This is a genomic window from Kitasatospora sp. NPDC058190 (assembly GCF_042883685.1).
Lineage (GTDB): Bacteria > Actinomycetota > Actinomycetes > Streptomycetales > Streptomycetaceae > Kitasatospora.
In genome coordinates, this window is record NZ_JBHVVI010000068.1 from 1 (window position 1) to 50,150 (window position 50,150).

At 71.6% G+C, this 50,150-nt stretch carries 44 protein-coding genes, 1 pseudogene and 1 CRISPR repeat array; of the genes and pseudogenes, 20 read left to right on the top strand and 25 right to left on the bottom strand.

Annotation, left to right across the window (positions count from 1 at the left end):
- Positions 1 to 192: 192 nt before the first annotated feature.
- From ACFVWU_RS27505 to ACFVWU_RS27520, 4 genes are read left to right on the top strand one after another with little or no spacing between them, the layout of a single operon-like run.
- Positions 193 to 588, top strand: a complete 396-nt coding sequence (locus ACFVWU_RS27505) for an SseB family protein (RefSeq protein WP_387625944.1) — start codon at positions 193 to 195, stop codon at positions 586 to 588.
- Positions 566 to 1,117: a hypothetical protein gene (locus tag ACFVWU_RS27510; RefSeq protein WP_387625866.1), complete on the top strand. Its 552-nt coding sequence runs from the start codon at positions 566 to 568 to the stop codon at positions 1,115 to 1,117. Before ACFVWU_RS27505 ends, ACFVWU_RS27510 begins: the two co-directional genes overlap by 23 nt.
- 4 nt (positions 1,118 to 1,121) lie before the next feature.
- The gene (locus ACFVWU_RS27515; RefSeq protein WP_387625868.1) at positions 1,122 to 2,903 is read left to right on the top strand and encodes a putative T7SS-secreted protein; all 1,782 of its coding nucleotides are present in this window, start codon (positions 1,122 to 1,124) and stop codon (positions 2,901 to 2,903) included.
- A gap of 13 nt (positions 2,904 to 2,916) precedes the next feature.
- Positions 2,917 to 3,489 carry a type VII secretion system-associated protein gene (locus ACFVWU_RS27520; RefSeq protein ID WP_387625870.1) on the top strand — a complete coding sequence of 191 codons (573 nt, stop codon included), beginning with the start codon at positions 2,917 to 2,919 and terminating at the stop codon, positions 3,487 to 3,489.
- 117 nt (positions 3,490 to 3,606) lie between these two features.
- On the opposite strand, the gene ACFVWU_RS27525 is transcribed toward ACFVWU_RS27520, so the two are convergent.
- Positions 3,607 to 3,957: a hypothetical protein gene (locus ACFVWU_RS27525; RefSeq protein WP_387625872.1), complete on the bottom strand. Its 351-nt coding sequence runs from the start codon at positions 3,955 to 3,957 to the stop codon at positions 3,607 to 3,609.
- A gap of 590 nt (positions 3,958 to 4,547) precedes the next feature.
- Between ACFVWU_RS27525 and ACFVWU_RS27530 the strand changes: the two genes are divergently transcribed.
- Together ACFVWU_RS27530 and ACFVWU_RS27535 are read left to right on the top strand one after the other, a co-directional pair.
- Entirely contained in the window at positions 4,548 to 5,114 is a 567-nt protein-coding gene (locus tag ACFVWU_RS27530) for a ParA family protein (protein ID WP_380612644.1), read from the top strand.
- Positions 5,114 to 6,259, top strand: a complete 1,146-nt coding sequence (locus tag ACFVWU_RS27535) for a ParB/RepB/Spo0J family partition protein (RefSeq protein ID WP_387625874.1) — start codon at positions 5,114 to 5,116, stop codon at positions 6,257 to 6,259. The genes ACFVWU_RS27530 and ACFVWU_RS27535 overlap by 1 nt, the downstream gene beginning before the upstream one ends.
- 645 nt (positions 6,260 to 6,904) lie before the next feature.
- Here ACFVWU_RS27535 and ACFVWU_RS27540 read toward each other — a convergent pair.
- The 3 genes from ACFVWU_RS27540 to ACFVWU_RS27550 all read right to left on the bottom strand — a co-directional run bounded on the left by ACFVWU_RS27540 (position 6,905) and on the right by ACFVWU_RS27550 (position 17,894).
- Positions 6,905 to 7,621, bottom strand: coding sequence for a hypothetical protein (locus ACFVWU_RS27540; RefSeq protein WP_387625876.1), 717 nt, complete (start codon positions 7,619 to 7,621; stop codon positions 6,905 to 6,907).
- Between the two features lie 361 nt (positions 7,622 to 7,982).
- Positions 7,983 to 12,119: an AAA domain-containing protein gene (locus tag ACFVWU_RS27545; RefSeq protein WP_387625878.1), complete on the bottom strand. Its 4,137-nt coding sequence runs from the start codon at positions 12,117 to 12,119 to the stop codon at positions 7,983 to 7,985.
- 378 nt (positions 12,120 to 12,497) lie between these two features.
- Positions 12,498 to 13,991: a CRISPR direct-repeat array (repeat unit 29 nt; unit sequence GTCCTCCCCGCGCCTGCGGGGGTCAGCCG).
- Positions 13,992 to 14,015: 24 nt separating this feature from the next.
- The gene (locus ACFVWU_RS27550) at positions 14,016 to 17,894 is read right to left on the bottom strand and encodes an ATP-binding protein (RefSeq protein WP_387625880.1); all 3,879 of its coding nucleotides are present in this window, start codon (positions 17,892 to 17,894) and stop codon (positions 14,016 to 14,018) included.
- 496 nt (positions 17,895 to 18,390) lie between these two features.
- Between ACFVWU_RS27550 and ACFVWU_RS27555 the strand changes: the two genes are divergently transcribed.
- The 3 genes from ACFVWU_RS27555 (at position 18,391) to ACFVWU_RS27565 (ending at position 21,504) form a co-directional block, all read left to right on the top strand.
- Entirely contained in the window at positions 18,391 to 19,557 is a 1,167-nt protein-coding gene (locus ACFVWU_RS27555) for a PQQ-binding-like beta-propeller repeat protein (RefSeq protein WP_387625882.1), read from the top strand.
- 249 nt (positions 19,558 to 19,806) lie between these two features.
- A complete protein-coding gene (locus ACFVWU_RS27560) occupies positions 19,807 to 20,442 on the top strand; it encodes a hypothetical protein (protein WP_387625884.1) in 636 nt (211 codons plus the stop codon).
- A 510-nt stretch (positions 20,443 to 20,952) separates the two neighbouring features.
- Positions 20,953 to 21,504: a hypothetical protein gene (locus ACFVWU_RS27565; RefSeq protein WP_387625886.1), complete on the top strand. Its 552-nt coding sequence runs from the start codon at positions 20,953 to 20,955 to the stop codon at positions 21,502 to 21,504.
- A gap of 58 nt (positions 21,505 to 21,562) precedes the next feature.
- Here the strand turns inward: ACFVWU_RS27565 and ACFVWU_RS27570 are convergent, their stop codons facing one another.
- Together ACFVWU_RS27570 and ACFVWU_RS27575 are read right to left on the bottom strand one after the other, a co-directional pair.
- Positions 21,563 to 22,060, bottom strand: coding sequence for a hypothetical protein (locus ACFVWU_RS27570; RefSeq protein ID WP_387625888.1), 498 nt, complete (start codon positions 22,058 to 22,060; stop codon positions 21,563 to 21,565).
- Between the two features lie 23 nt (positions 22,061 to 22,083).
- A complete protein-coding gene (locus ACFVWU_RS27575) occupies positions 22,084 to 23,295 on the bottom strand; it encodes a S1 family peptidase (RefSeq protein ID WP_387625890.1) in 1,212 nt (403 codons plus the stop codon).
- A gap of 558 nt (positions 23,296 to 23,853) precedes the next feature.
- On the opposite strand from ACFVWU_RS27575, the gene ACFVWU_RS27580 reads away from it, so the two are divergent.
- Entirely contained in the window at positions 23,854 to 24,351 is a 498-nt protein-coding gene (locus ACFVWU_RS27580; protein ID WP_380612566.1) for a phosphoribosyltransferase, read from the top strand.
- 135 nt (positions 24,352 to 24,486) lie between these two features.
- Here ACFVWU_RS27580 and ACFVWU_RS27585 read toward each other — a convergent pair whose 3' ends face one another.
- From ACFVWU_RS27585 to ACFVWU_RS27605, 5 genes are all read right to left on the bottom strand, one after another.
- Positions 24,487 to 25,362, bottom strand: coding sequence for a phosphotransferase (locus tag ACFVWU_RS27585; RefSeq protein ID WP_387625892.1), 876 nt, complete (start codon positions 25,360 to 25,362; stop codon positions 24,487 to 24,489).
- A complete protein-coding gene (locus ACFVWU_RS27590) occupies positions 25,265 to 25,795 on the bottom strand; it encodes a helix-turn-helix domain-containing protein (RefSeq protein WP_387625894.1) in 531 nt (176 codons plus the stop codon). Before ACFVWU_RS27590 ends, ACFVWU_RS27585 begins: the two co-directional genes overlap by 98 nt.
- Positions 25,768 to 26,199 carry an NUDIX domain-containing protein gene (locus tag ACFVWU_RS27595; protein WP_387625896.1) on the bottom strand — a complete coding sequence of 144 codons (432 nt, stop codon included), beginning with the start codon at positions 26,197 to 26,199 and terminating at the stop codon, positions 25,768 to 25,770. Before ACFVWU_RS27595 ends, ACFVWU_RS27590 begins: the two co-directional genes overlap by 28 nt.
- 175 nt (positions 26,200 to 26,374) lie before the next feature.
- Positions 26,375 to 26,593, bottom strand: a complete 219-nt coding sequence (locus ACFVWU_RS27600; RefSeq protein ID WP_387625898.1) for a hypothetical protein — start codon at positions 26,591 to 26,593, stop codon at positions 26,375 to 26,377.
- Between the two features lie 491 nt (positions 26,594 to 27,084).
- Entirely contained in the window at positions 27,085 to 27,522 is a 438-nt protein-coding gene (locus ACFVWU_RS27605; RefSeq protein WP_387625900.1) for a hypothetical protein, read from the bottom strand.
- 205 nt (positions 27,523 to 27,727) lie between these two features.
- Between ACFVWU_RS27605 and ACFVWU_RS27610 the strand changes: the two genes are divergently transcribed.
- Entirely contained in the window at positions 27,728 to 29,089 is a 1,362-nt protein-coding gene (locus ACFVWU_RS27610) for a hypothetical protein (RefSeq protein WP_387625901.1), read from the top strand.
- Between the two features lie 116 nt (positions 29,090 to 29,205).
- Here the strand turns inward: ACFVWU_RS27610 and ACFVWU_RS27615 are convergent, their stop codons facing one another.
- From ACFVWU_RS27615 to ACFVWU_RS27640, 6 genes are all read right to left on the bottom strand, one after another.
- On the bottom strand, positions 29,206 to 30,999 hold the full coding sequence (locus ACFVWU_RS27615) for an FAD-dependent oxidoreductase (protein WP_387625903.1): 1,794 nt from the start codon (positions 30,997 to 30,999) through the stop codon (positions 29,206 to 29,208).
- A gap of 70 nt (positions 31,000 to 31,069) precedes the next feature.
- A complete protein-coding gene (locus ACFVWU_RS27620; protein ID WP_387625905.1) occupies positions 31,070 to 31,249 on the bottom strand; it encodes a hypothetical protein in 180 nt (59 codons plus the stop codon).
- A 21-nt stretch (positions 31,250 to 31,270) separates the two neighbouring features.
- Positions 31,271 to 31,939: a hypothetical protein gene (locus ACFVWU_RS27625; RefSeq protein ID WP_387625907.1), complete on the bottom strand. Its 669-nt coding sequence runs from the start codon at positions 31,937 to 31,939 to the stop codon at positions 31,271 to 31,273.
- A 210-nt stretch (positions 31,940 to 32,149) separates the two neighbouring features.
- Positions 32,150 to 32,497 (bottom strand): alpha/beta hydrolase, encoded by a 348-nt coding sequence (locus tag ACFVWU_RS27630; protein WP_387625909.1) that lies wholly within the window; start codon positions 32,495 to 32,497, stop codon positions 32,150 to 32,152.
- Between the two features lie 101 nt (positions 32,498 to 32,598).
- Positions 32,599 to 33,027, bottom strand: a complete 429-nt coding sequence (locus ACFVWU_RS27635; RefSeq protein ID WP_387625946.1) for a hypothetical protein — start codon at positions 33,025 to 33,027, stop codon at positions 32,599 to 32,601.
- Positions 33,028 to 33,275: 248 nt separating this feature from the next.
- Positions 33,276 to 34,217, bottom strand: coding sequence for a hypothetical protein (locus ACFVWU_RS27640; protein ID WP_387625911.1), 942 nt, complete (start codon positions 34,215 to 34,217; stop codon positions 33,276 to 33,278).
- 302 nt (positions 34,218 to 34,519) lie between these two features.
- Between ACFVWU_RS27640 and ACFVWU_RS27645 the strand changes: the two genes are divergently transcribed.
- Entirely contained in the window at positions 34,520 to 34,969 is a 450-nt protein-coding gene (locus ACFVWU_RS27645; protein WP_387625913.1) for a hypothetical protein, read from the top strand.
- A 9-nt stretch (positions 34,970 to 34,978) separates the two neighbouring features.
- Here ACFVWU_RS27645 and ACFVWU_RS27650 read toward each other — a convergent pair whose 3' ends face one another.
- The 3 genes from ACFVWU_RS27650 to ACFVWU_RS27660 all read right to left on the bottom strand — a co-directional run bounded on the left by ACFVWU_RS27650 (position 34,979) and on the right by ACFVWU_RS27660 (position 36,898).
- Complete coding sequence (locus tag ACFVWU_RS27650; protein ID WP_387625915.1) at positions 34,979 to 35,158, bottom strand: hypothetical protein; 180 nt, start codon at positions 35,156 to 35,158, stop codon at positions 34,979 to 34,981.
- An 83-nt stretch (positions 35,159 to 35,241) separates the two neighbouring features.
- A complete protein-coding gene (locus ACFVWU_RS27655; RefSeq protein WP_387625916.1) occupies positions 35,242 to 36,129 on the bottom strand; it encodes a phosphotransferase family protein in 888 nt (295 codons plus the stop codon).
- Positions 36,130 to 36,280: 151 nt separating this feature from the next.
- Positions 36,281 to 36,898: a TetR/AcrR family transcriptional regulator C-terminal domain-containing protein gene (locus tag ACFVWU_RS27660; protein WP_387625918.1), complete on the bottom strand. Its 618-nt coding sequence runs from the start codon at positions 36,896 to 36,898 to the stop codon at positions 36,281 to 36,283.
- Between the two features lie 66 nt (positions 36,899 to 36,964).
- On the opposite strand from ACFVWU_RS27660, the gene ACFVWU_RS27665 reads away from it, so the two are divergent.
- Both ACFVWU_RS27665 and ACFVWU_RS27670 read left to right on the top strand, forming a co-directional pair.
- The gene (locus ACFVWU_RS27665) at positions 36,965 to 38,227 is read left to right on the top strand and encodes a beta-ketoacyl-[acyl-carrier-protein] synthase family protein (protein ID WP_387625920.1); all 1,263 of its coding nucleotides are present in this window, start codon (positions 36,965 to 36,967) and stop codon (positions 38,225 to 38,227) included.
- Positions 38,224 to 38,491, top strand: a pseudogene (locus ACFVWU_RS27670) (leucine zipper domain-containing protein); the annotation flags it as partial. The gene ACFVWU_RS27665 and the pseudogene ACFVWU_RS27670, both read left to right, overlap by 4 nt.
- A 55-nt stretch (positions 38,492 to 38,546) precedes the next feature.
- Here the strand turns inward: ACFVWU_RS27670 and ACFVWU_RS27675 are convergent.
- Together ACFVWU_RS27675 and ACFVWU_RS27680 are read right to left on the bottom strand one after the other, a co-directional pair.
- The gene (locus ACFVWU_RS27675) at positions 38,547 to 39,167 is read right to left on the bottom strand and encodes a hypothetical protein (protein WP_387625922.1); all 621 of its coding nucleotides are present in this window, start codon (positions 39,165 to 39,167) and stop codon (positions 38,547 to 38,549) included.
- Between the two features lie 75 nt (positions 39,168 to 39,242).
- Positions 39,243 to 39,473 (bottom strand): hypothetical protein, encoded by a 231-nt coding sequence (locus tag ACFVWU_RS27680; protein WP_387625924.1) that lies wholly within the window; start codon positions 39,471 to 39,473, stop codon positions 39,243 to 39,245.
- A 72-nt stretch (positions 39,474 to 39,545) separates the two neighbouring features.
- Here ACFVWU_RS27680 and ACFVWU_RS27685 point away from each other — a divergent pair, with 72 nt between their 5' ends.
- Positions 39,546 to 40,160: a hypothetical protein gene (locus tag ACFVWU_RS27685; protein ID WP_387625926.1), complete on the top strand. Its 615-nt coding sequence runs from the start codon at positions 39,546 to 39,548 to the stop codon at positions 40,158 to 40,160.
- Here ACFVWU_RS27685 and ACFVWU_RS27690 read toward each other — a convergent pair.
- Positions 40,157 to 40,444 carry a hypothetical protein gene (locus tag ACFVWU_RS27690; protein WP_387625928.1) on the bottom strand — a complete coding sequence of 96 codons (288 nt, stop codon included), beginning with the start codon at positions 40,442 to 40,444 and terminating at the stop codon, positions 40,157 to 40,159. The two genes, ACFVWU_RS27685 and ACFVWU_RS27690, sit on opposite strands and share 4 nt — an antisense overlap.
- A gap of 245 nt (positions 40,445 to 40,689) precedes the next feature.
- Positions 40,690 to 41,004 carry a hypothetical protein gene (locus tag ACFVWU_RS27695; RefSeq protein ID WP_387625930.1) on the bottom strand — a complete coding sequence of 105 codons (315 nt, stop codon included), beginning with the start codon at positions 41,002 to 41,004 and terminating at the stop codon, positions 40,690 to 40,692.
- Positions 41,005 to 41,485: 481 nt separating this feature from the next.
- On the opposite strand from ACFVWU_RS27695, the gene ACFVWU_RS27700 reads away from it, so the two are divergent.
- On the top strand, positions 41,486 to 41,716 hold the full coding sequence (locus ACFVWU_RS27700) for a hypothetical protein (RefSeq protein WP_387625932.1): 231 nt from the start codon (positions 41,486 to 41,488) through the stop codon (positions 41,714 to 41,716).
- Between the two features lie 275 nt (positions 41,717 to 41,991).
- Entirely contained in the window at positions 41,992 to 43,068 is a 1,077-nt protein-coding gene (locus ACFVWU_RS27705) for an ADP-ribosylglycohydrolase family protein (RefSeq protein WP_387625934.1), read from the top strand.
- A 226-nt stretch (positions 43,069 to 43,294) separates the two neighbouring features.
- Here ACFVWU_RS27705 and ACFVWU_RS27710 read toward each other — a convergent pair whose 3' ends face one another.
- The gene (locus ACFVWU_RS27710; RefSeq protein ID WP_387625936.1) at positions 43,295 to 45,625 is read right to left on the bottom strand and encodes a helicase C-terminal domain-containing protein; all 2,331 of its coding nucleotides are present in this window, start codon (positions 45,623 to 45,625) and stop codon (positions 43,295 to 43,297) included.
- Between the two features lie 1,300 nt (positions 45,626 to 46,925).
- Between ACFVWU_RS27710 and ACFVWU_RS27715 the strand changes: the two genes are divergently transcribed.
- From ACFVWU_RS27715 to ACFVWU_RS27725, 3 genes are read left to right on the top strand one after another with little or no spacing between them, the layout of a single operon-like run.
- Positions 46,926 to 48,032 carry a bifunctional DNA primase/polymerase gene (locus tag ACFVWU_RS27715; protein ID WP_387625938.1) on the top strand — a complete coding sequence of 369 codons (1,107 nt, stop codon included), beginning with the start codon at positions 46,926 to 46,928 and terminating at the stop codon, positions 48,030 to 48,032.
- Complete coding sequence (locus ACFVWU_RS27720; RefSeq protein WP_387625940.1) at positions 48,029 to 49,663, top strand: phage/plasmid primase, P4 family; 1,635 nt, start codon at positions 48,029 to 48,031, stop codon at positions 49,661 to 49,663. The genes ACFVWU_RS27715 and ACFVWU_RS27720 overlap by 4 nt, the downstream gene beginning before the upstream one ends.
- A complete protein-coding gene (locus tag ACFVWU_RS27725; RefSeq protein ID WP_387625942.1) occupies positions 49,660 to 50,064 on the top strand; it encodes a DUF6009 family protein in 405 nt (134 codons plus the stop codon). The genes ACFVWU_RS27720 and ACFVWU_RS27725 overlap by 4 nt, the downstream gene beginning before the upstream one ends.
- Positions 50,065 to 50,150 lie beyond the last annotated feature (86 nt).

The following is a 50,150-nucleotide window of genomic DNA, read 5'->3' on the forward strand; positions in this document are numbered from 1 at the left end:
GTCCAAGCACACCTGCTCGAACTCCTCAGCATTGACGAAACCCGACCCCGCTGGCTGGAGACCTAAAACCCCATGTGCGAAGTCCGGGACTAGCCGGAGCCACCGGCTCACCCTCCCCTGTATGGTTCGGGAGCAATTCGTTTCCGGCCGGGGGTGGCGTTGCAGAACGCGGGTTTGGTGCACCAGGTGCGGATGCTGCGTGCGGGGGCCGGGGATCCGGCGGTGCTGCTGGCGCAGTTCCGGCTGAGCGCGGTGCTGGTGCCGTTGTGGGGCGCTGAGGCGGTGTGGACCGCGGACGAGAGGGGTCTGCGCTGGATCCTCGCGTTCTCGTCCGAGGAGGAGCTGGCGGTGTTCGTGCGCTCGAAGGACCTGCCGCTGGCCGGGTTCCCGTACCTGACGGTGCTGGGGAGCCGGCTGCTGGACGTCGCGGTGCCCGGCCTGGGTGTGCCCGGGGGGATCGCGCTGGACGTGGCGGGCGGGGAGCCGATGCTGCTGCCGCCGGTGCGCGGGATCGTGCCTGACGAGGTGGCCCTGGACGGGCCGGTGCTGACGGGGGGTGTGGGCGTTGGGGGACGGCTACGGGGCTGACCCGGAGGCGCTGAAGCAGGTGGCGGCGGGCCTCAACGGGGTGATCGCCGAGCTGAAGGCGATCGGCGTGGCGGAGTACGCGGAGACGGGGCGCGGCTTCAGCCAGCTGGAGGTGACCGGGATGGAGGCCGGGTCCAGCGAACTGGCGGCGCAGTTCAAGGAGTTCTGCGATCGCTGGGAGTGGGGGGTGCGGTCGCTGGTGGCGAAGGGCAACGACATGGCCGGCAAGCTCGATCTGGCGGCGGGCTGGTATCACGACCAGGAGCAGTACGCGAGCGGCCTGTCCAAGGACGTGTTCGCGACCGTGTTCGGCAACCCGCACCAGAGCGACGAGCAGATCGAGGGCAGGTCCTGGTCGCAGGTGCTGGGCGACAACCCGATCAACGACGTCATGCATCCGGACTTCTCCGGCAAGTCCTTCGACAAGGCCGGCTCCGACATCAAGCAGCAGTGGAGCGACCTGGGCAAGGACCTGACCCAGGGGCCTGGCGTGGTCACCGGCCGGATCGACCCGCCCAAGGAGAAGTGACGCCGTGGGATTCCTCGACGACACCATCGACATGGTCGACGGGGCGGTGGACAGCGGGACGAAGATCGCGGCCAAGGGCTTCCAGAAGGGCGCGCACCTGGCCGGGTCCGCCCTCGACAAGGCCGGGCTGCGCGGCGCGGGTCAGACCGTCAGCGGCTGGGGCGACGACGCCGCCGACGACGCCGGCCTCAAGGTCGCCGAGCGCCAGCTCGGCCAGAGCGACGACCCGAGGGAACTGCTGCACGGGGACGCCAAGAAGCTGACCGACGCCGCCGGCCACCTGCAGAAGCTCCACGACGCGTTCGAGAAGGCCGGCCAGGGCATGTCCCGGCTGGACACCGACCACTGGAGCGGCCAGGCCGCCGACAACTTCCGTGCCCAGTTCGACCCCCAGCCCAAACTGTGGCTGACGGCCGCGGACGCCTGCGCGAAGGCCGGCAGTGCCCTGACCGCCTACGGCCACACCGTCAGCTGGGCGCAGGACCAGGCCAAGGACGCCGTCAGGATCTGGAAGGAGGCGCAGAAGAAGACGGACGCCGCCGCCAAGACCTTCATGAACGACGCGATGACGTACGACCTGCGGCTCAAGGCCTACAACGCGACCCCGGCCGACCAGCGCCAGGGGGACCCGCCGGCCAAGCCCGGCGAGTTCTCGCCCCCGGCGGAGGCGGTCGCGCAGTTCAAGGAGGCCGAGGACAAGCTCGACGCCGCCCGCACCCAGCGCGACGCCGCCGCCCGCACCGCGCTGGCGGCCATCACCGCGCTCGCCCAGGCCGCCCCGGCGATGCCCAGCCGGACCCAGATCCTCAAGGCCGAGCTCCTGGACGAGACGAAGACCATCCCGTCGACCGGGCTCCACCTCGTGGGCGGCGTGGTGAAGGGCGCCTCCGACCTCAGCCGGCTCGCCCGGAGCCTGAACCCGCTCGACCCCTACAACCTCACCCACCCGGCCGAGTACGCCACCGGGCTGTCGGGGCTCGCCACCGGGCTGTGCAGCGCCGTGAACCACCCGTCCGAACTGGTCAAGGGCCTGGTCGGCAGCGGCTGGGGGTCCGACCCGGCCGAGGCCGGCGGCAAGCTGATCGGCAACCTGCTCGTCGGCGGCGCCACCGGAGGCGGCGGCGCCGTGGCGATGTCCGACGAAGAGGCCGCCGCTGTCATGGCCAAGCAGGCCGCCGAACAGGCCGCGAAGGAAGCAGCCGAGAAGGCGGCGAAAGCGGCCGCCGAGAAGGCCGCCCAGGAGGCCGCGGCCCAGGCCGCGAAGGAGGCCGGGGAGAAGTCCGCCGCGCAGACCGCCGCCGTGTCCGGCGTCGACCTGTCCGGCCTCGGGGACGTCACCTGGCGCAGCAGCAACGAACCCCTGTACCGGCTGGACGACCGCCCGCCGTCCGAGATCAAGGCCAACAACGGCCTCACCCCGTGGAACACCCACAACACGGACCTGCGCGGCTACGTGATCGAACAGGACAAGTCCGCGTTCGTCGGCACCACCCGGGACCCGTCCCAGATGCCCGACTTCCGTAGGAAGTACATGTACGAGGTCGACGCCCCCGGAGGCATCGACGTCAACGCCACCGTCAAGGACAACCCGCACAAGAACGAGGGCGAGGTCGCCTTCCCCGGCGGCATCAACCTCGAACACATCAAGTCCTGGCGCGAGTTCAACCCCGTCAACCAGACCTGGGGACCGCCGGTACAGAACCCGTACTACACCCCGCCACCCGGCAGCCCACCCGTCTTCGGCGGAGCCGTGCAACCGCCCTATGTAACCCGGCCAACCCCATGATCGAGGACACACCGTGACCACCCCCCAGCCCACCGAACCGTCCGCCGGGCCGCCCGCCCCGCCCATCACCGACGCGCTGCGCCAACGAGCCCTCTCCGCGCCCGGCAAATGGATCTACCAGATCGACCCCGCCTTCGACCCCAACGGGCAGGTCCCCCTGCACGGCATCCTCGGCTGGTGGGAGGTCGGGCCTTTCGGCGACCTCACCTGGACCGGCAACCCCGACTACCGCCCCTCCCCCAGGGCCCTGGGCATGTACCAGCCCGAGAACGACGCCGAGGCCTGCCTCCAGGCCGCCGCCACCGGCCATGGACCCGAGGACGACCTCCTCACCGCCCTGCGCGACACCCCCCTCGCCGTCCTCGCCCACCCCCAGCGCCCCGGACTTTACGTCGAGCCCCACCCCGAGACGGCCGGCACCGTCACCGCCTACACCTCTCCCCGCCTCCTCCCCACCGACTGGCCCGGCTACCGGCTGCTGACCGGCCGCCAGATCGCCGCCGAACTACCCGGCGGACTCCTGCGCCTCAACCCCACCGCCCGCCCCTCCGCCACCCTGCCCCTTGACGACATCGCCGCCACGTGACCGGCCCGCGGCGTGGGGACGGCGCCCGGTCCGGGTCGCCGGTGACGGCAAGGGCCACGAGCAACGGCGTAGCGAGCCGGACTCGATCCGGGACGGCCGCGCCGACTGACCGCTGGTCTAGATGGGGACGGCCGTCGTGAGCAGCCTCGGCCGGTCGGGGTCGGCCCAGTCGACGACGCGGACGATGTCCCGCGACCAGGCCCGCCAACCGTGGATGCTCGTGTCGAAGTACCCGGCGAAGTTGACCGTCAGCACCTTCCCCGGGCGGCGCCGGTCGTCCCAGTCGAGGATGGCGGTCACCGGCCGGCCGTCGATCACGGCGTGCCCGGCGTGGGCGACTTGGGGCGTCCAGCCCGTCGGCGCGTCCATCTGACAGTAGGGTGTGGTGCCGGACTCGCTCTTCCAGGTGAAGGTGACGCCGGGCTCGGACCAGGCCTTGCCGGTCACGACCAGGACACTTTCTGACATACAGCGATGTAACGCTTGTGCAACCTCTTGACCACATGTAGCGAACCAGCTGCTGGCAACAGCATGCCAACCTGTTCAGCTGTCACGCAACACCAGTCATCGCGCCACGCTCCCTTGCCTCAGGGCGTCGAGCACCTCAAGATCCGCATACAGAACACTCCTCGCTTCAAGGGAAACCGGCTGGCTTCTCAGGCACTTCGCCGTCCAGGCCGCAATCTCGGGCAATCTCCTTACGCATTCCGTTCCCCCCACCGCCGCCCGGACATCGCCCCGCACGGGAAACCGAAAGCCGGACAGGCCGTCAGACGAACAGTTGGGTTTCCGCGGAAACCCAGACCTCGCAAGCCGGCCATTGTGCTCCAACACACGCGGGTCGCGTCAGGCTCCGAGTCGATCATCTGGAATGCTGTTCCAGTCCGCCACCCACGGCTTTGAGCGGCGGGCATCCGCAGTACCGGGCGCACCGCCCGGGAAGCCCACGGAGAGAACGGAACATCATGAAGCCATCTGTGCTTGTCGTGTCCACCGACCCCCAGGGGTCCGCGGTCGTCTGGGCCGAGCGGGTGGGGGACAACCTGCCCTTCGACTTCATGGCGGCGCACGACCAGGCCGAGCAGCTGGTGCACCTCAAGAACACCGGCGCGAAGATCCACGTCATCGCCAACCAGAAGGGCGGCGTCGGCAAAACCACCACCACGGTCAACCTCGCCGCGTGCACCTTCGACGTCCTCGGCGCGAAGGACGAATACGAACACATCTTCATCGACACGCCGGGCACCCTGGCCGACGAGGAGATCCTGCGCCGGGCGCTGGAGATCGCGGACGACGTCCTGGTCCCGATGATCACCGAGCCGCTGTGCTTCGACCCGACGGCCCGGACCATCCAGAAGGTCATCGAGCCGATGGACATCCCCTACCGGGTCGTCGTCAACAACTGGGACCCCCGGGACGGCCGTGCCGACCTCGAGGACACCGAGGCGTACATCGCCGCGAGGGGATGGCCCCGCGCCAAGACCGTCCTGCGCCGGTACAAGATCCACTCTCGGGCGGTGGCCGAGGGAACGGTCGTCACCCAGTACAAGGAGAGCGGTACCGCCTACCGGGCCCGCGAGGACTTCTTCCGCCTGTCGCTCGAGCTCGGGTACGGGGGTCGCTGATGGCAGGCCGTCGTGTCTCCTTCGCCTCGATGGCCGCGGACCCGGTCGTCGACGCCCCGGGTGTGGAGAACGCCAACGACACCCCGGCCCGGTGGGTCCCCACCGCCAACTGCCTGCCCAACCCGCGCAACCCGCGTGACGAGCTGGGCGACCTCTCGGACCTGGCGAGCATCAAGGACCGCCAGCTGCAGAGCTGCCTCGCGGTCACCCCGGCCGCCTACCTCCGGCTCTGGCCGGAGGACCGGCAGGCGCTGGGCGCGGGAGCGCAGGACGTGGTCATCGTCAACGGCAACCGCCGGCGGGCCGCCGCGCAGCTGTACGGGCGCGAGCAGCTGCTGGTCGTCGTCGACGACTCGGTGGCGGAGTCCAAGGCGACCCTGCTGCGGGCGGCGCTCGACGAGAACATGGCGCGCAAGGACTTCGACCCGATCGAGGAGGCCAACGCGGTCCTGCTCATCGTGGCGCAGTACCCGACCGCCAAGGAGGCCGCCGAGGCGGAGGGCTGGTCCCAGAGCTGGATCTCGCACCGCAAGAACCTGCTGAAGCTCCACCCGGAGCTGCAGCGGCAGGTGCGGGCCAAGGCGCGTGGCGAGGAGGGCGTCTCCATCAACGTCGCGCGTCGGCTGGGTTCGGTGAAGGGCATCGAGGAGATGTCCCTGGCCGAGCAGACGTCGGAGCTGGAGCAGCTGCTCCAGGCCGACGCCGACGCGGTCGTGGCCAGGCGTGCGGCGAAGCTGGAGGCCAAGGCCGCGGCCAAGGCTCCTGCCGACGTGTCGGCTCCGCAGCCCGCGGTTCAGCAGCCCGCTGCGCCCGCCGCTCGCCCGGCCGCTGAGGTGGTGACGCCGGCCCCCGCTGCCGACCGGACGGAACCTGCTCCCCGCAGCCCGCTGCCCAACCATGAACCGGCTCCGAGCGCCGAGCGATTTTCCGCGGAAAATTCCGAGCCTCTCCCGATGCCGGAGCAGCGGGCCGTGGCCCCGTCGGACGAACAGCCGACGACGGCCGCTCCGGCCGCCAGCCTCGACAACGTCAACTGGCACAACGTCGAGGAGCTGGCAGACGCCATCTGCCGCACTCTCTCGGCCGACGAGGCCTACCGCCTCGCCGACGCCCTGGCCAACCGGCTGCTGACGACGAACAGCTGACGCGGCCCTGGTGGCCTCCCCGCATTCCTGGCGGGGAGGCCACCAGGCTTTCTGCCACCTGACGGAATCCCGCAAGCTCCAGTTGTGCCCATCAGGACCCACCGGACGGCGAGCGCATGGCACGATGTCCGATGCTCCTTGACTGCTCAACAGCTCATCCCGCTGGCACACGCCTCGCGCGGTGCACAGCATGAGCGTGCCCTCCACCCCGATGCAAGCCAGTCAAGAAATAGCAAAGCCCCAGTTCCGTCGCAGGTCAAAAAGGGTCCTCCCCGCACCTGCGGGGGTCAGCCGTCGAGCATCACGTTCTCCGGTGCGGTTCAGCGGTCCTCCCCGCACCTGCGGGGGTCAGCCGCTCGCCGCAGGCATCCTTCGGCAGGCGCCCAAGTCCTCCCCGCACCCGCGGGGGTCAGCCAGCGGGATAGTTTGCCCGGTTCCTTTGGGGAGCCCCCTTCGCCGCACCCACCACAGTTAGTGTCTGACGCTGTTTGGGGTCTTGGACACGTGCTGTTTCGGCGGACCGGACGGGCTAGCAGGTCACCTCGGGTGGCCAGCCACCCGCTCGGCGCCGGGTCCGCCTCCGGGAACCCGTCCCGAACGGGCGTGGCGCGCGAGGTCGGCTCGGGCGCCACGCCGGCCGTACCGTCAGCTGGCCTTCCAGGCGAGCGGCGTGCCGCTCTTGTCGATCCACAGCAGGTACGTCAGCGGCTTGTCGGCCGGTGCCAGGTAGATCGCGCACTCGTGCTCGCTCTGGCCCTTGACGAAGTCCTTGCCGCCTTGCGGGACGTCGCTCTCGCACTTCGGGAAGGCGCTGAGCAGGTCGACCTTGCGTGCCTGGTCGGTGTCGCTGACCATCGCCCGCAGTTGCAGGTTGAAGTAGGGCTCGAAGATCCCGTTGCCGCCGGTGTGGGTGTAGGTGACGTTCACGTAGTACGGGGTCTTCCCGGCCAGATCCTCCGGCTTGAGGAACTTGGCCAGGTCGGAGGCGTCGCCCTTGACCACGCCCGTCATGGCGATGCCGACCGAGATGTCGCCCTTCTCGTGGTCGGTGTAGGTGCCCTGAGCCTTGGCGCCGACAGCCAGTGCGCCCGGGAAGCCGGCGCTGGTGGCGCTCGGGCTCGATCCGGCCTGGGTGGGGGCGGAGGTGGAAGCCGTGATGGTCGGCGCACTGGTGCTGGTCGCGTCCGTCCGGCCGCCGAAGTCGGCGCTGGGGCTGGAGGGCGCGCCCGCGCTGGCCGGGGCCGATGACGGCCCGGTGCCAGCGGCGTCGCCGCCGCTCTGGTCCGGTCCGCAGGCGGTCAGCATCAGGGCGAGCGCCGCGGTCGTCGGCACGGCCGCACGCAGCAGGTAGGTGGTACGCATGAAGGAATCCCCGTGGAAGTGAATGTGACGGCGTGAACTCTAACGAGGCGGGCTGCCGCGGCTGATGGTGGATGCGCGCGGCGACCTCGTCCTGGAGCTGCTGCGGGGTGAGCCGGCGAGGCGGACGGCGGGAGCGACGGCGGTGATGCCGGTCTTCGGGGTCGCTGCTGGGCGCATGCCCCCATGCTCGTGCAGCTGCGGCCGGGCCGGCCTGAGTACGGATACTCAGGCCGGCCCGACCTACTACTCGATCACGTCTGTGCGGATGGACGGTTCCCGGACCGGTTCGCCGTGCCTCGTCTGGTCACATTTCTGCCCGAAGGGTCGCCGACGGTTGGCGAAACCGTCGTCGACGGACGTCCTACGCGGACACGTTCGGCGGTTCGGGGTCGTCGCGGCGCCAGGTGTCGCGGTCGCCGATGTGGTCGTAGACGGGCAGTTCGTCGGCGAGGACGTCGAAGTGGGGCAGCGGGGCCCACAGGGCGCGGTCGCCGATGACGTAGAGGCGGCGTTTGGCGCGGCTGGCGGCGACGTTGAGGAGGTGGGGGGTGCGGGCGGCCCATTCGCGGGCGCCTCGGCGGCCGGCGCCGAGCAGGAGGATGACGACGTCGGCCTCCTTGCCCTGGGCGCGGTGGACGGTGGCGCAGCGTTCGTCGAGGAGTTCGGTGGTCCAGCCGGGGCGGGTGCGGCAGGTTTCGGTGGCTTCGCGGACGAGGGCGCGGAAGGGGGCGATGATGCGCAGGCGTTCGGGGGTGATGCCGTGGCGGTCGAGTTGGTCGAGGAGGAAGGTGAGGGCGCGGCGGTCGCGCTCGCCCCAAGGGGCGTCGGTGGGGCGGTCGGGGTCGGGGGTGTCGAGCCAGCGGCTGGGGAGGAGGCCGTCGTGGGTGGGGTCGGGGAAGGGTTGGGGGTGGGTGCCGTAGACCATGAGGCCGCCGTAGGCGACGTCGTTGCTGATGGTGAACATGGGGTCTTCGCAGCGGCGGTGGACGCGCAGGGGTGAGCCGACCCAGACGGTGTCGTCGTCGGTGCCGGTGGGGTCGGGCAGGTAGGTGCCGTGGCGGTTGACGCGGTCGGCGACGGCCTGGGCGGAGGTGGCGGAGGGGAGCCATTCCTCGTCGACGTCGTGGGCGAGCAGGAGGCGGCGCTGCAGGGCGGTGGGCATGGTGACGACGGGTTCGAGTTGGAGAGGGTCGCCGACGAGGACGGCGCGGCGGGCCCGCCAGAGGGCGCCGACGGCTGCTTGGGGGGTGGCTTGGCCGGCTTCGTCGACGAGGATCCAGCCGATGGAGCTCTGGCCGAGGCGGGCGAACATGCTGCCGATGGAGGAGAAGGTGGTGGAGACGACGGGGACGAGGAGGAAGAGGGTCTGCCAGGCGCGACGTACCTCCTCGTCGGGGACGGGACCGTTGGTGCCGGACATGAGCTCCATGAGGACCTGGAGGTTGCCGCGGACCTTCTTGGCGGTGTTCGCGACGAGGGCGCGGTGGAGGTCGAGGGCGCGCAGGAAGAGGTCGCTGCGGGCGGTGCACCAGGCCTCGTCGGACCAGGGGGAGCCGAGTTCCTGTTCGTGGTCGTCGAGGTGGGTCCAGTCGAGGGGCAGGGAGGGGAGGGTGGTGGCGGCCTGGCGCAGGGCACGGCGGGCGGCGTCGAGGTCGGCGGTGGCGGTCTCGAGGTTGCGACGGGCGGTTACGGCTTCGCGCCGGGCCTGTTGGACGGCTTCGTGGGCGGCGGACTCCGCGGTGTGGGCGGCGTTCTCGCGGGTGCGGGCGCGGGTGGCGGCCTGGGCGGTGTCAGTGAGGGTGGTGGTGGAGCGGGTGTGCAGGTCGGCGGCGGCGAGGCCCTCGGCGTGGACACAGCGGGCGATGTGGTCGTAGGCGTCGTTGAGGGCGGTGCGCTGCTGGACGAGGAGGGCGAGGATCTCGGCCTGGGTGCGTTCGTGCTGCTGTTCGGCGGCGCGGCGCTCGGCGGGGCTCTGGAGCAGACGACGCAGGCCTGTGCGCAGGCCCGGTTCGGAGGTGGGGAGTGCTTCGTAGCGGGCGGTCAGGGCGTCGACGTACTGGCGGTGGTGGGCGGCGCGTTCGCGGGCGGCGGCGAGGTCGGCGCGGGCGCTGGCGAGGGCTTCGCGGGCCTCAGGGATTCGTTGGGTGGCGGCCTGGTGGGCGGCTTCGGCGGCGAGGGCCGCCGTCCCGGCGGTGATGGCGGTCGTGGTGGCGGTGGTGTGGCGGGCCGCGGCGGCCTCCACGCGGTCGTCTGCGCGGGTGATGGCGGCGCGCAGGGCGTCGAGGAGGTGTCGGCCGCGTCCGGACTCGGTGTCCGCCAGGGCGGTGGCGAGGCGGGAGCGTTCGCTGCGCAGGCGTTCGACTTCGGCTTGGGCGGCTTTGAAGGCGGCGACGGCCTGGCGCCAGGAGGGGATCGGCTGGGCGGGGCCGGCGGGCGTCGCGGGGGCTGCGGGCCCGGGGGTGGTGCGGCGGCCGCGCTGGGCGGGTTTGGGGGTGCTTGCGGGCTTGGGGGCCTTGGGCGGGATCCAGTCGCCGAGGACGTAGTTCATGCCGCGCAGTGGGGGCAGGCCCTGGGCGGTGCGGGCGTCGGCCTCGTCCTCCGGCAGGCGGCCCCACCAGAAGCGCTCGCCGAACTTGGTGCGGTTGGCCTTGTTGCCGAGTACGGCGGCGACCAGGCCCCAGGCGGGCGCGCCGTCGAGCAGGGCGGAGGCGAGGTCGGAGAAGTGGTCGGGGCCGCCGTGCCAGTGCTCGTCGAGGGCGGCGGCGCCCGGCAGTTCGGCGGTGACGTTCTCCACGGCGCCGTTGTTGGAGGAGGTGACGACGATCTCGTAGCCGGTGAGCCTGGGGTCCAGGGCGGCGACGTAGCGCTTGTGGGTGCCCTGACGGTCCTTGCCCTGCCAGGCGCGGCCGATGAACGCGTCGTCGGGCCGCTGATAGGAGGCCATGACGGTGGCCCGTTCGACGACGAGGGCGGCGACGAGGTCGCGCAGCATGGTGGTCTTGCCGGTACCGGGCGGGCCGTTGACGGAGAACAGGCCGCCGTCGGTGTCGGCGCGCTCGGCGAGCATGCGGTTGACGGCGAACTGCTGGCTGAGGGCGAGCGGGTAGCGCGCCTTGGCGGGCCAGCGCCCGGCGGGGACGAGCGCGGGGGCGACGCCGTCGAGGACGGCCCGGCGGTCCTCGCGCAGGTCGGTGCGGGCGTGGACGGCGACGTCGTGGCGCGCGGTCAGGTAGGCGGTCAGGGCTGGGCCGAGGCCGTTGCCGGCGTGGGTGCCGTCCTGGCGGTCCTTGCCGTTCTTAGCGTTCCTGCCGTCGTCGCCGCTCTTGTCGACGGTGAGGGCGGCGCGGACCCGGGCAAGGTCGGGCGGGAGGAAGCTGTTGAGGAACGGCGGGGTGACGGCGGGCTTGGCCTTCGGGTCGCGAGGGAGGTGGACGAGCCGGCTGCGGACGCGGATGACGCGCGGGTCGAGGTGGTGCTGGACGCCGCAGAGGTCAGCGATCTGGGCGGTCAGGGCGACGAGGTCGGCGAAGGCCACGGGGCGCGGGCCGGGGTCGGCCATGGCGTCCGCCTCGGCGCTGGTCCCGGCCTCGGACTCGTGGAAGGGCGGCGGCTGGGATACGGCGGGAGCAGGGGCTGGCTCGACGGGGCCCGCCGTGGTGGGGAAGTGGTATTCGGCGGGGCGGTCCTGGGCCGGGCGGCGGGCCGCCACCCAGTCCGCGACGCGGCGCACCAGCGGCTCCGTCGCCCCCTGGACGGCGGCGCCGGCGACCTCGCCGAACAGCGCGCCGACCGCCGCCACCGCGGCGCCGCCCAGGATCTCGGCGAGCAGCTGCTGCCAGCTGCGCGGCGGGGCTGCCGTCTCCGGTACGGGCGCCGGGTTCGCGGGCCGAGGAAGCGGTAGACCCAGCAAGCCCGGGGGTCCGGGCGGGAGTGGTGGCAGGGCGGAGTGCCCGGCGGTGTAGGGGATCGGGGTGGCGGTCAGCTGCCCCACCGCGACCTCGAACGCCTCGTTCAGCTCCTCGAAGCCGTCCAGCCACCCCGGCGCCGACGGTCCCGGGTCGAAGAGCCTGCCCGTCGCCCACGCGCACGCGGAAACCACCGACGTGCCCTCGACCGGCCGCCCGTACTCGTCCAGAACCAGTGCGAACATCGCGCTCCGCCCCGACAGCACCAGCTCCTCCTGTGGCACCCCCGGATCCGGGTCGGTGCCCTCCGGCAGCACCGCGATCATCGCCTGGCGCAGCCGCTCCAGGTCAAACACCCCGCCGTACACCTCGTGCCGCCACACCTTGCCCCGCGGCGCCCGCCACGCCGCCGTCTCCGGATGCTCCGACGCCCACGGGAGCAGCGGCGCAGCCCGGCCCGCAGCCGGCGTGAGGTCCACGACGGGCGTGTCGGAGGCACGCGGCCTGCCCGAGCGGCGCTTGCGCGGCACCTCCGGGATCTTCGGCGGGCTGAACAATTCGATGGCCCGCCAGCACTCCAGCAGGTCCTCCACCCGCCGATCCCGCCCGCCCCCGGTCCGCACCCCTCAGCCCCCCGTGTCGAACTCGCGGCCCGCGGCCGCTTCGTGTGCCGATCAGCAGGCCGCAGAATCTACCGGAGAGCGGGCAGGTGAGCCGAGTGCCCAGGTCATGGAGCCGGGGCGCCATCGGCAGCCCTGCATTCGCCCAGGATCAGCTGCCACCACCGCAGGCCCAAAGAACCAGCTCCGCCCACGGAGTTGACCACATTCAGCCCAGTGCTACCGACACGTGGCACGATGTCCTAGATTTTTTGACACATCAACAGATCGCTTGCACCATATGCATGTTGAAGGGGCAATGCTTCGAGCAAAGAAACAGCAAAGGCGCTACATCACCCCAGCTCAGGAAGCGTCCTCCCCGCGCCTGCGGGGGTCAGCCGGCGACCGGCCGCAGCGGGTAGAGCACGAGCACGTCCTCCCCGCGCCTGCGGGGGTCAGCCGCCCCGGTTCCTGTACGCGCTTGCGGATCCTCAGTCCTCCCCGCGCCTGCGGGGGTCAGCCGCCGCCGGCCTTGGTGGTGGGGGTGGTGGTGGAGTCCTCCCCGCGCCTGCGGGGGTCAGCCGTTGTGGTTGGAGCCGTCCGGGTACTCCCCGGTGCGTCCTCCCCGCGCCTGCGGGGGTCAGCCGCTTCGACCAGGCGAGGTAGGACCCGGTGACGCGTCCTCCCCGCGCCTGCGGGGGTCAGCCGTCGGGGTCCCACCGCCGCGTCTGGCTGTACTGGTCCTCCCCGCGCCTGCGGGGGTCAGCCGACCGCCCGGAACATCGTCGTGTTCTCCATGGGGTCCTCCCCGCGCCTGCGGGGGTCAGCCGCTGGACGCTCTCGCGGGTGACCGGAAGGATGCGTCCTCCCCGCGCCTGCGGGGGTCAGCCGTTGGCCGAGATGACGCTGGCCAACCTGCAGACGTCCTCCCCGCACCTGCGGGGGTCAGCCGGTGCGGTTGTGCTGCACGCTGCCGATGGCGCGGTCCTCCCCGCGCCTGCGGGGGTCAGCCGACCGTCTGGGGCGCCATCTCCGACTTCCTCAAGGTCCTCCCCGCGCCTGCGGGGGTGAGCCGGTTCGCGTCCGGCTTTCCGGCCTTCCACGCGGGTCCTCCCCGCGCCTGCGGGGGTCAGCCGGACAGCAAGCGGAACCGCTACATTGTGGTGATGTCCTCCCCGCGCCTGCGGGGGTCAGCCGTCGGCGACGTTCCAGATTTCGGCGGTCTCGGCGTCCTCCCCGCGCCTGCGGGGGTCAGCCGTGCCCCCACGTGATCCCGGTCTTGCTCCGCCCGTCCTCCCCGCGCCTGCGGGGGTCAGCCGAGCGTCGGCGACCGCATCACCGACCGCCTGAAGTCCTCCCCGCGCCTGCGGGGGTCAGCCGGTCCTTGTTGGACTGGCGATTGACCGGCTGGAGTCCTCCCCGCGCCTGCGGGGGTCAGCCGGTGGCGGCCGAGACGGTTGTGCCCGTCTCCACGTCCTCCCCGCGCCTGCAGGGGTCAGCCGAAGGTCAGCTCGATCCGGTACGGGCGGTCCTTGTCCTCCCCGTGCCTGCGGGGGTCAGCCGCCTGGTACGTGCTGGGCAGCTCGAACACGGACCTCCTCCCCGCACGGACGGGGTCAGCCGTTGTGAGCGGGGCCGCGCGTCCCAGGATCGGCCGCCTCCCCGTGCGAGTGGGGGTCAGCCGGCCCATCCGTCGGGGATCTCGACGTGTCGTGCCTCCTCCCCGCGCGAGCGGGGGTCAGCCGTTGCCCACGATGACGTCGGCTTCCTCGAGGGTCTTCTCCCTGCGCCAGCGGGGGTCAACCGTACGGCGGGTACCGCTTCGTGGACGACGCCAACTCCTTTCTGCGTCAGTGGGGGCCAGCCAGGCGTTCTCCGGCGTCCCAGCGGTCACGCGAGCGGCACCCGTGCCAGAGCCGCCCGAACAGTGGCTGCCACGTCGCCGACGTGGACCCCGAGGTTGCGTAGGTGGCGGGCGGTCTCCGCGATGGGCAGGTCGACGCGGCGGGCGATGCGGACGAGCTGGGCGAGCCGCATCGGTGGGTCCATGGGCTGCGGCATCCACTCCTCGTCGGCGGTGAGCAGGCGCAGGGCGTCGCGCTGGGTGAGGTCCGAGGGGAGGTCGTCGTGGGAGACCCGCAGGCCGTAGGAGCGCAGCCGGGCGGCCAGTTCCTTGGGACGTCGGTCGAGGTCACGGGCGGCCAGGGCGAGGAGGTAGAACGGGATCTCGTCGTCGGGGCTGAGCCGAAACCACCAGGGGTTGTCCGGCTGGTCGTCCCGGTCCGGTTCGATCAGCAGCAGGTCGTCGTGGCGGAAGAGTTCGCGGTCGAGTTCGCTCGGCCGCTGCGGCAGGACCATGCCGACCGGCACCCGGTAGGCCGCCAGTCGGCTGGTCAGCTTCCGCAGGCTGAGTCCCAGGTCCTCGGACGCCCTGATGAGTTGGTAGAAGCTCGGCGCGCAGTCCGTCCGGTAGGGCTCCCAGCCGGGCTCCGGGCCACCGGCCAGCAGGACGAAGTCCTCAGGGGATTCCCGGCAGTCCGCGCGCGGCGGCAGCGTGAAGCCGAGGCGCGCGTACTCGGAGCGGATCTCCTCGATGGAGAGGTCCAACCAGTCCTGGGCGGCGACCAGTTGCCACGGCGGGAGCGGGCCGGCGGCGCTCACCCATGGCCATTCCCCGTTGTGATCCCGGCTGAGCCACTGCACGTAGGCCTCGTCCGGTCGCTCGGGGAAGTCGAACGGCTCCACCTCGAGGCCGTAGCGCTCCAGCCGGCGCCGCACCTCCGCCGGGCTCAGCCCCGTCCGCCGGGCGGCCTGGGCCACGTGGCCGGGTGGCACGGGACCGGTGTTCCAGATGCCGTGGTGCTGGGCGATCTCGCCGTTGCGGTGGAGCAGTCGGAGGTCCGTGTCGTCGGGCATGCCGGCCGCCAGCCCGTCCGGCACGACGGTGATGCCGTGGGCCCGCATGCGGGCTGCGACCTGCGCCGGGCTCACACCGAGTTTCTCGCCGGCCTCCAGCAGGTCGCCGATCGTCGCGTGCGAGCGACGGCGTTCGTACGGCTTGTCGAGCCAGGTCATGTCCGACGTGTCCGCCCACTCCTCCGGGCCGGGGGAGGCGGGGACCATCAGGCCGCTGACGCCGAAGAGCCGTCGCCGCTCGGCCGTGGCGGCCGGGTCGCAGCCGAGCCGCCGGGCGACGCCGAAGGCGTCCGACGGCCGGGTGAGCCCGAACACCGAGCCCTTGCCGGTGAACAGCTCCGGATCCGACGGCCGGGCCCGGAGCACCCGGCGTGGCTCGGCCAGCTCCGGTACGAGCTCCGCCAGCTCACGGGCCAGGTCGCTCTCGCTGTGGGCGAGGACGCGCCACAGCAGGATGTGGTCCGGGATCGAGAGGTACAACCCGTCCGACGACCGTTCCGAGCGCCGGTTCGTCAGCAGGCCGTCGAGGAGCTTGCGGTCCAGCGGGAAGCAGCCGACCGCAGCAGGTACGGTCACCCGGCCGCGGACGCGGAAGTCCGTCCCCGCTTCGAACGCGGCCTCGGCCACCAGGTCCGCGATGCGCGGGCTGCTGTCGGCGACCTTCTCCATCCACTCCAGGGTGAGGAACCTCGCGCCGCTCGTCACCAGGGCTCCGGCCGCCGCGGTCAGGAGTGCCTCGACCCGGGCCGAGATGTCGTCCAGGACCGTGAGGCGGTCGGAACTGAGCTGGCGCGGGGCGTGGTCTCCGGAGAGGTTCACCACGACGCCGTGGAGCCCGGAGAGCACCCCGACCTGGTGCCCCGGTGCGATCGTCAGTCCGTCCACCAGCAGGAGGCCGCCGTTCGCGCGCCAGATGACCTGGACTCCGGGTGGGCTGTCAGCCCATTCCACCGAGTCGTCCCCGGCCGGGCCGCCCGTCGCTCCCGTGCCCGGCGTCCGGAGAACCCCGGGCGCCCATTCCGCCCGCCGCCCGCCGTGCTGCGCCGTGGTCGGGAATTCGGCGATGTACAGCACCTTGGCCAGCGCGTCCAGGCCGGACCAGGACCGGTCCCGCAGGTAGAGCCGCACCCGCGTACCGGGCCGGGTGCCCCGCTCCTCCTTCTCCACGATCCGGAACAGGTGGTTGGGCCCGAGGATGTGGGCCTCCACCAGCGGGCCCGGCATGCCGTCCAGTCCCATGCGGCAGGACAGCACCCGCATCTCGTCCGCGAGCATGAAGTAGGACAGGACCCCGATCCCGAACCGGCTGTTGGGGTGCAGCCGTACAGGGGGCTCGACGCGCTCCCACTGTGCCTGCTCCAGCAGGAAGTCGGGCTGCTCGGCGAAGCGGGCGCCGGCGTTGGAGAACACGCCGCGCAGTTCGGCCTCGCCCATGCCGATGCCGTCGTCCGCGCACTCCAGGTACTCGCGGCCGTCCTCGTCGACGCCCTGGACGAAGTCGATCCGGCCCTCGTACGGGAGAACGGGTCGGCCGGAGCGCTCCAGGTACTGCGTCCTGGCGCGGCGGTAGCGGCAGGCGTCGAGGGCGTTCTGGTACAGCTCGCGCACCGCGAGGCCGCGGTCCTTGTAGAGCTGGGTGCCGGTCAGCACGCCGCGCACCCGCCGGTCGTCGAGCCGGAACCGCGCGCTGCTGGTGAAGGTCCCCTCCGCCGGGACCACGCCGTCGGCGGAGATCCGCGTGGGCAGCGGCGGCATGAGCTGGGCCATGCCGCCGCGCACGGCGCGCCCGACCGCGAGGAGCAGGGCGTCCAGCCGTTGCGTGTGCTCGCGCAGGGCCTCCATGACGGCCTCGTGCTCGCAGACCGCCTTGAGGACCGGCAGCTCCGGCGAGCCGCCCCAGGCCGTTGCGGCCAGGGTGCGCCTCAGCCCGTCGAGGTCGACGGGGTTCGGGACCCCGGTGTGCTCGACCACCGTGTCCGGAAGGACGGCGGGTTCGATCGCGGCGGCGTACGCGACGGCCAGCAGGAGGCTCGCCCGCCGCTCGCGGATTCGCTGCCGTCCGGGCCCGGGCAGGAGTTCGTCGGCCTCGAGTTGGCCGAGGTGCTCGGGGTTGCAGATGTCGGCGCCGAGCCGCAGGCCTGCGAGGATCCGGGTCAGGCGCCGGACGTTCAGCGCCTCGCTCAGCGGGCCGCTCCCGGCGGTGAGGTCCGGCGCGAGTTCGGCCGCGAGGTCGGCGAGGCGGTCCGTCCCCTGGTCCTCCTGGGCGAGCCAGCGACGGTACAGCCACCACCCGGTGGCCGGCGCGGCCTGCGGGCGCAGCTCGGCCCGGTTCACCAGCAGGTCGTGGCCGGCCAGGAAGGACTGGTAGTCGGCGCGCCGGCCGGTGGCTCCGCGGCGCGGGCGCAGGTCGGTGGGGTCGGCCTCCATCCGGGAGGCCGCGAACAGGAGTTGGTGGGTCTGGTAGAGGTAGGGCAGCAGGACGAGCAGTCCGGCCTCGGCCGGGTAGAGGTCGAGCGCGCCGTCGGGCTCCCCCAGCAGCCACTCCACCCGGTCCGCGAAGCGCGTGGCGAATCCGGGGTCGGCCCACGGGTCCCCGGCGAGCCGCCGCTCGGCGCGGTCCCGGACGGCGGCGAGCCGCTCGGCCAGCCGGACGGCGTGGCGCCGGTGGGGCTCGGTGTCACGCGGTGCGACGTGGGCCCAGACGCCCGACTCCAGGACGGCCCGAACCCACGGCTCGCTCGGAGGGGCGGGATCGGCCGGGGTGGGGGCCGTCTGGACCGTCACCGAGGCTGCCTGGATGACGGTTTTCTGGGTCCCCCCGTCGATGGTGTTCGTGACGTTGTACAGGTCCACCCGCCGTCCCTCCCCTGGTCGCCGCGTGGGGGACAGCTTAGGTGGGGGAGCGGACGGCCGCCGCGCGGGTGGACGCGGCTGCCGGAGTATCAGGGTCCGCGGCTGCGGCGCCGGCGGGCCCGGTGTCGGTCGGGAACCACCCGTGCGATCGCCGCTTCGCCACTCAGCCGATCGTCGGTGCCTTGGCCGGACTGGAACGGAACTGACACGTCCTCCCCGCGGTACGGCACGGAAAGGCAGTGCAGCCCTGCTGTTGCGATTCGGACCTTGAGAGCACAGGGAAGTCCCCTCCGTCGGCCCGTACGTCTCAGGACCTCCGGGAGCGGCGCGTCGGTCGTGCCCGTATGATCCTGGCTGCTGTCACGTCAATGGAGGGGGGATGACGTACATCATGGGGATCTCGGATCACTCCGCCGCTTCGGATGTCGACGATGCGGGCGGGTCGCGGCGCCGCCCGAGTCGGCGGGCGTTGCTGACGGGAGGGGCCGCGCTCGCGGTGGCCGGCGGCGCCGGGTGGGTGTTGTCGCGGCGGCACGGCGGGAAGCCGGAGGCCGCCGTCCCGACCGATCCACCGACGCCGCTGCGGGATTCGCCGACGCCTCTGGTGGCCAACCCGGACTCCGGTGCGCCGAAACCGCTGTGGTCGTTCACGCCGGACGAAGGCCTCGTGCCCGCCTCGACGCTGGTCTCGAACGGGACGCTCTTCACGTTGAGTTCTCATCTGACCGCGGTCGACACCGCGACCGGAACTGTGAAGTGGGCCGGCAAGAGCGTCAACACGCTCTACACGGCCGCCGGAGCCGGGCTCGTGTTCGTCGGCTCGTTCCAGGGCGCCACCGGGTACGACGGGGCCACCGGCGCGGAGACGTGGAACTCCGTCAACCGCGAGAACAACGCCGACGACCTCTCCAACGTCTACGCGCTCCGTGCCGACGACAAGGTGCTCTACGCGCTCGCCGACGCCAGACCGTACAGGGCCACCACAGCACCGGCGCCGGTCATATTGGCGTTCTCGATCGACACGCACGAGAAGCTCTGGTCCGTGCCGCTGGAGGTGGGAGAGCGAGCGCAGTACATCAACAACGCGGTCGTGGGCGGCAATCTCTACTACACCAACGGCAGGTGCGACCTGGTTGCCCGAAGCGGCCAGGACGGTCGGCAGCTGTGGCTCGTCGAAACCGGTGCCACCGACACGATCCCGCCCGCTGTCGCGGACGGCCAGGCTTACTGCCTTGCGGGCAAGAACAGCCTGCGCGCGGTCAGTCTGGCCGACGGCAGGCGGTTGTGGGAGGTCAAGCTCGTCGACGACGCGACCGGGACGTTTCCGCCGGTCACGGCAGCGAACGGCGTGGTCTACGGCGGGAACGGGACGGCGGCGGTCTGTGCCTGGGACGCGCGGACCGGACGGCAGCTCTGGACCTGCCCGGTGCCCTTCCGGCCGTCCGAGAGCGAGCCCGTACTCGTCCAGGACACCCTCTTCGTGGCCGGCCAGGGCAGCGAGGGCGTCCACGCGGTGGACGTGAAGACGGGCCGCCTTCGGTGGACGTTCGCCGTGAACAACTACCGGGTGACCCTCGAGAACCAGAAGTGGGCCCTCGCCACCGACGGCCAACGACTGCTCGCAAAACTGGGCTCGACCGTTTTCGCTCTGCCGCCGACGTGACGGCGGCCTGGCCAGGCTGAGCGCGTACACGGGAACGCTTCGGTCGGCCGGCGAGACGGGCAGCCAATGCACCGCGGGCGACGTAACGTCCGGCCCTGGCACAAGGAGAACCGGTGCCGACAAGGCTGCCGATTGATTGCGCGATTCCCTTGCCTGACAGGCGGGCCGCGCGTCGGTGAGCGGTCGGGTCACGTCCACCGGACCCGGCTACTACGATCGGTGTCAGCGCCGCGTACTAACGTCCAGAGCATGGGCATCACCAGTGTTTGGGCGATCACCAGCCACCCCGACCCGTTCATCTCCGACCTGTCTCCCCACCTGCTGCCCGCGATGGAAGCGGACCGGTCCCAGCCCCTCGCGCAACAGCGATGGGAGCTGTGGCAACAGGCCCCGCTGCCTGACTACCGCACGTGGTACAGGAGTCCAGGATTCACGGCGGCGGACGGTGCCGCCGTGGAGTCGTTCCGGGAACTCACCGCTCCAGGGCTGAACGTTGACGACTTGTGCTCCGGCCTGGTCGATCCGGACTTCTCCGCCATCGACGACGTGTGGGCGGATCTGCCGGGCGAGGGCATGTTCGTCTCGGTCAATTCCAAGGACTATGCGGTCAGGTCGTTCTTCCATGCCATCGGCCCGGCCCGCGCGGCTCTCCTGCCGGGCTGGTGCGGCAACTTCCTCCTCACCTCCGCCCAGGTCCGCCAGACCCTGCCACACGTGGAGCGGGCCCTCGCCTTCACCCCGGACGAACGCTCCGCCGCGGACGCCCAGGACTGGCTGTACTACGTGCCCCGAGACGAGTGCGTCCTCGACGGCCCGCTGCGGATGTGGCGCACCGCCGCCGAGAACGGACTCGGCCTGTGCGGGCTGGCCGTACACGTCTCCTGACCCGCCGTGCACGCCGACGTGTCCGGCGGGCCTGCTCTCGGCTTCGGTGGGGCGGGGCAGGGTGAGCCGTGGGCAGGGTGAGCCGTTCGGCGAGGCGAGGGTGGTGGTGCCGCGTCCGCAGCCGATGTCGAGGACGGTGCCGCGCAGGACGGTGGCGGCGAGGTCGGCGATGACGGTGACGGGGTGGGGGCCGGTGGTCCTGGCGCGGGTGAGGGCGCTGGTGCGCTGGGTGATGCGGTCGGCGTCGGCGTACAGGCCGCGGGCACGGCGAGGTGCGCCTGTCCGCCACGACGTGCTCACAGGACGGGACCGCGGCGAACCGGCACCTGGATCAGGCCGCGCCGCCTCCGGCATCTGCATCGTGCGACCCTTGATGCGCCCTTGATCTGCGAGGCCCGCCCCAAGACCGTCGGAGGTCGAACCAGCGGATTTTGATCAGGGGGACCTATGGGATCAGGAGACGTCGCCAGTCCGTGGGCCACGGAGGCCTTCGGCGAACTCGCCGCTCGGATGACGGCGATCGTGCCGGCATGCATCCTCCGCGCGCACGAGCGGGCCCGCGGCGGCCATGAGGGCGTGCACACCCAAACCCACGAGGCTTACGGGCATGGCCTCTACGCGGCGCAGTACGAGGAGCTGACGACCGGGCTGTCGGTCCTTCCCGACTCCGAACCCGTCCGGCTTCAGGCGCGAACAGTCGTGGTGATCGCCGGCCACGTCATCTACCCGATCCGCTATGCGAAGAAGGACGTCCCGGTCACGACGGCCAGACTCCGCCGGGCCTCCGGGCTCCGCGCGGACCTCATCCGTCGGCACGGCCCCGAGCCCCGCCAGTTCGCGCTCGATCTCGGTATCGAGCTTCCGGAGGACGACGAGCCGCACGCGGACCTTCTGCGTCTGTCGCCGGGGACCGGGCTGGTGATCGTCGCCTACGCGTGTTCCCTGGCCAGCGGAGTGGTCCGACTGGAATGGGGATCAGCGGAACTTCGCCGTGAGGACCGCTCGCTCCTCTGGCACCACCATGAACCGCTGCCGATCCCCGGCGGGTCGCCCACGGGCTGATCACGGGTCGCTGTGGTGCGGCCTTCGGGCGAGCGTAGCGGATCGGGGCCCGGGGTGGTCAGGGGGTGTTGCCGTGGACGATGGTGCGGCCGGGGTAGTGGGCGTCGATGTAGGTGCGGGCGGCGGTGAGGTCGCCGACGACGCCGACGGTGGTGCGGCCGTCGGGCGCGGCGTCGGTCTTGAAGACCTGGAAGTCGGGCCGGTTGAGGCCTTGGAGTTCACCTTCGAGCTGGTAGTCGTGGCCGCGCCGGTAGACGAGGTCGGAGGTGATGTGGCCGCGCACGACCTCGGTCTGGCCGGGGAAGCGCCGGTCGAGGGCGCGGCGGGCGGCGTTGAGGTCGCCGATCACCTCGACGGTCTGCACCCTGTCGCCGGGGTGGGCCCCGACGGTGTCCACGTGCCAGGTGGCCGGGCCGACGCCGGCCTCGTAGATGGCACGTTGGAGGTCGGCCAGTGCCTGCCCCCGGGGCCCGGCGGGCTGGGCGGCGGCCGCGCCGCACGCGATGGCCAGGACGGAGAGGGTGGCCAGGAGCCGGCCGGTGAGCGCGACGTCCACGGGCGTGCCTTCCTTTCGTGCTGTCAGGCGATGGAGAGGCCGAACTTGTCGATGACCGGCGAGATCGGGGTGTAGAGCACGGTGTCGTAGCAGGTGGTCCGTTCCGCCACGGGGCTGCAGACGGCCTTCTGGCCGCCGCCGGCCACGACGATGCCTCTGGCCTGCATGTCCTCGCCGCCGTTGATGCTGGCGAAGACCGGCCCGCCGCTGTCGCCCTGGGCCACCGCGATGGCCCGGTCGTCGGTGCGCTCGGCGATGTCCATGTCCGTGTGCCAGGTGCCCTCGACGCTGGCGGCGTACTCGGTCTTGGTGACCTTCAAGCCGCAGTGCACTCCGGACATGGCCCCGCTGTCGCACACCAGGCCGCCGACGGAGTTGTGCCCGGCGCCGAACACGCGCTTGGAATAGCCTGCGGAGTTGTCCCACGCCCCGTCGTAGAACCGGCCGCTCGGCGTTCCGTTGGTGTTGATCACGGTGATGTCGAGCCCGGTGTCGGAGTCGGCCGCCTTGCCGATCTCGGCGCCGGTGCCGGTCTTGTAGGTGCCGGAGGTCCCGCAGTGCGCGGCGGTGAGCAGGACGGCGGTCTTGCCGCGCCAGGCACCGAACCCCGAGGTGCAGAACGCGTTGCCGGGTGTCCTGAGTTCGGCGCCGGCGCTCCAGGGGCTGGCGTCGCTGTGGCGGGTCGAGGTGGCGGTGGGGGCGGCCGCGGGTGAGGCGTCGACCGGGACACCGGCGAGCTCGGCGGCGTGCGCGGCGACCTGCTCGGCGGCGTGCGCGGCGACCTGCTCGGCGGCGTGCGCGGCGACCTGCTCGCCGGTGAGGACGCGGGGCCGGCGGGCGGTGTCGGGGGTGTAGGTGAGGAGCAGCCCAGTGCCGTCCGCGGCGGGCCCGGCCGCGTTCCACACCGCGCCCGCTTCGCCGCGTACGGCGGCCCCGACGAGCCGGTCCCGCGCTTCGCGCAGCTGCCGCAGGGTGTAGGGCGCCTGGCGGACGGTCGCGGTGATCCCCGGCGGGGTGCGCTCCAGCAGGCCGGCGACGCGCTCGGGCACGTCGCCGTGCCAGTACAGCGTCAGCAGGCCCTGCCGCGGGTCGATGGTGTGCCCCGAGTAGCCGGGCACCGTCGCACGCCGGTGCTCGGGCACCCCGGTGATGGCGTCGGCGAGGTGCTCCAGTGCGGCCTGACGCCGAAGCACCTCGGACTTCACGGTGCCGTCCGAGCGGTGGGCGACGCGCACTGCGGGCACCTCGGCCGCGCGAGCGGGCACCGCCGGGAGAAGGGCTGGCACCGCCGGGAGAAGGGCGAGCACGGCGGCCCCGACGAGAGCCGTCCTCCTGATATGCACCCGCCCAGTACCCCACGGCACGGGCCCGCGCCGCCAGCGAACGGCTGCCCCGTCACCCGCACGGGCGACGACACAAGGGTGGCACGGCACTTGTCGGTTGCCGTCCTGCCGTTGCCGCTACCCGGCTCGTGGCGATGGCCGTCTTTCTCGGGGCTGTCCGTGAGGCCGGACACCCGACGACCCGGCGGTGGGGCCGGTACGGTTCGGTGCCGGGCCGGCACTTACGCGGGCCGGTTCAGCCGGCCCGTGGATAGGCGTTCGTGTAGGAGGGCTGGTGCAGGCCGCGGCCGACGTGGCTTTGGATCCACTGCTCGTAGGGCGGGCGACGTCGGTGGCCACCTCAGGTTCCCCGGGGGTGCGGTCCGGGCCGTCGGTGGAGACGAGGCCGACCAGGTGCGCTCGGCGTGCCGGTGCTCGCCGCCCGGCCGACGGCCAAGGAGACTGAACGCCGTGACTGATGTGCGCGAGATCCTGGATTACCAGACCTTCGGCAGGGCGGTGCGCGAACTCGCGCAGACGATCGCCGACGACGGCTACGAGCCCGACCTCGTCCTGAGCATCGCCCGCGGCGGCGTGTTCGTGGCGGGCGGACTGGCGTATGCGCTGGACTGCAAGAACATCCACCTGGTGAACGTCGAGTTCTACACGGGCGTGGGCACCACCCTCGACATGCCCGTCATGCTGGCGCCCGTCCCCGCCGCGATCGACTTCACCGACAAGAAGGTCCTGATCGCCGACGATGTCGCCGACACGGGCAAGACGCTGAAGCTGGTGCACGACTTCTGTCTCAGCCACGTCGCCGAGGTCCGGTCCGCCGTCATCTACGAGAAGTCGCACTCCCTCGTGAAGTGCGAGTACGTGTGGAAGAGGACCGACGACTGGATCGAGTTCCCGTGGTCGGGGGAAGGACCGGTCGTCAGACGTCACGGCCAGGTGCTCGACGCCTGATCCGAGGACGATGCGGCAACGACCCGACGAGGCTCAGCGACCAGACCTCGGATTCGCCGACCGGACACCAGGCAGCCCACCGGTTGATGTCCTCGCCGTGGTGGCACGGGGACGCCGGCCCGGACGCACCGACCGTCATCCGCGGCACCGGCCGCCACACCTGCGGTGGATCCGGGTGTGAGGCGCAGCAGGTGCAGTCGCCGGCTCAACTGGGTACGGCGGCCTGCCAGGGGAACGGATGAGCACGGAAAGGGCCGTCAAGGCCCGGGTCCGGCGGCAGCCGGACTTCCGTGATCGGCGCAGTGACCTCGACGCCGCACGGAGCGAGGCCGGTGGACGACGCCCAGCCCACGCGGCGGCAGCGGCACGGACGGCCGGCCCGCCGGAGGCGAGTGCGGCCGAGCCGGTCGAGGTGGCCTCGTCGTCGAAGGCCGTCCGGTTCTCCAGCTCAGCGATCAGGGCGAGGAAGCGGTCCGCCTCCGCGCGAGCCGCTGGTGGCGTGGTCACCCGGGCCGTCACCTGCTCCGGCCCCGGCGGCAGCAGGCCAGCCAGCCGCTCACCGTTCAAGCTCCGGTGGATCCGACCGAGGAGAACGCCGAGGTCAGCAGCCTGCCCGATCGAGAGCGCCGTACCCGGAAGATGGCTCCCCTCCATCCACGGGATCAGGCAGTACCCGCGATCAGTGACCTCGACGACCGCGTCCCCGGCCCCGGAGAGCCGCGCTCTGCCCACCGGCAGGCCGTCGTCGGCCAGCGCCGACAACACAGCCAGGTTCCGACGCGCCACCGGCAGCGGCACATCCATGATCCGCTTCAACGCGAACGAACCCTCGGCCGCATCCAGCCGCCAGTTCCCGTTCAACAAGCCGTCCGACAGAAAGCGGCATGCCCGAACCTCGCCCAGCCCGAAAGCCTCACCGAGAACCGCCGAGGGCGACGCAAAGGCCGACCCTGGCCTGGGCGAGCAGACGCAGTGTGTCGGGGCCGGTGTGGCCGTCGGTGGTGCGGGCATCCAGGTGGGCGACCAGGGGCCACAGTTCCGCGACGGCGGTGGTGGCCTGGCCGGCCCGACGGGCGATCTCGGCCAGGCGCAGTACGGAGTCAGCGAGTTGGATCACGAGTTCGTGGTCTCCGTCGGAGTCGTCGGTGATTCCGAGGCAGTGCGGCGAGAGGCCGAGGCGTTCGGCGAGGTGGCACACGGCTCCGATGTCGGCGATGGAGCGCGCACCGGTCTCGATGCGGGAGACGTAGCTGGTGGAGTAGCCGAGGAGGTCGGCCAGTGCCTGTTGCGGCAGGCCGTGGATCTCGCAGTGGAACTGGAGGATCTCGGTCAGGGCGCGGCCGCGCGGGATGTCCTGGGCCCCGGGCGTGGTCCAGTCCCAGCGGATTCCGCCATGGAGCCGACCCGGGCCACAGGTCAGGCCTGGTCGTGCAGTTCGTACCAACGGGCGATGGAGTCCTTGTAGCCCTGCGGCATCACCAGGCCGGGCACCTCGTCGCGGTGAAAGAGGCCCGCTTCCTTGTGCTCGTGGCTGACGACCGGGGTCTGGTGGGCGTCGGTGGCGGTGCAGCCGTAGGTGACGATGAAGACCTTGCGGCCGGGGATCGGCTCGTACATCCACACATCCAGCAGCGGGCCGGCGGTCGCCGTCCAGCCGCTCTCCTCCTGGATCTCCGTGACCACCCGCTGCTCGGGGGTCTCGGCGCCCTCCAGCTTCCCGCCGGGCAGCTCCCATTCCTGCCGCTCGTTCTTCAGCAGCAGTACCCGTTGCTGCGGGTCGAGTACGACGCCCTTGATGGAGATCGGGAAAGCCGTTGGAACGTAGGACTGTTCTGTCTGTCCGGTCATCGCTTCTTCCGGGGCGCGCAGGGCGGGCACGGGCCTGTCGAAGGTAGCAGTCGCGCGGCGGCGCGACGCCCCACAGCGCGGTGATCGCGCTTTGACAATCTGTCACTTGGGCGGGCAGCCCGTGGCGCCCACGTCCAACACGTCCTCACCGCGGCCGGAACCAACATCATCCGTCTCAGCCGGCACTGCGACGACGCTGGATCAGTCGACCACCGAACAGGCCCGGCCACCCGCTTCCGGTAACTGTGCCGACAACCGGGTGACGGGACTCGAACCCGTCACTCATGAAGATCGCCAACAGCATCCGGAAGTTGAGCCAGAACCACGACATCGAGGTGCCGTCGGAGAGATGCGCGAACTCCTCGCACGACAGGAGCCAGCCGTAATGGCCCATGGCCAGGATGCCCGGGACGGACGGCGGCCGACCGTTCGAATGGATGAGCGCGGAAAGGGCGGATCAGTAGCAGCAGGATCCGCTGCCCGATTACCGGACCTGGCACGGAAGTTCAGCGTCATCGACGACGTATGAACGGATCAGCCGAACAGCGGCATCTTCGCCTCGGTCAATTCCAATCCAAGGAATACGCCGTCGCATCGTTCTTCCCTGCCATCGGCCCGGCCCGCGCCCCGCCTCCCGGGCTGGTGCGGCAACCTCCTCCTCCTGCACTACCCCACCTCGAGAGGAGTCTGTCCTTGGCGGCCCACTGCGGCTGCGGCGCGCCGCGGCCGAGAACGGGCTCGGCTTCTACGGCGTGGCGGTACGCGTTTCCTGACCGCCTTGCCCCAACTCGACCCCTTGGAAGGGGTCTTACCCACACGCTCTCGGCTGCCCGCCGGCCAGGCCGGCAAGCAGTTTGCCGTACCGACCGAGCCCTCGGATATGCGTCAGCCGCCAGTCCGCAGATCACGCAGGCCCTCCTCGAAGGCCGTAAGTGCGTACTGCCCTGTGCCGCGCCCTGGCATCTCGAGCTTCTTGAGCTGCCCTCCGACAATGTGGGAGAGCAGCGGTACCGGCAGCGCGTCGGGCCAGAGGCCGGTCCGCTTGCCTTCCGAGAGCACCCGGCGGAACGCGCCGGTGGATCCCCGAAGGCTTCGGCCATTTGCCTTCAACTCCTCTGCGGCGCACTCGCCTTCGCCGTGGACGACCTGAAGCAGGATCTGCTGCGCGCGGGGCGGCAAGCGGTCGTAGTACGAGCGGGCCCGCTTCGGCGTCCAGTGGTCGTCGGGCTCCGCGGTCACGACGGCGGCCGGCATGGCGGCGAGAGCGAGCAGCTTCTCGAGTGCCTCAGGGGTCGGATTCTCCACGGTGATCGTGATCTTCATGACGGACACCCTTGCACCGCAGAGGACTGAACACAAATGACCACGACAGACGACCTGAAAACAGAGAGCGCGTTTCAAGCGCCCCTTATGTATCAATATCTGCGTTGCGCCCTCTAACTGGATTTAGGGGATGCAACACATGGTCTGGTACAGATAGGCCGTCCCGGACGGATCATCAGCTCGCCATGCTGGAAGGAGAGCGCCTGTGGATGCGGACGCGGACAACCTGCCCGCTCTGACGGAGGCCACCGTCGAAGTGGTGGTCGGCGAGCTGGTCGACGACAGTCAGATGCCTGTGCAGTTCGCACCCGACGGGGTCGACCCGAATGAGACGCTGACCGAGGACGCGGCCGACGACCTCGCGTCCGCCCGGCCGGCGCGCACCAGCGAGGCGAACATGGTCTCCTATATCTCCCACCTGCGCCGCCGCGGCGGACGCGACGGCATGGGCGCGCCCGTGAGCTCGCTACGCCTGGCCATGGCCGCGATCCGCGACGCCAACGCCCGTGCGGGATACGAGAACTGGCCTCCGAAGAAGGCGACCGCCGAGCTGATCCGCAAGCAGGCCGCCGAGCACGCCCGCGCCCGCCGCACCCCGAAGTCGAGCCCGCCCGTCGACGCCGCCCGCATCGCCCATCTCCAGCAGGGCACGACCGCCGACATCCCGCTCGCCCGCTGGCGCGACCTGACGATCCTGCACCTCGGTTACCTCACCCGGGCCCGCCGCTCCGAACAGGCGGCCTACCGAATCGATTCCGTCGTCTTCGAGCGGCTGGATGACGGCACCGAACAGATGGTCGTCGGCAAGCGCACGTCAAAGAGCGACCACTGGTCCACCGGCCGGGAGTACATCGTCCGCGACCCGGTGGCGATCTCCGTCGTGCGCACCTACATCTCACTGCTCGCCGAACTCGGCCAGACAGAGCCTCAGTTGCCACTACTTCGCGGCATCACCCGATGGGGCCGGCTCATGCCCGTCCCCGCATCCGGAACCGGCATGACCGGCCACGCGGTAAACCGCGCCTTCAAACGCATGGTCACCCGCACTCCCGGCTTCGACGCCAAGAACGCCACCAGCCACGGTCTACGCGCCGGCGTCCCCGCCGACCTCGCCGCCCAGGGCTACAGCGCTGCGGAGATCCTGGTCATCACCGACGACTGGAAGTCCACCACCATGGTGGAGAAGTACGCCAAGGCGGGCCTGCGCCGCGCCGGCAAGGACAACCTCGGCCGAGCTCAACAGGCCCTCGACGCCCTGGTCGTCCCCTCACCAGTGCTCGTAGAAGCCCTCCGCCGTCTGTTCGGTGGAGCGGGGCCAGCCGTCCCAGTACTGCAGCGGCAGGCGGATGCCGGACATGGAGCCGTCGAGCAGTGCGTTGAGCTGCCGGACAGCCTGTTCAGGGGTCATGGGTGCCTTCGGCTCGACCAGAAGGGGTCGTCGTACTGGGGGACGTCGTCGGGGTTGCCGTTGGGCATGGTCGGAACGGGGGTGGGGGTTCCGAAGGCGCCGTGGACCACCGGGACGGGGGAGCCCCCCGCCGTGATGTCGATGATCCCGGAGCCGTAGATGGTGATCCCGACGCCCGCGCCCCCGGCGCGCTGGCGACGCTGCTGGGCGGCTTCGACTCGTTCCTGGTGACGGTGTACCCCTTGGCCTCATGCCGTCGGCGGCCGCGATCTCCGTCAGCCGAGGTCGAGGGCGTTCGGCAGGCCCCGGCGGTAGCGGGCTTCGTCCTGCTGCTGGAGGGCGGCCAGTTCCGGCGGCTGGTACAGCGGCCACACCGTGCACCGCGGAGCCGGTGAACCGTCGGCGTCGAGCAGGGCGTTGACCGCGCGGCGGGCGGATTCGTTGGCGCCCTCCATGGTGGCCAGGTCGATGTCGGTGGCGACGTAGTCACCGGCGAGGAAGAGGTTGGGCACGGCCGTCGCGGCGGAGGGGCGGTTGTACAAGGTGCCCGCCGGGTGGACGAGCAACTGCTCGCGGTTGGCCGGAGCGGGGCCGCCGAGGCCGGTGACGGCCGGGTCGATGAACCAGGTGACCAGGTTCGCGTCGTCCAGGACGCGCCGGCCGCCGCTGTTGAGGGAGTCCTTGAGCTGGGCCCAGGTCTCGCGCACCACCTCCTCGCGGGAGCACTTGAGCGCCGGCTTGCCGTAGACGATCCCCGGGGTGTCCCACTGCGAGACGATCGCCGAGAGGCAGTCGGCCACCTGCCCGTCGCCGTAGTCCCGGCGGAAGTCCCGGTCGGGCCAGAACTGGGCCTGGCCGATGCACGTGACGGCCCAGGGCGAGTCGACCAGGTCGACGTGGCCGTGCACGATCGGGGTGCGACTGCGTAGGTAGAACTGCACGCCGACCATCCAGTCGGTCCGGAGCCGGTCGCAACGCGCGAGTTGCGGGTCGGCGGCGCGCAGGCCGGGGCCCCAGGTGGCGCGGGCGTGTTCGACCGGCATCGCGCTGACGTAGTGGTCGGCGACCACGGGGGTGCTCACCTGCCGCAGCCGCACGCCCGTGATCCGGCCGTCCCGGTACAGCAACTCCTGTACGTCGGCGCCGAGTTCGAACCGGACGCCGAGGGAGCGCAGCCGGGCCTCCCAGGGGTCGATCCAGGCCTCGCTGGTCGGGGCGTTGAGGATGCGGTCCGGCTCGCCGTCGTTGCCCCGGCCCAGGATGTTGTAGACGAACGCCTGGAGGACCCGGGCGACGGTGCGGGTGCTGGCCTCCTCGGCCTTGGTCGCGACGATGTTGCGGGTGATGCCGACGCCGAGCAGGCGCTGGTAGTCGTACGACATCTCGCCGGCTCGGATGAACCGCCACCACGGGACGCGCTCCCACTGCTCGTAGCGGCGCCGTTCGCAGCTGGTGAAGTGGACCAGCAGCCGGTTGGCGAAGTACGCCACCTCGGCGGCCGGCAGGTGCAGGGCGGTGTCCAGCAGACCCGTCAGTGTCTGGAGCAGTGCGTCGGGCAGCAGCTCACCGAGCACCGGGGGCGTGGTCACGGTGCGGAAGGGCAGCCGCAGCGCCGGCCGTCCTGCGGCGCGGGGGAACAGCTCCTCGGTGGCGTTCACCAGGTTGTCGTGGACGGTGCGGCCGAGTGCCCCGGTGGGCAGCGGAATCCGGCGCAGGGTGTCGGGCAGGTTGCGGTAGAAGCCTGGGAAGAAGCGGAAGCCGTGTTCGCCGGGCAGCGGTCGCCGGCCGCCCCGGGCGGTGCCGGGCACGTCCATGCTGCGGGCCTTGCCGCCCAGCACCTCGTTGCGCTCGTAGACCGTCACCCGGTAACCGCGCTCGGCCAGTTCCTGCGCCACGCTCAGACCGGCGACTCCGCCGCCGAGCACGGCGACCCGCCGTCCCGGTCGCCCGTCGGGCCGTTCCGCCGCCCGCGCCGGTCCGGTGGCGGTCAGCGCGAGGCCGCTGGCCGCCCCGGCCGCCGTGGTGAGCAGGGCTCGCCGGGTGGGTGCGGCTGCTGTGATCGTTCGCATGCTCCGTCAACGAGCCCGTGCGAGTGCCGGGCACGGCCACGGCCGCTGCGGGGGCCGCGGGGCGGGCCGCTCACACCGGGCGGCCCGTCGTCCGCGTGACCTCCGCGATCTCGTCGACGGGCCTTCCGCTGTGCGGGGCGAGGGTCTGCGCGATGAGGTCGGTGAGGTCGGGCCGGGGCGTGTTCCCGTGCGCGTTGTCCAGCGCGACCAGGCCGTGCAGGCGGTCCGGAGCAGCAGGCCCGCCTGCCACTTGAGGCCCTCGACGTACTGTTCAGCACGGCAGCAGGACTCCGCGTTCGCGGACGACCAGCTCCTCCCCCTCGGTGAGGCTCGCGAACGTGATGACCTCGTCCAACAAGCTGAACGAGCCGCCGATCTCCTGGCGGGCGGTGACGATGCGTTCGGCTAGGTCAGGGCTGACATCGAGTGCCTGGGAGATCGTCCGGGCGTCGGCGCTGTTCAGATCGAGCAGTCCGCCGTCGTCGTACCCGTTGCCCCGGCCCGGTCGGCCGATGCCCAGCTCACGGGCCATGGCGGGATCGTCCTGGACGATGCGGCGCGCTTCGGCGCGCAGGGCCCGAGCCTGTTGGGCCACGGCCAGAGGGCCGGTGGGCTCGGTGACGGATGCCGGTATCGGCTGCTGAGCGGTGTCGCCGTAGATCAGGGATCGGTACGGAGAGACGAGGATCGGGGCGATGATCATCCCGGCGAGCGCGGTGAAGCCCGCGGCGGGAGGGATGAGCAGGCCTCCGGCGAGGACGGCGGTGAACACGATGGCCAGGCGGCGAGCCTTCGCCGCGTCGCGCGACTGGACGCGGGACAACCGCGTGGTGGCGTGCCAGAACGGTGCGCAGGCGAGCAGGCCAGCGCTCAGGATCGGCGTGAGGACGTACCAGAGGCCGGGACGGCGTCTGTTGGCTTGGGCGGGGAGTTGGCTCACGGGCTCAGCGTATCGGCGACCGGAGGTACGGTGGGCCCGCACGAATCGACCGGGCCAACTCGCCCCGATGCACGCCGCGTTGGCCGCCCGCCCACCTCGGTGGTCTCCCCACGAACTGACGGTCAGGAGGTACGCGAGCGAAGCGACCAGGGCGGCTCGGCGACCCGCAGGAACCTGCAACCGTACGGAGCGGCCCGCCGACGGCTCCCGCTACTTCAGAAGGAAGTCGTACACCGTCTGCCGTCCGGCCGGGTTCGTCGCCCGGTTCTGCACCGAGTGCGCCGCCCCGGGCACGATCACGATCTGCGGGTCGTGCGCCAACTCGGCCTGCTGGTAGAGCCATTCGTACGGCGTGGCCAGGTCCCGGTCGCCGCCGAGCAGCAGCACTGGCACGTTGGGCGGCTTGCGGTGCGCCGGCGGCGTCGGCGGCGTCGGCGGTACCTGCTCGCGCGGCCGGTCGAGGCAGACCAGGAGGCTGCCGAGCCCGGTCGCGGTCGCCGGGTCGCACGGCCAGGTCTGGGCATGGATCTGCTCCCTGGAACACCGGGTCGAATGCATCGGAGGTCGGCGGTACCGGCCGCAACGACGGCGGTGACCACCGGTGTCCAGTTCACTCCGGTCGAAGCCCACGACCCAGCGGCACTTCGAGTTCGCGACGATCACGAATCGCGATCGTCGCGTGCCACCTCCCGACAGGCCTCCAGCAGTAGGCGCACACGCTCGGGGGGCAGCGGCGCTGTGCACCGCCAACACGGTGGGCAGGGAGAGCCCCTCGGCACTCCGAACCCCGGCCGGGGAACGCACCGGCAGGAAGGCCACCCGACTGCTGCGCACCTGGTGGGCGTGCGCCGCGTACACCACCGTCCAACCGGCGACACCCGCGCCCAGCGCCGCGAGGGTGTCCTGGAGTGAGCTGTGGGGTGGTCCTGCGCGGGCTCGAACCCGGCGTCGCGGCAGGCCCCCACGACCAGGTCGACCAGCGGCGGGTTGCTCCGATGTTCCGTCAGGTGGAGCGGCAGCTCCGCGAGCTGGGCGAGGTCGACCGTGTCCGCCCCGGCCAGCGGGTGGCGGGCCGGCAGGGCGACCAGGAGCTCCTCCTGCTACACCGGGATCTGCCGCACGCCTCACGGCGCCGCAAGCCGGGCTGGCCCCCCGGTGCACCGCCGAACGGCTCGGTCGGCCCCCGGTCTGCTGACAGGTCTCCAGACTGGCCGGCGCGCGCGGGAAACAATCTTGACGTCGCGACCTTGCAGGTCCACGGCTGGGTGCCCGCGTCGGCGCCGGAGGCCTGGCGCCGCAGCAGTGGTGAGCGCGGGCGCGACGCTCACCCTCACCCTCACCCGATCGGGGCGAGTTTTCCCAGGCTCAGCCCGGCTGTCCGGGCCGCGCGCAGGGCCGTTCTGGCGCGGGCCGCGCCGGTGCGGGTGAACGGCTCGCCGCCTCCGACGGCGGGGGTGCGTGCGCCGAGGCCCGCACAGGGGCGGCAGATGCCGGGGCGGGGAACGGGGTCGTGGCAGGTTGGGCACTCGGCGGGCCGGACGGCGGCCGGGGGTGCGGGGGCTTGGTGGGGCGGCAGCTTGTGCTCGAGGCGATGGCGGATCACGGCTGCCGCCGAGTGCAGGGGGACGGGGAGTCCGGGCAGGAGCGCGTGGGCGAGGTCGGCGTGGGTCGCGCCGCGTTCCAGCCACTGGGCGACCAGCGGTGCGAGCGCCCGCGCTTCGGCCTCGCCGAGGCGCAGGCGGGGATCGGGCCGGATCGCCCGGTGGAGCGCGGCAACGGCCTCGCGGACCTGTTCGTCCGGGGGTGCGCTGGTCTCATCCGCTCGCCGGTGCTCGTCCTTCCGCCCTCCCCGCGCCTCGTCGGCCTCCGTGTGGCGGCCGCCTTCGGGGAGGGTGGTTGCTTTCGCCGGGTTCTTTACTACAGGGGCGCCAGCGCGGCCGGTGGTCGCTTCACCGGGCACCGGACGGGTGGTACCCGGTGACATCGGCTGCGGGGTGTCGTAGACGTGGGCCTCGGTGCGGATGGTGCCGTCGGGCATACGGACCTTCTCGGTCCGGTAGAAGCCCGCGGCGGTCAGCTCCTTGAGGGCCTTGCGGACGGCGCCGCGCCCCTGGGGGCTGGTGTCGGCCATGTGCCGACCGTCCTCGCGCCAGCCGTCGGGGCGGGAGAGGAGGTCGGCGAGCAGACCACGGGCGGTGTAGCTCAGCCGACGGAACTGCAGGACGGCGTTGGGAAGCACGGTGAAGTGGCGTGCGTGTTCGGTACGATGGACATGCATCGGGAGTTGCTCGCTCCTGGTGCCGGGCCCCGGGGTGTTGGTAGCACCGCCGGGGTCAACTGTTTTCTGTTTGAGTTACGGAACGTACCACGGCGCTCACAGCCGCGATGACGCTTTTCGCAACGGGACTGAGGAAACGTCACAGCAGTCCGTCCAGTGTTCGCACCTGCACGAATGAGTAGCCGTACTCATGCGGCGGCCGGGACGGTTCGGCGAGGCTCTACCCATCCTCACCAGCCACATCCCCCGGAGAGAGCGCCATGACCGCAGCGCCCGTACCCCCTACCCGCCAGCCCCTTCCCGTGCGACTCCTGCCCGTTCGGCTGGCGCAGGCCGGGGCCTGGCTCTGGGGCTCCGCGCCCTTCTACGTCCTGGCCCTGCGGCCCTCCCCCGGAAACCACCTGCCGCCCCGGGACCAGTGGGGCTCCGCCGAGGAAGAGACCGCCGAACTCAACAATCTCGTCGCGGGGTTCACCGGCTTCCTGATCCTCAGCTTCGCCGCAGCCGTCGTGTGCTTCTGGGTCTACGCCACCATATGCCTCCGCCGGGGAGAGCGGGACTCCCCGGCCCTCGTCGTCGTCACCGCGCTGGGCAGCGCCCTGCTGGCCGTCGCCGGCACGGACCGGATCTTCCACGGCCTGCTGGACGCCCGCCCCCTCGGCGTCCTCATCCCGCTCCTGTCCGTGAGCCTGGCCACCCTGGTAATCGCCCTCCGAACCTGGCCGCGGCACCTGCCCGCCGCCGCGGCCTGAGCCGGGGAATCAGGCCCAGGGCGGCCCACCCGTCCCCTCCGCCCACAGCGCCAGCGCCCGCCGGTCGACGGTGCGGATGCCGACCTGCGCGCAGAACGCGGCGGCGGCCTTGGTGAACGAGTTGGTCGTCACTACGGCGGCCAGGTCGCCGCGGTGCACATCGCGGTAGGTGCCATTGACCTTCTGCACGCCTGCGAACCGACGAAGGTCCGCGGCCCGTACCGCTTGGCCTGCGCCTTACGCCGCGTACCAAGCACAGACGCGGGTCACTGTCACAAGAGCAGCGCCTCGAGCTCCGGAAGCCGGCCGAACAGGTCGGGGAGGCCGCGCACGCCGTTGCGCACGGACTCGTGCGACAGCGCGAGGTCGGGGCCGGTGCCCGCCTCGACACCGGCGAGGCACCGGAGGATGTTCCACCTCGTGTGCCCCAGCCAGCCGCCGATCATGAACACGAACCAGCTCGGACCTGGCGGCGGCAGCGCTCCGCCCCCCGCGACATAGCCGTCGAGGACCGAGCGGAAGACGGCGGGCCTGATGTCGTCGAAGCCAGGTCCCTTCGCGAGGCTCAGCGCGGTCGAGCCGAGCTCACCGGACAGGTCGAGCATCCCCGAGAGCTCCCAGTCGAGCACCACCGGCCGGCCCTCTCGAGCCAGCAGGTTCCACGGGTGGATGTCCCTGTGGGTCAGCACGACGGGGCCTGGCCGTTCGCAGGTGTCGACGAAGTGGGCGATCGCGAGGAACGTCTCGACGTGGGAGGCGAGTTCGTCGGCCCACGGCTGTCCGGTCGCCGCCGCCCGCGCGGCGAGCTCGGGCCAGTCCCGTGACGTCGGTTCCTCGGCCGACAGCTGGGTCCACGCGACGTCGAGCGCGTGGATGCGCGCGAGGATCTCACCGATCTCAAACGCGTACGCCGCCGACACCGGTGCTTCTGGCACCTCTTCTCCCTCGACCCATCGGTGAACGAGCGTGTCGTGGCTGGCCGAGATCGGCTCCGGCATCGGGATGCCGGCGGCGAAGGCCGCCCGCTCGAACCTGAACACGTCCCCGACGCGATAGGGCCGGCGGCGGTCGACGAGGTTCAACTCCTTCACCGCGAACGAGCCTTGGTCGGTGTCGAGCCGGTACATCCGGTTGGCGAACCCGCCGTGGACGCGGATCATCGGCCCGATCGGCGCGCCGAGATGCGAAAGGTTCACCCACGCATGCTAGGGGCTGGCAGTTCATCGACGCACCGGACTTTCCCGCGATGCATGCTCACGATCACCGCCACGCCGACGAACGGCCACAGCCCGACCACGTACCAAAAACGCCTTAGCCGCGCTCTGGTTCGTCGTGGATGGTCAATGCTCCGGCGAGGTCGAGGTCGGCGCCAGTGCCGTGTGCCCCGGCGCGGACGAGCAGCACTGCGCCGAGCGCGGTGCTCCAGAACGTCCTGGTCTCCACGTCGAGCGGTCGAAGGACCCTCCAGCCGCGACCGTCGATGAGCTGGCTCACGAAGCGCTCGGATTGCCGGAACAGCAACTGGAGGTGCCGGTCGACCACGGGGGCGAGTTCGGGCTTGGAGATCCCGGCGGCGAGTGCTCGCGCGACCGATGGGAGTGAGGGCATGGCCAGTACGGCGCGGGCGATGTTGCGCCGAAACGTCGCCGCATCGGGGGCTTGGCGACCGATGCGCTCGATCCGTCGGGCGTCGTGCAGCAAGCCGAGAAAGGCGGCGTGCACGAGCAGCGAGTCCTTGGAGCCGAAGTAGTAGGTGACCTGGTTGGGGAAGACGCCTGCCGCGTTCGCGATCTCCGCGACGCTCACCTCGGCGCCGGGCCGCTCCTTGCAGAGCCGTGCAGTTGCCTCGATCAGCTGGCGTCTCGTCGCGCGACCGCGGTCACGCGACCGAGCCGACGTCGACCGGGCTTCGGTTCGCTTCTTCTCCACAGCCGAATTGTATGTGATACAACTTGGCCCGTTCGCTTGTATCACATACAAGAAAGGTCGAAGGGCATGCACCGGACTGAAGTCGTCGTGACCGGACTCGGCGCGATCACACCACTCGGCGCAGACGTGGAGTCCACCTGGAGAGCCCTGCTCGCAGGCGAGTCGGGCATCCGCGGCGGCGTCCTGCGCGGCCACGAGGATTCCGGCCTTCCCGACACCGCCGCGGGGACGATGGCGATCGACCCCGCCGAGTCGCTGCCGCCGGTGCAGGCCAGGCGGCTCGACCGCTCGCAGCAGGCGGCCCTCACCGCTGCCGCCGAAGCCTGGGCCGATAGTGGTGCCCCGCGGGTGGACCCGGACCGGCTCGCATCGGCGATCGGCACGGGCATCGGGGGCGTACGGACGCTGCTGAAGGAAGACGACGTACTGGAGGCGGCCGGGAGGCGGCGCGTCTCGCCACGCACGGTACCGATGCTCATGCCCAATGCGGCGGCGGCGCTGATCAGTATCGAATACGGCGCACGGGCCGGGGTCTACACGCCGGTCTCGGCGTGCTCTTCCGGTGCCGAGGCGATCGCCCTGGGGGCCAGGCTCATCCGTGCCGGCGAGGCGGACGTGGTCATCGCGGGCGGGACCGAGGCCGCGATCACCCCGATCACCGTCGCCGGCTTCGCCCAGGCACAAGCACTGTCGCGGTACACCGCCGAACCCGCTTCAGCGTCCCGGCCGTTCGCCGCGGACCGCAGCGGATTCGTCCTCAGTGAAGGCGCCGCCGTCGTGGTGCTCGAGAGCGCTGAGCATGCCAGCCGCCGGGGCGCGCGCGTCCACGCGGTGCTCGCGGGAGCCGGCATCGCCGCCGACGCCCACCACATCACGGCACCCGCTCCCGACGGCTCCGGTCAGGTCTCCGCCATGCGTAAAGCCCTTGCGCAAGCCGGTCTGGCTCCCGAGCAGATCAGCCACATCAACGCCCACGCCACCGGAACTCCGGCCGGCGACGTCGCCGAGGCGCACGCGATCAGGGAGGTCTTCGGCCGCGCCACCGTGACGGCCCCCAAGGCGGCACTCGGTCATCTCTTCGGCGCGGCCGGTGCGATCGAGGCGCTCATCGCCGTCCTCAGTGTGGAGCACGGCGTCATCCCGCCGACCCGCAACCTCACCGCGGCCGGTGTTGGGTCCGACATCGAGCTTGACGTCGTCACAGCGCGACGAGACGTCCCCCAGGAGGCCGTGCTCAGCAATTCCTTCGGCTTCGGCGGACAGAACGTCTCACTCATCGTCACCGGTGCACGGCACCATGCGTCCCGTACGGCCTCGACGACACCATGACCCACACGAACGCGCCATTGTCCGTGGAGGGTCGCCGCCGATTGATCGAATGCTGCAAGACCCGTCCGATCGCGCATGTCGCCGCAGAGATGGGGATTTCCCGAGCAACGGAGTCGAAGTGGCTGAACCGGCGCCGGCGACACGGCGAACTCGGGTTGGTTGATCGAAGCTCGACGCCGCACGGCCAGGCCGAGTGCGACACCAGTCGACGTGGTCACACGCATTGAGGAGATGCGGCGTGCCCACAAGTGGTCGGCCACTCGCCCGGGCGATCAACCCGGGCGGAAGCCCCGCATGATGTCCGGTACCTGTGTGAGTCTCATCGCGGCGACTTCACGGTCAACGTGAGGGCGAGTCCGTCCGCGGGTGGGAACGGTTGTACGTTGAGCGGCACTCCGTGCTTGGTGATGTCCTTGAACAGGAGGTCCCGCAGGTTCCGCTCCGCCACCTCCGGCGTGTTGGGGTTCAGGTTCTGCCCTGCGAGTCCGGTACAGGTGTACCCGCCGGCGGTCAGGGTCCTGAAGTCGGCGGAGGCCTGGATCTTGTCGAACGGGCCTCGTTCGATCCGGTAGGGGATGTACAGCGTCGCCTCCCCCCGGAACCGCCCCCATATGCCCTCGATGGCGTCGACCAGCTGCTCGATCTCAGGCAGAAGCTCCCCCCACTTCGCACCGCGGGCCGAGAGGCGGGAGCAGGCTGCGTGGACCTTGGCGGCCAAGTGCCGTACCTCTTCGGCCTGGGATCTGCTGAGCGGATGCGTCCGCACGCGTCGGGTGAGCAGGCCGGGGCGGGAGACACGGGCCATCGGTGCCACGCTGAGGTGGCACAGCATGGACAGCAGCGAGCGCTCGACGAGTTGGGCGGGGGGAACTTTGTAGAGCTCGAGGCGTGCACCGGCGAGGTCGTGGGCCACCTGCTCGGCAAGGTCTTGTAAGGCCATGACCGGCAGGGTAGTTGAGTGGTCGGGCCGTGAGGTCCACAACGTGGAAACCTGGGCCCGCCGACCTCTCGCAGGTCACCGTGCCGGACTCGGCGGCCGCTCGCTGAGGCGGTGGACGTGGAACTCCGCGTTGAGGCCAGGCGGTAGAAGCGGCTCCGGGGTGAAGGAACCCAGGCGGACGGCGCCGCCCGTCGAGCGGTCCAGGGAGCTGTTGACGATCCGGTCGTTGGTCTTGATCACGACCAGGCAGGGCAGGCCGCCGCGGGACCGGCGGATGTCGTCGAGGAGACGTTCACGGGTTCGCATGTCCGTGCGAAGCGGCTCTCGATCGCCGCGCGACAGGGGCGGTGTCGGAGGCGGCGGCTAGGGTCCGCCCTCGTGAACAGTGCTGATCTCGACTACCGGACCCGAACGCAGTCCGGCTGCATCCCCCCGCACCTGGTCTCCCGGCTCCTCGAGCTCGGTCATGCCGGGGAGGTGGAGTTCCAGGCCGGACGCGGGGAGTGGTGCTGCGCTCGGGAGTGGGCGCAGCTGCTCGACGGCCGGGGCCGGCCGGAGGAGGCGCTGGCGGTGCTGGCCCCGTACGTCGCCACGGGGTGGTGGACGGCGGCCGAGGCCGCGGCCGAACTGCTGGAGGCTCGGGGCCGGGTCGACGAGGCGATCGCGCTGGCCCGTCCGCATGCGGAGGGCGGGGACCGGCTGGCGATGGACTCCTTCGCGCGGTTGCTCGCCCGTCACGGTCGAGGCGACGAGGCGTTCACCCTGCTCCGCCCGCACGTCGAGAACTGGCTCCTGGCCGAGGCCCTGGTCGACGTCGCCGAGGGCACAGGCCGGCACGAGGAGGCCGCCGAACTGCTCACCGCCCGCATCGAGGCTGTTCGCCGCTGCTCTTCCGAGTCGTGCGGCGGGCACGGTGTCGAACCGTCCAACACCGTCGGCCTGCTCGCTTCGATCCGTGAACGCCAGGGCCGCGTCGACGAGGCGATCGCCTAGCGTCCGGGCCGATCAACGTTCCACTCCCAGGGCAGGGCCTCGTCGCAGAAGACGCAGACGAAGTCCTCCTCGCGCACGATGTTGAGCTGCCGGCAGGAGGGGCAGCGTCGGAACACCACCTCGTGCGTGAAGCCGGAGGGGCGAACGATCCCGGCCTGGTCCAGGGCCTCGGCGACGGCCGGCCATGAGCTGACGTCCGGGCAGTAACCGGTCGACTGGTTGCTCACCTCGTTGACCACCCACTGCCCGGACTCCTCGCGGAAACTGATCTCACCGGCGCTCATGACCTCTTCTCCGCCGGCACACACCACGTGCTCACTGCGGCGCGGCGCGAGCCGCAGGGACCCAGTCCGATCGACAACGAAGGTGAAGGGCTCGGACAACTCCTCTGCCGTCCGAGCCGCTGCCCACTCATCGAAGTCCGCTGGCGAGCGCATGTTCTTGCCCTGCCCTTCCGGCCGGACGAGACTCCTCAAGTCGGCAGGTCCGACATAGCGATAGCTCCACCGCAGCATGCTGACGCTCGCCCTCAGCCCGTGAGTTGGTCGCGTCGCACCGTGAACTCGTCCCGTCCGTCCGAGGCCGTGACGCCACGAGGCGCGGTGGAGACCGTGACGAGCTCGTCATCCTCCTGGCGCCTGGCTGATCCGGTGATCACGCAGGCAACGCCGATTTCCAGCGGATAGGCGGAATCCGGACGCAGGACACCATCGGCGTCAAAGACCGGAGCTTTGTCGACCAGCGACCACCGACGCCCGTCCGCATCCGTGAACTGGACCTCCACGATGCCCGGGAACGGTTCGTCGTCCACCCACCGGACCGCTTCAGCACTCAGCTCGACCATGAGCATCCCCCTCGATCAAGGCCACAAGCAGATATCAGCGTCCCGCACCGGCCTCAACCCGTGCACCGGACAACCGCCAACCTAACCCCACCATCGAGCCAGGACCTGGGGAATTACGTGACCACAGCCTTGGGGAATTGCGTGACCGTCGACACCTCGCGTTCCTCGCTCTTGGAATGCTCCCCCGTGGCTCTCGCGGACCAGGCCGAAGCGAATCCCGTCGACCTCGACCGAGAACGGTGCGATCGCGATGTCCGCGAACCTGGCCCCGGCGGATTCCGACCGGCTCTGCCGTCGTGCCCCTTCCGCGCCCGGTAGGCGATGACACGAGCTGGGCACTCAACTGCCTCGGAGGTCCGCGGCAGTATCCGGCCGCGGCAGGCGGTCGGCAGCGCCGGGCGGAGATGCGATACCGGCCGATGGCAGGTCGGCCCGCCGCCGGGTGACGGTCATCGTCAGACGGTGACGCCGGGACGTACGGGTGGCCGTCCGACGGGCGCACGGCAACCTCGCCGCCGGGCCGCACCGCTGCCGGAGTGGCGCCGACAATATCTGGGCCCACGTCAGAGGCCCCGCCACCGAGTTCGCCATCGGTGCCCGCCATCTCTACCGCCTCGCGCCCGACCGGGGCAGCTTGTGGCAGTGGGACGGCACCGGCGAGACCTGGCCCCGGATCGGCGGCCCGGCCGCGGCCCTCGCGGTTCGCCGGTGACCCGGGACCGTGACCGTCGGATGGGACTGAGGACGGCGGCACCCCGGAGCAGGCGGCTGGCGGCTCCCGGACACCGCCACCGGCCCGCTGTCCGCCCTGTACCAGGCCCGTGGGCGTGGCACGGGGGCGGGACGGCCTGTGGGCGGGGAGGCGGCCCGCCAGGCGCACGACCTGTTCGGGTAGCGGCCCGCCACCTGGATCCGCGGCTGTGATGGGATGTCATGACGAAGCCGGCGGCGTACGTGAAGGGGTGGGGGCCCGTGCAAAAGGTGGCGGTGAGCGAGGCACGGGTACGGGGCCTGGTGCTCGGGGCGGCGTTGGGGGACGCGGCGGGGGTGGTCCAGGGCCGGTGGCCGGCCGAGGGGCCGCTGCGGATCGGTGTCAGCACGCAGCTGGCGGCGTTCACGATCGAAGGGGCGATCCGTGCCTCGGTGCGGCTGAACCACAAGGGGATCTGCCACGCACCGTCCGTGGTGTGGCACGCGTACTGCCGCTGGGCCTTTCTGCAGGGCATCGAGCCGGAACGGATCTCTGAGCGTTGGACGCGCGGCAGCGGCGGCCGGTGGCCGAGCGGCTGGCTCGCGCGGGTGCCCGCTCTGCGCGAGCGGCGCGGCTCGGCGCCGGCCACCGTCGCGGCCCTGACCGGGCTGACGCGGGGCACTCCGACGAAGCCGGTCACTGGCAGCCGAGGGGCCCACGCGCTCACCCGGAGCCTGACCCTCGGACTGCTGTACCTCCTCTCCGGTCCCAGTACCTGCGGCGCGGCGATCCGCGAGACGGCCGCGCTCACCCACGGCGCCCCGGACGCGCAGGACGCGGCTTTCAGCGCGGCCGGGGTCGTGTCCCACTGCCTCGCCGAGAACGCCCCCTTCCGGACGTGGACGGCCTCCCGCCCCGGCGACGACCACCCGATCGACGCGCTGGTCCGTTCCCTGCCCATGCCGCACTCGGCGAGCCCGGACACGGTCCTCGACCTGTTGAAGGCACCCGACGCGGTCCCGGACCACGGACAGCTCGCCTGGATCGCCCCGGACGCGACCGCCTGCTCGGCGCTGCTCGGTGCCCTCCTCACGGTCTCCCGCTTCCCCGGCCGCGACACCGTGGACGCGGCCCTGCGGTTCGCGGCCGGCGCTCCGGACGGCCATTCGGTGGCCTCCACCGCCGGGGCGCTGCTCGGTGCCGCGCACGGCGTCGACGCGCTGCCGGTCGAGCTGCTGAGCCGGCTCGAACTCGCCTGGGTGCTCGACACCTTGGCCCGTGACCTGCTCCAGCAGTACGTCGACTCGCCCGGCGGCGGCGAGTACGTACCGGCCCGCGACCCCAACTGGTGGGACCGCTATCCCGGCGGGTGACGGCCGTCACGCGGATCGGAGGGTCCATCACCGAGACGCCTCCCCGGCGGTGGCGCCCGGGTCGAAGCGCACCGAGGCCTCAGAGCGGCTGGCTGTCCGTCCTGCTCTTCACCGCCCCCCCGAGAGGCTGATCGGACCGCGCCTGGACGAACTGGCCGTCACCACCGCCCCGCTCCGGCGGCGGTCGGCAGGGCTGCCGCTGTCCGAGCGCGATCAGAACCCCGGGCTACGCGGGCATCACCCCGTGGATGCGGGAGAGGGTGAACACCCGCTCGTCGTCGCGCAGGTGGCACCAGGCGTGGAGGTAGGGAGCGTCCAGTTCGAGCCGGCTGAGGGTGCGGACGGTCGTGTTGCCCGAGGTGGCGACGTACTCGATCGTGACGGCCTGACCGTCGTTGACGGCATGGGCCAGCTGGCGCACGTCGGTGAACGTCAGGTTGCGCGCGCACCCGGCGATGATCTCCTCGGTGTCGCTGCCGTAAGGGCGGCCGTCGTACGGGTCGGGCTCCGCGACGTCCTGCGGGGCGTCCCGGAGCCGGGCCGCGAGGGCGCGCAGGTCGACGGGCTTCCCCGGGTTCGCGGTGCGGGCATCCCCACGCTGCGTACCGGGCCTGCCGCCGGGCAGGCGCGGGGACGGGAGCGGGTTCGCCGCGCGGTGGCGCTGGGCCCGTTCGATCCGGACGGTCCCGTCGGGTGTCTCGGCGACGGGGGCGTAGCCCGCGGCGCGCAGTGCCGCGAGGGTCTTGTCCGGCGGGGTCCGGCTGATCAGCACCGTCGGTGCGAGCTGCCGCAGACCGAGTGGGGCGAGCTTGCGGTGGGCGGCGAGTTCGGCCAGAAGGGCGGGTTCCTGGCCGTGGATGACACAGGCCGCGGAGACGACGCGCATCCGGCCGTGGCTCCGCGCGGTGTCGTGGACCAGGTAGGAGAGCGGCTGGGGGAGCGGTTCGACGGCGACGGCGGCCAGGTCGGCCTCGATGGCGTCGGGGGTTTGGCCCGCGTCGAGGGCGCGGCGGATGCTTCCCGGGTTGAAGCGCCATACGGAGGCCGTGCCGGCGCTCTCCCGGTCGGCGACGGAGTCCAGCAGCGCGAGGAGGTGCGCCGACGGCGTACCGGCGACCACGGCCGTCAGATCGCTGCCGAAGCGGGCGGTCCCGCTGGCGGCGGGCAGCAGCCGCCGACAGGCGTCGGCCAGCGCTTCGGCGTCGTCGGCGAGCAGGGCGGCCCCGACCGGGGACACGGCCCCGAGGGCGAGCGCGCCGAGCAGTTGCGCCTCCCGGATCAGGGTGGCGAACGGTGTGGCGTCCTGGTGGAGCTCGTCGGCCAGCGGTCGGAGCCACCCGAGCAGTGCCCCCAGGTCCGCCGGGTCGGCCGCGCCTTCGCCCGCCGGGAGCCGGGACGCGGCGGTGAGCAGTCCGTGCCGGGCCTGGACGCAGCCTGCGCACGGCGGTGCCCCGGCGAGCACGGGCAGAGCCTTCCCGTCCTCGTCGCGGCTGCCGCCGGGGGTCAGCGGGAGCGCCCACCAGGCTCGAAGCAGCACGGCGAGGCGGTCGGCCGGTTCCTGCTCGGCCCACGTGTCGTAGGACGCGGTCGCCGCGACCCGGTCACCGTCCCGGGCCAGCAGCCCGGCCGCACTCGCCGCCTCCAGGACCAGGCGTACCGGGAGCTCGTCGCACTGCGCCGCTTTGCCGATCCGGGCGAGCTCGCGGGCGCCGATCCCACCGGCCTTGAGCCGGGCCGGCGGAGCGGCGGCGCACACTCCGAGGACGGACGCGGCGTGGGCGGCGAAGGCCATCGAGACGGCCGCGGCCTCCCGTTCGATCTCCGAGACGGTGACGGGCACCGACCGCACGACGGGTGGGGCGGGTATGAACGGGGCGTGCCAGTCGGAGCCGCGCAGTGCCAGTGCCACCTCCGCGGGCATGCGGGCCGGCCCGTAGCGGTGTCGGTCCCGGACCAGTAGCCCCCGTTCCACCGCCCACTGTTCGCCGGGCGTGGAGTCGGCCGGAACCCCGAACATGATGAAGCCCGGTCGCTCCGGAGCCTCATGTGCCCGCCGGTCGAGGAGTTTGCGGGCCACTGCGGGAGCCTTGGCCACCAGCGCGGCGACCCGGGCCGGATCGCGGTGATGGTCGACCAGCGCCGCCAGCCGCTGTTCTTTCCGGTTGGTGGCGGGTTTGACGTCGAGCTTGGCCAGCATGCGGCCCAGCTCGTCGGAGTTCGAGCCCGCGAGCAGGTGCACGAGCGGTACGTCGAGCCCCAGCGGCGAGGACCACGCGCTGCGCAACGGCGCCGCCATGCGCAGCAGTCCGTCGCCGTCCGGCCACACCAGAGCCCGATCGGCCAGCTCCTCCAGGACGGCGGCCAATCCGCGAGCACGCTCACCGTGCGTCGCGTCCAGGAGGCCTGCCAGCTCGTCCCGCGACGCGGCCGTCAGCGCGGCGAGGGCCTCCCCCACCTGCAGACACGGCAACGCGAGCCGGGGCAGGACCAGCGCCACCGACGCCGGACGCTGAAGACGGTCCGCCAGTTCACCGACCGACTGCGGCTCCGGAGCCACCGCGGCGTCCGGACGCGCCGCCAGGACCCGCTCCAAACCGGCCGCATCGAGACCGCGAAGCCATGCGGCCAGTGCCGATCCGCTCTTCTTACCGATGGGGACACCTCACCACGTAGGAGGACGGCCATACCCTGCCGAAGCCGGCCGGGAGCACCAGGATGGCGTACCAGCGGGGGTGGGTGCGACGACGCCTGGGAACTCTCGGAGGCGGTCCGGGCCTCCGAGAAGGCGGAGAACACCAGATTCAAACTCGTGAGGGGGTGTCCCCCGACACGCTCTCCAATTCTCCCGAACACCATCCGCCAGGCTTCATAACTCTTCTGACCTGCGACGCAGTGAACCCCTGGGCGGCGGCTGAACTCGGTCGGACCGGGGTGAACAAGTCTAAAACCGAGACCAGACGACGCGGCATGGGGCGGCGGTCCGGACTGTATGAACTACGGCGAGTCGAACCCGAGTCGACCCCACGTGCTCCCGGGGGCACTGCCGGTCGCTGGGCACTGCCGGATGCGGAGGCATGTCGGAACCAGAGTCGCTTGGGTCGCTTCAGTAGCTCCGTGAGCCGCCCCTGGGCACACATCCCTGGGCAGGGCTGCCTGACAAGGCGGCCTCCACGGCCAGCGACTCAGCGACTGAAGCGACCCAGGACTGGAACTTCCCCGGCATGAGTACGCGCAGGGGGCCGACCGTCCCGGGAAGGGCACCTCCCCTTCCCGGGCAGCGACCGGAGCTACTGAAGCGACCCAAGCGACCGAGCCGGCGGCTTCCAAGCGGGCCTGTCGCACGCGACACGCCGGTCCCCGGGGCCCTAGAGACTCAGTCGCTTTCAGTCGCTGGGCTTCAGTCGCTGGACAAAACCCCAGGTCAGAGCCCATGCATCCACCCCAGCAGCGACTCAAGCGACTCAAGGTTGGGTATATGAAGACATTCCCGTGTGCGTGTGCGCGTTATAGACCCGGGCTTCAGTCGCTTCAGTCGCTGTTTGCTGTTAAAAATGGCTGCGACCTGCGAAAACGCTGCCAGACCGAAAACAGCGACCGAAGCGACTCGGTCGCTGCCCCAGGGTTCGGTCGCTCAGTTTCCCCGCAAGCCCCAGCAGTCCGGGACGGTATGTCCTCGCTCGGCTAGTCTGTGTGAGCTATCTTCTGGACTTCGGTCGCTTCAGTCGCTGATCCGACACCCGCCAGTGCTCTGACCTGGCTTTTTGCCGTCAGCGACTGAACGAGCGACTCAAATCCGGGCAGCTACCGAGCTACCGAGGAAGCTGCAGTAGCTACTGAACCAAGGGGAAGGGACCAGCGTGACGGCGCCGAAGGCCGTGGGGAGCGACCGAACGGAGCGTCAGCCCGACGCGCTGGCCGTCGCGCGCTGGTGTGCCGCCCAGGGATGGCCGGTCCATCCGCTGGCTCCCGGGCGCAAGACACCGCCGGCGAACTGCCAGCCCTGCCAGGACTCGCAGCACTCCCCCACCGAGTGCACCTGCCCCCGCGTCGGTCGCTGGTGCCACGGCTTCCACGCCGCGACCACGGACCAGGACGTCATCGGCGCCTGGTGGCGGGTCAACCCCGGCTTCGGCACCGGCGTCGCCTGCGGTCCCGCGGGTCTGGTCGTCATCGACGTCGACAGCCACCCCGCCACCGTCCCCGCCAGGGACCGGATCCTGCCCGGCATCCCGATCCACGACCGCGTCAACCTCGACGGCCTGGAGAACGGCTACCACACACTCGCCCTGCTCGCCGCCCTGCGCCAAGCCCCCGACCCCTCCCAGGACACCGGGACCCTGCGCGTGCGGACCCCCTCCGGCGGTCTGCACATCTGGTACCGCGACCAGGCCCACCACCGCTTCACCTGCTCCACCGGCTCCTCCACCGGACGGGCCCTCGCCTGGCAGGTCGACGTCCGCGCCCACGGCGGCTACATCGTGGCCCCCAGCACCGTCACCACCAGCGGCACCTACACTCCCCTGCCCGGCGCCACGATCCCCGCCCCACTCCCCCAGTGGCTCGCCGAGGAGCTCATCCGCACCGGGCACCTCAAGGAGCGTCCCGGCCAGCAGCCCAGCACTCCCCAGCCGGCCGTTCCCGACCGCGCCCGCCAGGCCGTCGTCGCGGCGGGCGGCGGCAAGCGCGGCGCCGAACGGGTCCTCGACACCGTCCTCCAGGACGTCACCGACTGCGCCACCATCCCCGAGGGAGCCGGGTTCACCGGCAAACTCAACCGCGCCGCCTACACCGTGGGCGGCCTCGTCTCCGCCGGACACCTCACCCATGCCGCCGCCGAGCAGCTGCTCGCCGACGCCGCCCGTACCGCCCGCCCCTCCCAGGACCGGCAGAGCTCCGCCGTGATCCGCTCCGGCCTCGCCGCCGGAGCCCGGCAGCCCCTGTACGTCGGGAAGGCGCGAGGATGAGCGACAGCACCCGCAAGAGGACGGTCTTCGACCCCGTGGCCGCTGCCCAGCAGATCCTGGAGTACCCGCCCCTCCCCGGGCCCACGCAGGCCCCCTGGCACGGCGCCGCCGTCCAGGAGAGCCTCCTCGACGCCCCCACACCCGTCGCGGCCCCGCAGGCGCCCGCCCAGCCCCTCCAGACGGCCCCTGTCCCCCACCCCGACCAGGCCCCGGCAGAGCCGCAGGCGGGCCCGCAGGCGAGCCCCAACGGCCTCCTGCCGGACTCTCTGTCCGACCGCGGCAACGCCAAGCTCTTCGTCCACCTCTACGGACGCGACTACCGCCACGTCCCCGGCATCGGCTGGTACCGCTGGGCCACCCACCGCTGGCAGCTCGACGAGGACGACACCGTCCTGTGGGCCGCCGGCGAGATGGCCGAGAGCGTCGCCACCCACGACCCCCGCGGCGTCTACACCAACGCCGACCTGCGCCGGCACCGCCGCCGCGCGCTGTCGACCTCCGGCATGAACGCCATGCTCGCCCAGGCCAAGTCCGCCCCCGGCATGGTCCTCAACGCGGCCCTCCTGGACGCCGACGCCTACGCCCTGTGCACCCCCGGTGGCGTCGTCGACCTGCGCACCGGCGCCATCGTCCCGCCCGACCCCAAGGTCCACCACCACTCGCGCTCCACCACGCTCGCCCCCGCCCGGATGCCCACCCCGCGCTGGGACCGCTTCCTCACCGACACCTTCGGCGACGACAAGGAAGGCCGCCAGACCCGCGACTTCCTGCACCTGCTGCTCGGCTACTCGATCAGCGGCGACGTCGGCGCCCAGGTCATGCCCTTCCTCTACGGCCAGGGCAAGAACGGCAAGTCCGTCCTGCTGGACGTCATGATCCAGCTGCTCGGCGACTACGCGGACGCGGCCCCGCCCGGCTTCCTGATGGCCAAGACCTTCGACGGCCACCCCACCGACCTCGCCGAACTCCACGGCCGGCGCATCATCGTCTGCTCCGAGCTCAAGCCCGGCGACCGCTTCGACGAGGCCCGGGTCAAGCTGCTGACCGGCGGCGACAAGATCAAGGCCCGCCGGATGCGCCAGGACTTCTTCTCCTTCGAGCCCACCCACAAGCTCTGGCTGCTCGGCAACCACCGCCCCGAGGTCGGCACCGGCGGCTTCGCCTTCTGGCGCCGCATGCGCCTGATCCCGTTCGAACGGGTCGTCCCCGAGGAACGCAAGATCGACAACCTGGCCCACGTCCTCGTCGCCGAGGAGGGCCCCGGTATCCTCGCCTGGCTCATCGACGGCGCCCGCCGCTACTTCGCCGGCGAGAAGGACCTCGCCGGCCCCCAGGCCGTCCAGACCGCCACCACGGCCTACGCCGAGACCGAGGACCACGTCGGCCGCTTCCTCAAGGAGGCCTGCATCACCGGGGAGGGCATGCGCGCCGAACAGGCCCAGCTTTTCGGCGCGTACACCCGTTGGTGCGGCTTCGAGGGGGCCAATCCCGTATCCGGCCGTGCGTTCGCCGCACGAGTTCGCGAGACACTGGGTATGACCTCTCCCAAGGAGATGGTCCTGTCCAACAGCCGCAAGTACTACCCGGGCATCGGCCTGATCACCGACGACACAGAGGAGCAGAACGCGTGAGCGCGCTGATCGACCCGGCCGAGCTCGCCCACGAAACCGACCTCGTCTGGCTGGAGGACACCTCCGACCTCGACTACGTCCGCCAGTCGCTCGACCGCCTCACCACCCGGAGAGGTCGCCCGGCCTACCACCGCGACGGACGCATGGTCGGCTACGCGATCCTCGGCCCCGACGCCAAGTCCTCCCGGGCCTCCGGAACCTTCCGCCGCCGCGTCTTCTGGCTGCTGCCCCACGACCGCGACCAGGACCCGGAAGGCCTCTACACCACCGGCGCCCCCTCCGAGGCCGTGGACCCGCGCACCATCGCCCCCGGCGTCAAGGGCTACAAGACCGAGCGCTCCGAGGGCGGGCCCGCCTCCCCGGCCATGCTCGAGCTGGGGATAACGCTCCCGAAGGCCTGACGGCGTCTGAACGCGACGGTGGGGGTGGGGCCCCCCGTGTAGGGGGGGCCCCCCCCCCCGGTTTAGAACCGGGGTTGTACCGCCGG

Bases quoted from the DNA above. Each gene is read 5' to 3' on its own strand.
- ACFVWU_RS27505 (WP_387625944.1), top strand. From the start codon at position 193: ATGCTGCGTGCGGGGGCCGGGGATCCGGCGGTGCTGCTGGCGCAGTTC.
- ACFVWU_RS27525 (WP_387625872.1), bottom strand. From the start codon at position 3,957: ATGTCAGAAAGTGTCCTGGTCGTGACCGGCAAGGCCTGGTCCGAGCCC.
- ACFVWU_RS27530 (WP_380612644.1), top strand. From the start codon at position 4,548: ATGGCGGCGCACGACCAGGCCGAGCAGCTGGTGCACCTCAAGAACACC.
- ACFVWU_RS27535 (WP_387625874.1), top strand. From the start codon at position 5,114: ATGGCAGGCCGTCGTGTCTCCTTCGCCTCGATGGCCGCGGACCCGGTC.
- ACFVWU_RS27540 (WP_387625876.1), bottom strand. From the start codon at position 7,621: ATGCGTACCACCTACCTGCTGCGTGCGGCCGTGCCGACGACCGCGGCG.
- ACFVWU_RS27560 (WP_387625884.1), top strand. From the start codon at position 19,807: ATGGGCATCACCAGTGTTTGGGCGATCACCAGCCACCCCGACCCGTTC.
- ACFVWU_RS27565 (WP_387625886.1), top strand. From the start codon at position 20,953: ATGACGGCGATCGTGCCGGCATGCATCCTCCGCGCGCACGAGCGGGCC.
- ACFVWU_RS27585 (WP_387625892.1), bottom strand. From the start codon at position 25,362: ATGCCCGCACCACCGACGGCCACACCGGCCCCGACACACTGCGTCTGC.
- ACFVWU_RS27595 (WP_387625896.1), bottom strand. From the start codon at position 26,199: ATGACCGGACAGACAGAACAGTCCTACGTTCCAACGGCTTTCCCGATC.
- ACFVWU_RS27600 (WP_387625898.1), bottom strand. From the start codon at position 26,593: ATGGGCCATTACGGCTGGCTCCTGTCGTGCGAGGAGTTCGCGCATCTC.
- ACFVWU_RS27605 (WP_387625900.1), bottom strand. From the start codon at position 27,522: ATGAAGATCACGATCACCGTGGAGAATCCGACCCCTGAGGCACTCGAG.
- ACFVWU_RS27615 (WP_387625903.1), bottom strand. From the start codon at position 30,999: ATGCGAACGATCACAGCAGCCGCACCCACCCGGCGAGCCCTGCTCACC.
- ACFVWU_RS27630 (WP_387625909.1), bottom strand. From the start codon at position 32,497: ATGCATTCGACCCGGTGTTCCAGGGAGCAGATCCATGCCCAGACCTGG.
- ACFVWU_RS27640 (WP_387625911.1), bottom strand. From the start codon at position 34,217: ATGCATGTCCATCGTACCGAACACGCACGCCACTTCACCGTGCTTCCC.
- ACFVWU_RS27655 (WP_387625916.1), bottom strand. From the start codon at position 36,129: ATGATCCGCGTCCACGGCGGGTTCGCCAACCGGATGTACCGGCTCGAC.
- ACFVWU_RS27665 (WP_387625920.1), top strand. From the start codon at position 36,965: ATGCACCGGACTGAAGTCGTCGTGACCGGACTCGGCGCGATCACACCA.
- ACFVWU_RS27675 (WP_387625922.1), bottom strand. From the start codon at position 39,167: ATGGCCTTACAAGACCTTGCCGAGCAGGTGGCCCACGACCTCGCCGGT.
- ACFVWU_RS27680 (WP_387625924.1), bottom strand. From the start codon at position 39,473: ATGCGAACCCGTGAACGTCTCCTCGACGACATCCGCCGGTCCCGCGGC.
- ACFVWU_RS27690 (WP_387625928.1), bottom strand. From the start codon at position 40,444: ATGAGCGCCGGTGAGATCAGTTTCCGCGAGGAGTCCGGGCAGTGGGTG.
- ACFVWU_RS27695 (WP_387625930.1), bottom strand. From the start codon at position 41,004: ATGGTCGAGCTGAGTGCTGAAGCGGTCCGGTGGGTGGACGACGAACCG.
- ACFVWU_RS27720 (WP_387625940.1), top strand. From the start codon at position 48,029: ATGAGCGACAGCACCCGCAAGAGGACGGTCTTCGACCCCGTGGCCGCT.